This window comes from Corynebacterium ulcerans, assembly GCF_900187135.1.
Classification (GTDB): domain Bacteria; phylum Actinomycetota; class Actinomycetes; order Mycobacteriales; family Mycobacteriaceae; genus Corynebacterium; species Corynebacterium ulcerans.
Genome location: NZ_LT906443.1, coordinates 2,133,842 through 2,191,512, shown reverse-complemented (window position 1 = coordinate 2,191,512; position 57,671 = coordinate 2,133,842). Strand labels below are relative to the sequence as shown.

Here is a 57,671-nt window from a genome sequence, read left to right as displayed (position 1 = left end):
GAGCCATGAGAATGCGTCCATCATGGTAGCTGCAGGGTCTATCACTGTTCTTCTCTTCCCCTTGCTCGCTAGTCATCTCAAACCAGCGAAAGCTTATACGGAGTCACTGCAGCAGACTCAGGACGCCTCGCACTCCTAGACAAGGCTGCTTCCGTAGATGATAGGGAACAGAATTTTGATGTGTTCTCCCCCTCGTTCTTTACGACCAGAGGTGTTACTGTAGTTAAAACTATTGCCTGTAGCATCAAAATTCACCTCATGAGGTTTAAACACACCCAAAAACCTCATTTGTGTCATGTATCTGAGTTTTGCTGCCACCTGCATATCTCTGATCAACCCAGCACTTTTACGCTGTTTGAAAGACAGGAAAGTCATTAAGCATGCCCAACTTTGATACTCCGATGTCCCGGCGTGGATTCCTCAAGGCATCTGCCGCCTTTGTCGGTGGTGCTGCCGCACTGGCAGTGACGCCTGCTGCATCTGCCGCACCTGGACCGATCCTGGGAACTGTCATCGATTTTGCCGCCGGGGTTCCCCGAGCACACGATGTCAAAGCAGCAGGCCACATTGGAGCCGTCCGATATGTTTCCCAACGCCGCCCTGGCACTGAAGGTTGGATGCTAGGCAAACCAGTCACGCTCGCAGAGACCACAACAAATGCTGCTCTAGGACTCGCCACTGCGTCTGTTTACCAGTTTGGCAAGGATGCTACCGCAGACTGGAAGCAGGGTGCCGCCGGTGCGGTAGTCCATGCGCCACAAGCCATTGCCCTCCACATCGCTGCAGGCGGTCCTAAAGGTCGCCCGATCTACGTGGCCATTGATGACAATCCAACGCGCGCCCAATACGACCACCAGATCCGCCCATATTTGCAGGCTTTTGGCTCGGCACTCAATGCCGCTGGTTATAGTCTTGGCATCTACGGCAACTACAACGTGATCGACTGGGCTATTGCTGATCGTCTTGGTTCTTTCTTCTGGCAACATGATTGGGGTTCCAACGGCCGAATCCACCCACGCACCACGATCCACCAGAAAGCTGGATACGCAAGCAAAATCTCCGGCATCGGCGTGGATATCAACAACGTGTATGCCTCGGATTGGGGCCAATGGCTCCCCGGCGCAGCTCCGACAGCACCACCGTTTATTCCCGGAAACCCTGCTCCTGTAATTCCGGGTCTCCCTGATCTCCAGCAGCTCTCGTCCCAGCTTCCTGTCAATATTCCTGCACCACAGCAGGCACAGATTAACGCTGCACTTGACTTGCTCAAGATGATTAACCTGCGCTAGCGCAAACATAAAGCGGCGGCCTAGTATACAAAGGTCGCCGCTTAGTTATTTCCTCAAGATCTGATGCTGAACTAGATCAGTCAAGTCTTTTTGCGTTCCCACCACAGCTGCAGCCACAACGAAATCGGATCCAAAAGACACCGACGAGTGTAGAACTCCATCATTTGACCAGCCAAGTTTGGTTCCCTCCACCCCAGGCAGCGTGTACGTACCAAAATCTTGTACAGTGCCATCGCTTGCTTTACTCGCAACCGAGCGCATGGCGGTAAGAACCTTAGACTCGGGATTTTCCCGCAGCAGCTGCACAATAAAATGAACCACATCATACGTTGACGTATACGAATAGCCCCAGCGGCCAACAGTTTTTGTAGCCTCTAAGTTATATTTCCTGGCTGTCGCGTCTATGCAATCCGGGTAGGCGTCGAAAAGCTCGTCTGCTATATCGTCGTCCGATTTTTGGATCATCCGAACGGCTTTTGCTTGTTCTTTACGAGTTCCATGCTCAAAAACGTAGTCCGCGATATACAGCTTGCTCAGACTCAGAGCTGGCCGTGCAGTTCGTTCTGCTGCGGTACCACGGTGCTCTCCCGTGCGTATATTCACATATGTAACTTGGTCGCGCAGCCAATCCACACCAGGCGATTGCAATGGCTCTGCGGTATCAAACACGAGTGGGGCGCTGGGAATATCTGCTGCCGAGGCCTTAGGTTGCCCTAGAGTGGCAAGGGCAGAATCACCAGAAGGCCCCTCCCCCGATACAAAGGGAAGGGCCATAAGAGCGGCCGCGGAAACAACCAGTGGCACACACTTCCACCGCGGTAGATACGGCGCGCAATATTCTGTCGCACCCGAACCACTATCCATGCGGACAATAATAGTGTCCGACGCTGATCGCTCAACGCCGGACACCACCAGATACCCCGAACACCGCGGCAAGCTCCGGTGATGACTCACCGCGGAGGTCTGTGAACGGAAATCCGTTAGGTTACGGGGATGCGACTAGGTTCGGGACTAGTGATCCACTGGAGCTTCGACGCCAACACCGGTGAGGGAACGAACTTCCATCTCAGCCTGCAGGTCATCAAAGTTATCGGGCTTGCCCACCAAGGTTCCGATGTAACCGGCCAGGAAGGCCAGCGGGATGGAGACGATGCCGGGGCTGGTCAGCGGGAACCAAGCAAAGTCGACGCTTGGGATCATCGATGTAGGCGACCCCGATACTGCTGGGGAGAAGATAATCAGCAGCAGTGCCGCACCGAGTCCGGTGTAGATCGAGGCAACAGCACCTGTGGTGTTGAACTTCTTCCAGTACAGCGAGTACAGAATCGTCGGCAGGTTTGCAGAAGCAGCGATAGCAAAGGCAAGGGAGACCAGGAAGGCCACGTTTTGCTGCATTGCCAGGATACCCAGGGCGATAGCCGCGACACCGATCACAATAACGGTGATCCGGGAGACACGCACCTGCTCTTCCTCGGTAGATTGTCCATCACGGAGCACTGCGTCGTAGATATCATGAGCCACTGATGCAGAAGCGGTAATAGCGAGGCCAGCCACCACAGCGAGAACCGTAGCAAAGGCGACGGCAGAGATCAGAGCCATGAAGACAGGACCGGCAAGTTCCAGAGCAAGGAGTGGAGCTGCAGCATTAGCAGTACCCGGTGCAGACATGATGCGGTCTGGGCCAACGAGAGCGGCAGCGCCGAATCCGAGAACCAGGGTCATCAGGTAGAAAGCACCAATCAAGACGATTGCCCAGGTGACTGAACGACGTGCTTCCGTTGCGGTAGGCACTGTGTAGAAGCGCATCAGGACGTGTGGCAGACCAGCTGTTCCCAGCACCAGTGCAATACCTAGTGAGAGGAAATCAAGCTTAGACGTTGCCGTAGCGCCATACTTTAGGCCTGGCTCCAAAATCTGGGAGGCATCGTAGCCCTTCTTTGCCAAGTACTCGGAAGCTCCATGCGTGGAAACAGCCTGATCAAGAAGGGTTGAGAGACCGCCTTTTACCATCACAAAAACCAGAACTGTCATGATGGTCACGCCACCAACGAGAAGCACTGCCTTGATCATCTGAACATAGGTTGTGCCCTTCATACCGCCGATCAGAACATAGACGATCATGATAACGCCCACAACAGCAACGACGATCGACTGAGCTGCCCTACTGTGCAGATCAAGAAGCACGGAGACCAGCGCACCGGCACCCGCCATCTGAGCGATCAGATAGAACAGCGAAACAAACAAAGTACCAAAGGCCGCAGCCACACGGACTGGCTTCTGCTTAAGGCGGAAAGACAGAACATCGGCCATGGTGAAGCGCCCGACGTTACGCAGTGGCTCTGCGACGAGGAGCAAAGCAACAAGCCATGCGACGAAGAAGCCAATGGAATAGAGGAATCCGTCATAACCGCTGAGGGCGATGGCTCCAACGATGCCTAGGAAGGAGGCAGCCGAAAGGTAATCGCCTGCGATAGCCAAACCATTCTGTTTTCCAGAGAAGGTTCCGCCACCGGTGTAGAAGTCGGAGGCTTCTTTGGTGGATTTACCTGCACGCAAAACAACGGCCATCGTAATCACGATGAAAGCGACGAAGACGATAATGTTAAGGACTGGGTTTCCTGCAGACGATTCCGCTGCCAGATAAGAGGTAGTCATGTTTAGCCCTCCATTTCTTCACGAATCGCACGTGCACGCGGCTCGATGTTCTTGTTTGCGTACTTGATGTAGACCCACGTGATCACAAAAGTGGTCAGGAACTGCGTCATTCCTAGGATCACGCCTAGGTTGATCGAGCCAACCACTTTTGTCCCCATAAAATCTGGAGCATAGGTCGCTGCGATAACGAATACGAGGTACCAGACGAAGAACGCAATGCTCATCGGGAAGGTGAAGGAACGGTATGTTCGCTTCAGCTCCTTGAACTGGGGGCTCACTTGCATGGCACGAAACTCTGCAGCAGTCGGCTGCCGTACGCCATGCGCCTCAGTTGGTGCACTCATCTCGAATGCTCCTTTCCTCTGAAGTGTTCGGGGGTTTCAGATGTTGAGAGTCCAACCCGTGAGAGCCGGGTCACAAACTCAATGGATAAAAGTTACCTAAGTCACAAGATATTTGGATAGTAAATTTCCCAAACCGGCCTCGCCGCAGCACACCAACCACCCCCTACAACGTTCTTTTACTGCATAAATAAGAACGCAACCCCACCCCCAAATTTTCCACAATCAGGCTTTTGCAAATTTTGTTAATCCCGTATCCACAAGTTTTCGCGGTTTTACCCTCTGCTTTTGCCTTCCGTATTGAGGTCCTACTCACCAAGTTTCATCGCTACATTTTGACTACAAAAAGGTGGGCCCACTATAAGGACCCACCTTTTATCCGTAGTAATCAATAACAATCTCAGGGGTTATCGCCCCTTAAACTGCGGCACTCGCTTTTCCGACCGCGCTTGCCGCGCCTCCCTCATATCCTCACTGGACCAGCACCGAGAAAATAACACTTGCGATTGCTCATCTAACCCATAATCAGTCTCACCATAGTTAAGCGCCCCCTTGAGCTGACGCACGGCAAGAGGCGCCAAACCCGCCATCTCATGTGCAAAAGCAACCGCTGCAGCATGATCACCCCGAATTACGGCAAAGCCACTAGCCAGGGCTGCATCCGCGGTCAAGGTGGCACCGGCAAGGAGTAGGTTCCTAGCAAAGGCACCTCCGCAGAGCTTTTGAGCACGTCCTATCGTCCACCCGTCAAGCGCAAAGCCCAAAGACACGGCTGGAATTTTAAACCAGGCCGATTCCCCAACAACACGGAGGTCACACGCCAATGCAAGCTGCATTCCGGCCCCCACCGCAGGCCCCTGCACGTTGGCGATTACCGGCACCTCCGCCTGAATAATCGAATGCAGCATAGCAAAGAGCGCATCATGAAAATCGGAGCCGTACACTGCACCATCCGAGCCTTGCTCCTCCACAGAAGAACCAAGATCTGCACCTGCACAAAAGGCCCGACCCACCCCACTAATCACGACCGCACGCACCGACGCATTATCGACGGCCGCAGCAGACGCCTCGGCAACCGCATGTGCAATGGCTAAGCACATGTCACGTGAAAGAGCGTTCCGACGCTCATCCCTATCTATAACTATGTGCCGCACAAAGCCATCAGACGATACCTTGACTGTTTCTACCCCACCCAGGGCCCGCGAGGCACCACCCTCCCAAGCATGTTCAAGCAATCCCATCTCTCCTCCTACACGGGGTCCTTTTCACCCTTCACAGCACAGGCGCTCTGCGCTAGAGCACCTGCTACCCATCTGATGGGCGTCGAAAAGCTTAATCTTCCAGACCTGGCCATTCGCGAGGATCCGGGAACGCTCTTCCGCCGGTCGCGTCGAGCGCGGTCATCGCTTTCAGCTCTTCTTCACTGAGTTCAAAATCGAAAATATCGATATTTTCACGCTGCCTATCAAGGTGAGCAGACTTAGGAACAACCGAGCACCCCAGCTGCACAATCCATCGCAAGATAATTTGAGCAGGTGTTTTTCCATACTTCTTTGCAATCGCAGCCACCACAGGTTCGCTCAAAGACTCTCCATGCCCCAACGGCGACCATGCTTCCGTAACCACCCCCAACGTGCGGTGGACTTCCCGTTGGTCAGATTGAGAGAATCCCGGATGCAATTCAATCTGGTTCACCGCAGGAGCAATACCCGTTGCACGAGTTACCTCTTCAAGCACCTCAGGGTAGAAATTGGCTACGGCTACCGACCGCAACTGCCCTAACCCTTGTAGCTTTGCCACAGCTTCAAATGTTTCCACGTACAGCCCCTTTTGTGGGCACGGCCAATGCACCATATAGCAATCGACATAGTCGAGACCGAGCCTTGTAAGAGAATCCTGGAACCCACGCTGAACTTTATCCGCACCATGCATGTCATTCCATGCTTTAGTGGTGATAAAGAGCTCATCTCGAGTCACATCGCCAGCAGCAATTGCATCGTGAATAGCCCGGCCCACCTCCTGCTCATTTTTATACAGAGCGGCGGTATCTATGTGGCGATATCCAAGATCAATTGCGCTGCGCACTGCAGTGACGGCATCTTCACCGCGTAATTCCCACGTTCCCAGCCCGATAATCGGCATTTCGGTGGCATCATTGAGTGTCACGGTAGGAACGGATTGTGCATCAATCATCATCATTCACCTCTCAGGAGTCCCGCAGGTTCAAACGTTGAAGACGTTAATCAACAGCTCTCTTTGAAGATCGCCCGTTGAGCGTCGCAATACTGCCTTGGAGCCGATCTTAGAGAAAACCAAGAAGCTTCGCTTGGCATTCATCCGTTCTCTATCTTTTCACTTCACCCAAGCACATCCTTCTGCCCAGCGATGGCGGGACACAAGAGAAGAGCGAGAGATGTTACGACTGCACCCTTGACATACCTATGTATTAACCCGTAGCCCATTAATCACAATGCTTCAATCTATCCCCCTTGTTCCAATGCTTTTACCTATATCTTTGACGTTCATCTCAGCCTTGAAAAACTTTCCCGAAACGAAAACACCCAGTTCAGGGCTAAATATTTTCAATACGGAAGTATTAAGAACAAGAGCGATATATATACAATTCTCAGTTTTCGCTACAATGTACTCAACAGCTATCGCGCACGCGCATACTGTCTTGCTAACCACACCCCTGGTTAGGCCTTTATATAGGTAATTTCCACGAAAGGAAAAACATGTCTCGCACATTGGCACTCCGCGCTGCAGTAGCACTGGTCGGAGTTTCAAGCATTGCGGTCCTCAGTGCTTGTTCGAACTCAACAGCAACAAAGGACTCCGCAGACAAAGCCATGACCTCCGCGGCTTCCACCGCAGCCAACTCGCATGCTTTTGCTACCGCTGAGCTAAAGAACCAATCCGGTGAAGGTGTAGGCACCGTCGAGTTCGACAAAACCGCTGCCGGCACCAAAATTACAGTGTCAGCAAAGGGCCTTACCCCAGGTTTCCACGGCTTCCATGTCCATGACAAGGGAGTTTGTGAGGGCAACTTTAAATCTGCCGGCGGACACCTGCACGGTAAAAACCAGCCGCATAGTGAGGGCTACCACCCCCATGCAGGCGATCTTCCCTCTCTGCTAGTAAATGCAGACGGCACAGGACACCTTGAGGTAGTCACCGATGCTATTGATGAAGACCTGCTCTTTGGCGCAGACGGCACGTCCCTGATCGTTCATGAAGGACGCGACAACTATGCCAACATCCCAGAGCGTTACGCTCCCAACGGCCCAGATGAGGAAACCCTCAAGACTGGTGATGCCGGCGCACGTATCGCTTGTGGCATCATCACCAAGAAGTAAGGACTTCTAAAGCCTCCGGCTTCGCCTTCTAACCCAAACAGCAAACCCGTGCACAGGACTTCCCCGTTCTCATGTGTGCACGGGTTTTCGCCTACTCGGACGATTCCCACCAGGTACCCCCAGACACGCTTTTGTCCAGATTCACGCGTCTTTTCCCTTTTAAAACCGTTATCGTGGTCACATGACGCGCACATCCGCACACGAATTGATTACTGACGTTCTAGACTGCGACTCTTTTTGTTCTTGGGATACTCCCCCACGCTATGGAGATATTTCCGAAAGTTACCAAGAGGCCCTGGCTACTGCCCGCAAAAAATCTGGTGTGGATGAATCTGTTATCACAGGGGAAGGAACCATCTACGGGCATCGCGTAGCCATTATCCTCAGCGAATTTTCTTTTCTCGGCGGTTCTATCGGCGCTGCTACTGCTCGCAGAATTATCAACGCCATCCATCGTGCTACGGCTGAACGCCTCCCCCTACTTATTTCTCCTTCTTCAGGAGGGACGCGCATGCAAGAGGGCACTCCCGCATTCGCGCTTATGGTGTCCATTACCACCGCGGTCTATCGACATAAGGACGCGCACCTGCCGTTTTTGGTATATCTACGTAACCCCACCACCGGCGGAGTCATGGCTTCTTGGGGCTCCGCAGGGCATTTCACTTTTGCAGAGCCAGAAGCGCTTTTAGGTTTCCTCGGCCCCCGGGTAGTAGAGCTCACCACAGGAAGCCCGATTCCCCAAGGGGTGCAGTCTGGCGAAAATCTTGCTGCCAAAGGCGTTATAGACGGAGTAGTTTCTCCCCAACAGCTACGAGCAGCGCTTAACAAGATAGTCAACGTGCTGCTCATTCCCTCCACTACAAGCAATCACTCTCAACTCCCTGCTCTGGAGCAAGAGTCCATTCCCAGCGCATGGGAAGCTATCACAGCCACACGCAGAAACGATCGTCCGGGGATCCAGTCACTCCTATCTGCGATAGGTGAATCGAACTACATTGAGTTATCAGGAAGCGGCGACGGAAGGGTCTCACCGTCTGTTGTCGTCGCCCTGGCCCGGATTGAGAGCCGCACGGTGGTCATTGTGGGACAAGATAGACATGCACAACCCCCCTTTGCAGAGTCCCAACTGGGAACAGAGGCGTTACGATGCGCCCGACGAGGTATTCAGCTAGCCCACGATCTGCAATTACCGTTGCTTTCAATCATTGATACTCCCGGCGCGGAGCTGAGCGCGCATGCCGAGGAAACCGGGATGGCCGGCTCAATCGCTCGTACCCTGGGAGAGCTCGTCTCTGTTGATGTTCCCACCGTCTCCGTTATTTTGGGCCAGGGCTGCGGTGGGGGTGCATTGGCACTGCTTCCTGCGGATAAAGTTTTGGCCACCACTCATGCGTGGTTAAGCCCGCTACCTCCGGAAGGCGCATCCGCCATCATTTATCGCGATATTGAGCACGCCCCAGCCATGATGGAAGAACAGGGAGTGTCCGCCTTCGCGTTGACGTCGGCAGGCATTGTCGACGCAATTATCCCCGAGCTCCCCGATGCCACAGAAGAACCCCAGTTGTTCTGCGAACGAGTGCTCCATAGTGTCTCCGCCGCGTTTACAGAGCTACAGCTTGCGCCCCAGCGAGTAGGAAGAGAACAGCGCTTGCGCCACTATGAAAAGCTTGCCGACGCCCTCAGCTAGCAGCCAATAAAACCAAGAACCGCGCTGTTTGAAGAAACAGCGCGGTTCTTGGTTTTATTCTACGTGGAAAGAATTAACCCACGTTGAGCAGATCGATCATGAACACCAACGTGCGTCCGGACAAGGGGTGTCCTCCGCCTGCTGGGCCGTACGCTGCCTCTGGCGGGATGGTGAGCTGGCGACGTCCGCCCACTTTCATTCCGGGGATTCCTTCTTGCCAGCCTGCGATCAAGCCAGACAGCGGAAACTCGATGCTTTGGCCACGATCCCACGAGGAATCGAATTCTTGGCCGGTTTCAAAGTCCACACCCACGTAGTGAACCTCGACGAGTCCACCAGGCTGCGCTTCCGGACCGTCACCTTCGACGACGTCAAGGATAACAATGTCCTCTGGCGCCGGACCTTCGGGCACCTCAATCTGGGGCTTTTCCATGGATCTCTAACTCCTAGGATCGTTGAATGGGGATGAACTCGGATTCATAGCCTGCCTCGAACAGCTGAGGGCAAGACGAGGCACGCGAAAACCGAGCGCGTTTATTCCACTTTACTGGGAATTCACGCGCTCGGCCTCAAAATGCAGCTCAGCAAGCTTTGTGAGGAGCTGGTTTTGCGACGCTTAGCGCTCTTCGCGCGGCGTCACTTTACGCAAAGTCTCACCGGTGTAGATCTGGCGAGGGCGGTTGATCTTGGTCGTGGTGGCCAGCTGCTCACGGTACTGTGCGATCCAGCCTGGAAGACGACCAATGGCAAACAACACGGTGAAGAAGTCCGTTGGGAAGCCCATTGCCCGGTAGATCAAGCCAGTGTAGAAGTCCACATTGGGGTAGAGCTTACGGGAGACAAAGTAGTCGTCAGAAAGCGCAATCTCTTCCAGCTTCATGGCCAGATCGAGCAACTCGTCCCCACCCAGATGCTCCAAGATCTCGTGGGCGGTTTCTTTCACGATCGCAGCGCGAGGATCGTAATTCTTGTACACGCGGTGACCGAAGCCCATGAGGCGAACGCCTTTTTCTTTATTCTTCACGCGGTTCATGAAGTCGGTTGCGTCGCCGCCATGGTTCTGAGCGATATCGTCCAGCATTTCCAGAACAGCTTGGTTGGCACCGCCGTGCAGTGGGCCAGACAGTGCGTTGATGCCGCCTGCGATGGCAACGAACATGTTGGCCTGTGCGGATCCGATCATACGGACTGTCGATGTAGAACAGTTCTGCTCGTGATCTGCGTGCAGAATAAGCAGCTTATCCAGAGCTTTAGCAACGACTGGGTCGACTTCATAAGGCTCGGTAGGATAGCCGAACATCATACGCAAGAAGTTCTCACGGGCGTTCAAAGAGTTGTCCGGGTACATGTACGGAGCACCCTTAGAAGCGCGGTACGCATAAGCCGCAAGCATCGGGACTTTAGCTAGCAAACGAACCGTTGCTTTATCCAGTTGTGCCTCATCCAGAGGATTGAGCTGATCCTGGTAATAGGTGGAAAGGATGTTCACCGACGATGCAAGAACAGACATCGGATGAGCGTTACGTGGGAAGATATTAAATTGTGCCTTGAAGTCCTCGTCGAGGAGGGTGTGGTGACGGATCTCAGAATTAAAGCTGTGCAGCTCCTCCACCGTAGGCAGATGTCCCTTGATCAGCAGATAAGAAACCTCATTGAAGGTTGCGTTCTCTGCAAGGTCCGCAATGTCATAGCCACGGTGGCGCAAGATGCCATTGTCGCCGTCAATGTACGTAATTTTCGACTCGGTCGAACCGGTGCTGACGTAACCGGGATCGAATGTAACGAGACCGGTCTCAGAGAGCAGTTTGTCTAACACAACGCCGTCGTTGCCCTCGGATGAGTGAATGAGATCCATCTCATATTCACCACCGGGGTAGTGGAGTACAGCCTTGTCTTTGTTGTCAGTAGCCACAGCTTCCCTTTCAATTTGTACTTAAATTAACGCCTATTCAGGTGTAGAAGGACGCCGTATTAATCGTTAAAGGCGAGACGCCGTTGCCCAAAACTATAACCTTTTCGGACTTTTAGCATCAGCACGGTGTCTCCTTATACGACGGCTGGAAGGTATCGCTACCCCCATTCAGCACGTAGTGTCCATCGGGAAAGTATCTAAATAAGTGCAGGTTACCGCACCCAGTCAGAGCAATCTAGCACTAGGTGCCGTCATTCTTTTCACAAAATAACCGCACCCATCCCAGCCGAGTATGAGCCAACAGCTGAACATACAAAGCTCACTTTATGCATCACTTTGCTCATAAAGATGTTGGCCAGCTTTACAGCTTTTCGGTCGAGCAATTCACAGCTTAGCAAATTTTGTGACTCACCCTACAGTACATCACTTCACCCCCAGTCATAACCCACAACATACTGCAAAAATCACCCACCACACCCCCTTAAGCAACCCCACCCCACAACCATCCTGCAATGATGCAATTTGCTAATTACCAAACCTAATTATCAACAGAAAAGACCTAGTAATTTATGCACTTTGCCGGTACTATTCGGACTGGCTGTGACATTCAACTCACACGTTTCCGTGAGAGTCCGAGGCAGCGTCCAATCTCCAGAAAGCATGAGCATGAGCGAGTTCCCCGTACTACCCAGCGATCTTCTCCCCGTTGACCCTCGATTTGGATGCGGACCTTCAAAAGTCCGCACAGAGCAACTCCTAGCGATCACCGAAAAAGGTCGCACAATTATGGGAACTTCACACCGTCAGCCCGCAGTCAAAAACGTTGTGGGCAATATTCGGGAAGGCCTTTCCTCCCTGTTCAATCTTCCCGATGGCTATGAAATCGTCCTGTCCCTCGGCGGAGCTACTGCCTTTTGGGATTGCGCTACCTTTGGCCTGATCGAATCCAAATCCGGACACCTCACCTATGGCGAATTTTCTGGGAAATTTGCTAGTGCAGCGGCCAAAGCCCCCTGGTTACAAGAACCCACCATCATTTCCGCAGAACCTGGCGACGCACCAACCCCCGTCGCTTTAGACGGCTGTGACGTTCTAGCCTGGGCACATAATGAGACGTCCACGGGCGCTATGGTTCCAGTACTCCGTCCTATAGGCTCTGAGAACCAGCTGGTAGTCATTGACGCAACCTCAGGGGCGGGAGGACTTCCCGTAGAGATCGACCAAGCTGACGTTTATTACTTCTCACCCCAAAAATGCTTTGCCTCCGACGGCGGTCTCTGGCTTGCTGCGATGAGCCCAGCAGCTTTGGAACGTATCCAGAAGATCAATTCTTCCGGTCGATTCATCCCAGACTTCCTCAACCTACAAACAGCCGTCGATAATTCCCGCAAAAATCAGACTTATAACACGCCTGCGGTATCCACGCTGCTCATGCTGGAACAACAGGTTCAGTGGATGAATAACCAGGGCGGCTTGTCTGCCATGGTGCAGCGCACAACCGCTTCTTCCGATGCTCTCTACCAATGGGCTGAGGCTCGTCAGGAAACAACGCCTTTTGTTACTTCACCAGAAAAACGCTCTCTCGTTGTGGGAACCATTGATTTTGATGATTCCATCGATGCTGCACAGGTGGCTCGAATTCTTCGCACGAATGGGATTCTTGATGTCGAGCCATACCGCAAGCTCGGACGTAACCAGCTGCGCATCGGCATGTTCCCAGCTATCGAGACTTCAGACGTCAGAATCCTGACATCCGCAATCGATTACATCCTGGACAATTCACTCGCCCTCACGTAATGACAACAACACCCCCTAGGTGGCGTCGTTAAGCTTTTCGACGCCACCTAAAATCCCACAGTTCTCTCAGTGCCCACGACAGCCGCCCAATGACGCTTCCACAAGCATTCATCCCACATGCCGGCCAAGCACCGGCCGTTGGAAGCATCGCTACGTTAAAGTAGAGGATGGTTATGTCCATCATCACAGCAAAGGAGTACTGATGCAGGAACTCGTTCTCATACCAAGCGAGTCCACGAAGACGTCTCTTGTCTTCCACGCCTCTGAGTCCCCTGAGGACCAGTACTTCCTCGTCGTCGACGACTCCTTGCGTGCCGCGCTGTTAGGAAAGACCTCCGAGGATCAATCTTCTGCAGCGGTGGATACCGCTGACACTAATTCTTCAGCAGATGAGACAGAGGTGCCCTCCGAACTGGAACAGGTTCGTCCCGCTGACATTGCCTCGATTCCCCCGGTAACAGACGCACATGGACAACGAGAGCTGCGCACCAAAGAAATGGATCCTCGGCTCTCTACACCGCTGGCCATGAGACCGCGGGAAATTCAGGATCGGATTCGTGGAGGCGCAACCGTAGCCCAGCTCGCAGAAGAAAACGGGGTCACAGAATCTCGTATTGAGCCTTACGCACACCCAGTCTTGTTGGAGCGCGCACGCATCGCAGATATGGCTAAGCAGTCGCATCCCGTACGCGATGACGGGCCGGCGCGTCTTACGCTGTGGGAAGTATTGGCCACTGCGTTTGCAGCTCGCGGCCTTGATTTATCGACCACACAATGGGATGCATATCGCGATACTTCCGGACAATGGATCGCTACTGTGTCATGGAAATCCGGTGTCAGCGACCTCACCGCAGAGTGGTCTTACCACCGCAATAGTATGTCCTCTACCACCGCAATTGCACGAAACGGAATTGCCGCAGATCTTATCGATCCCGATTTCATCCAACCCGTGCGAACAATCTCCCCAGTAGGAAGACCACGCGCGGTTGAGGTCTTTGATGCTGCCCCGTCTCCCGAGGTTTCCGATGACCCACACGCCGAGTCGGAGATTGAAAAAACTCGTGATGATCTTCCCCCTATCACAGATGTCGAAGAGCCGCAGCGAGAGATTTCTTCTCAAGATTCCATAGAGGTTTCTGGAGAGGGATTCTTCCAGCGTCCAGAACAACAGCCTAAAGCTCCCTCTAAGCGTCGCCGCAAAGCTGTAACTCCCCATTGGGAAGACGTGCTACTTGGTGTACGCACCAGCACTAAGCGTCCCCGATCCTAACTACTCCCACCCCGTTTTATCGCTTCCCTCCCCCTTGTTACTTCTTTGCAATAAGGAACGATTCTTATGAGCACACCCGATTATGGAGATCCCTCAGCTCCGCGTCATGACGCCGTGGTGACCTTGTGGTTTGTCACAACCGCAGACCCCGGCGCGGTTATAGCAAAGCAGCCCCGAGCTGACCGGGGGTTTGGCCGAAAATTACTCGCCCAACTAAATCCGCGCTGGCCGATCACTCCCATTGGCCAGTTTTCTTTGAATCGTTCGGCTCAGGCTTCCCCCCATGAATTCTATATCGCGGGATTTGAGGGGCTTTCGATCATCCAGACAGGTGTAGCCGACGCTACTAACCTATCCGAGCTTAATCCAAAACTTCGTTCCTGTATCCCGGCGGCGGATGTCTATGCCTTTGCGATCAATGAGGAGACCGGATTAGGAGCGTTTGCCCATTGGACTGGCGACACCTTGCGGCGGTCTTTTTCTGCCCGTAGAGAACGCGTATATGAGGATCTAGGGCTTCCAGAACCCTTTGAAAATCCCTACTGGGCAGGAGAAAAAGCAGAAGATACCGGAGGCATTACCCTGCCTTTCTGGCCCATTGAACTCGTACATGAGGCTCAAAGGCAATGGCTCGGTTTTGACGTCGAGGATGCATCCGATATCAACGTAGCAGCCTTTGCCGTTGACGGCCGGCCCGAGCCCAAACTCGTGGATCATCCTTCCGACCAGAAAAAGAGCATTCAGTCTTTGGTCACCACGGCTTCTTCCAAGCTCGGACTGGGGGAATCCCGAAATGACTATGACGACTATGAACAGCATGGCTCCGAGCCGCCGGTCACCGCAGAGCTGGCCCGTTACGCCGAAGTGTCAAAGGATGTGGCCCAGCACCTCGCTGTTGCTGCAGGGAAAAAGATTCGAACTTTTTCCCGCAAGCTAGCTGAAAAGCTGAGGCACACCGACCGCCCCTAATTACCTCAGCGACCTGTCACGCTCATAAAAAGCAATAGCGGCGGACGTGGCAAGGTTAAGCGAGTCAGTTCCGGGTGCCATCGGAATGCGAGCTCGCACATCAGTTGCGCGCATAGCGTGCTCGGTAAGCCCCGGGCCTTCGGCGCCTACTAAGAGTGCCACTTTGTTATACGGGCGTCCGGTGGCGTCGACAAGCGCATCTGCAAGGTGGTCAGCCTCGGGGTGAGGTGTCAGAGAAACCAGATGGAAACCGGCATCTTTCAGTTCCTCTAGTTCTCGCTGCCATGTGGTTCTTTTGCCGCCGAAATGAGCAAAAGGTGTCCGAAGCACATGTCCCATGGAAACACGCACGACGCGGCGGTACAGAGGGTCCGCGCAACCATTGCCAAACAAGATAGCGTCAACGCCCATTCCTGCAGCATTACGGAACATTGAACCAATGTTCTCGTGGTCGCCTACTCCCTCGAGTATGGCGACGGTGCATGCTTCAGATATGGCTTCTGCGATGGATAACCCCGTCACGCGGTCGGCTGCCGCAAGCAGTCCGCGGTGCATATCAAAACCAGCCACGCTCGCCAGCGTCTCTCGATCCAGGGAATAGACGGGAATATCGCGTACCAGCTCAGCCATCGCAGGATCACTAAGAAATGATTCGAGTTTTGCGGGAAAACCAATGAGGCACCGGACGGGAAAACGCGATTGCATAAGCCTGCCAACCACCAGCGGCCCCTCGGCAATGACCAAACCTTTGCCACCAGGAAGATCTGGCCGATTGTCGGAATGATTCAGGTCGCGGAAATCATCAAGACGCGGGTCTTCGGCATCTGCGATATGCACAATGTTCAGCGCCGATGGAGTTGGTTGTTCAGTCACGCATTACATGTTATCGCGCATGGGGATTCTTCAGCGCCTCGGCAGCTCGAAGAACCCCTTGTGAGAACATCAAGAGTTCCTCACTTAATAAAACGAAACTCCCGATCAGGCACAGGCATGCCGTAATCGGGAGTCTCATGGGACATAACTGTCCACTAATACTTAGCCAAGAGCCGACATAATCGGGTCTATGGAGAAGTACATCACAAACAATGCGGAGACCAGCCACATAATCCAGTGGATCTCTTTAGCCTTTCCAGCAAAGAGGGTCATCAATGTGAAGGCAATGAAACCGACGCCGATGCCATTAGCGATCGAGTAGGTAAAAGGCATGATGACGATGGTGAGGAAGGCTGGGAGCGCAATGTTGAACTTTGTAAAGTCAATCTCGCTCACCTGCCCGATCATCATTGCACCAACCACGACGAGGACCGGTGCAGCTGCTTCAATCGGCACTATCTCATACAACGGTGTAAGGAACATCGCGAGGAGGAAGAGAAGGCCTGTGACCACGTTAGCCAGGCCGGTACGAGCACCGTCTGCAATACCAGCAGCAGAGTCAACGTAAACAGTCGCAGAGGAAGCAGAGGCGCCCCCACCGATAATTGCACCTGCGCCCTCAACAACAAGTGCCTTCTTCATGTCCGGGAGTACGCCGTTGTCGTCGACAAGCCGTGCTTGCTTTCCTAGTGCCGTCATGGTTCCCATTGCGTCAAAGAAGTTAGCCAACACGAGGGTAAACAGCAGCAAGGTAGCTGCTAGGGCTCCAACCTTGGTAAAAGCACCAAAGAGAGAGACGTTACCAACGAGGGAAAGATCTGGGATTCCGCCAAAGCCCTCCGGGATCATCGGGATTGCAAGACTCCAACCTCCGGTGGGGTTATCCACGGAAGAGCCAGCACCAGTCAAGGCTTCTACGATCATGCCGATGATTGTGGTCGCCACGATGCCGATGAAAAGACCGCCACGAATGTTGCGGATTACCATGAAGCCACAAATCAGCAGGCCGATAATAAAGACAAAGGTAGGCCACGAAGCAATCGAACCATTGGTGCCCAATCCGACTGGGACAGTAGTGTGTGCAGCATCTGGGAGTCGGCGCACAAAGCCGGCGTCGACAAGCCCGATAAGAGCAATGAACATGCCGATACCAACGCTCATAGCGGCGATCATCGGCTTAGGAATGGCATCAAACACCGCTTGACGGAAACCAGAAACCGCCAAGATGACGATGATCACGCCGTCGAGAACTACCAGGCCCATGGCTTCTGCCCAGGTCAGCCCCTCAGTGGAGACCATAGAGACCGCAACAAGGGTGTTGATGCCAAGGCCGGCCGCGATGCCAAAGGGGTATTTGGCAATAACACCAAAAAGAATCGTCATTACGCCGGCTACAAAAGCAGTAGCTGCGGCCACCTGCGGAATACCAAGTACTGTTCCCTCGGAGTCAGGACTCGTCCCTAGGATGAGAGGGTTAAGGATGATGATGTAAGCCATCGCAAAGAACGTGACCACACCTGCACGAACTTCGGTTCCAATTGTTGAACCACGCTCACTGATCTTGAAATAGCGATCGAACGCGCCGCGAGACTTCTCAGTCTGCTTCGGCGCTGCTTGATCAGAAGTAGGCATAGAAGCCATCTGATTCGCTCCAAATGTTTAAAAGAGGGATACCTCGGAAAAACTTCCGCAAAAAGATATTCCCATTCAGGAGCAATTGGATCAAACCGAAAATAGCCAACACACAGCGGATTCATCCCTAAAATGAGTCATTTTTGTCGTTTCTTGTGCCTCAAAAGCGACAGAATCGGTGACAAAGCTGCTGCCCAGGGGTGGGGGTTAAAACCACCATATTTATTGGTTAGTACCAGCTGGAAAAATTTCTGGTTTTTCATCATCAAAGGGGCTATTTTCGGCTACCCCAAGCGGCTCAGCGGGCGGGGTATCGGTATGCGCACCGCATCCATAAGTCGTATGCACTACCCGGCCATCTGCTGAGTACTCATTGACGCATACACCAAAATCATTTCCTACCGGCTCTGCGAGCGGAAAGTAAAACGCACATCCGCCACAGTTGTGGACTGCTTTTTTCGCGTATTCCGACGAAGGTCCAAAGGCTCCGCCTTTCCATCGATCCGAGGCTGTCTGGATTCCCGTTTTTGTGAGTTTCTTCGGAGTACCAAAATCATAAGCGGCTTGTTCTGGGTCTTCAGTAAGCCGTGGGTCATCTGGTCGAGGCGGCATAAAGTCATTAGGACCAAGATCCCCCGGCTGAACTCGTTGGTGGTAAGGGACCCAATCGGGCGCCTGCAAAGCTTCTTGGCCAGGAACAAGAGCAAGTTCGCTCACCGTTACCCAACAAGAGCCACTCGCACATGCGACCACCACGTTCCATTCCCACCCGTTATATCCAGGCACGTCCGCGACAAAGCGATGTGTCGCGGAGGTCTCACTGACGTTTCTTACCCCGATGTGGGCTCCGACTCCGCCCTCCCCCAGCTCCTCTAGGGCGTGTCGTGCGACTGAAAGCGCCTTAGCACTCAATAACGGGCCGGACTGGCTATTTTTAGTATTACGTCTGTTCGGCACTCCCCTATTATCCAGCATCTACCTACAATCAGCACATTGAGGGCACAATAACTGCTATGCGATTGCACCGTTTCACCCACACGATGAAAGCCCTTACCCCACTGCTGCCGCCGCTACAACAACCACGTCCTTCACATAAGAAGACACCCGCTATAAAGGTTTTTTCCATGGGGCTGCTCTCTATCGCACTTGGTATTACGTCGTGTGCTTCTCCCGCTGAGTTTTCCCAACCACCATCACAAGAACCTCTCGAGCCACCATTAGAGCTACAAGCAGAAATAATCTCGCGTCATGATTTCAATTCACAATCGTTTACTCAGGGCCTCGAAGTAGACGGCCAATCTCTAATCGTAGGAACGGGTGGATACGGAACCAGCTCGATCTACCGCACCTCTGTGGACAATGCCCAGACACTACGTGAACAGCTCCCCGATTCTTTATTTGGTGAAGGCATCACGGTAACGAAAGGTGAGTCCCGAAAAATATGGCAGCTAACATGGAAAAATAATGTTGCAATCCAACGCGATCCTGGCTCATTGAAGGAAACCGCACGTGTTACGTATTCGGGTGAAGGCTGGGGGTTATGCGCGTTTCCGGATCGCTTAATCATGTCCGATGGCACGAGCAGCCTACGCATTCTCGACCCATTAACTTTTGAGGAAATAAAGCGGATTTCTGTTCATATGTTCAACCCCCAGGGACAATCCATACCAGTAGAGGGAATCAACGAGCTGGAGTGCGTTCCTGCAAGCTCGGAGACACAAACCGATACCGTTTATGCAAATAAGTTTTTATCCACCGACATTCTAGGTATCGACGCAACCAGTGGAGTTGTCAGAGAGCGTATCGACGCCTCCCGTATCCCCAACAACGCACAACCAGATATTGACAACGTGCTCAACGGCATTGCCCATATACCGGGCACAGACAACTTTTATATCACTGGCAAACGGTGGCCGGATCTCTACCGCGTTCGGTTTGTCCAGCGCATATCCCCGTAATTCTCCAGGCGAGGTAGTATTGCTCACCATGGCTAGTCGCACAACTCGACGCAGAAACCTCATTCAAATCACTGCCCTCATCGTGGCTGTAGCAATAGTGGTAGCGGGGTCAATAGCATTCCAAACGTGGTGGAATAACCGTCCAGAAAAGGAACCACGTGAGGTCTCGATCGAGGTTTCTTCGCCCTCATCTAGCCAAGAGGTTTTCCCTTTTAGCATCTGCGAACCCGGTGTCACATGCCCGGAAAACACTGTTCCGGTTATAACGGTGAACGCGGATCAGGAGCTCACCGTCAAAGTTCCACCACAGGTTTCTGACCATGACTGGACTTTACTGAAAATCTATGACGATCCCGTAGCAAACGACCAGTCTTTTTACACCGCACATGAGACAACCGAAGTCACTGTTCCGGTTTCCACTCCCCTGAAAAAAGATTCCCAGGATCGCACAAAACTTGTTGTTATTGAAGTCTCTTCCGTACTCATAGGCCATGACGAGAAAGGCGAGGAAACTCCTTACACAGTCACCTGGTCTATACGCACCACAGTGACTTAAGAGTCTTCTTCAAAAAGACAAATACCGACTATAAAGACATTTCGTTCTTCATAGTCGGTATTTTCTTATGCTTCTAGGAATCAAGTTCCTTTGCCACTGCTCGAAGGATTCCAGCAATCTGACGACCGTCTTTACGCTCTGGGAACCGTCCGCTTCTCAGACTTGGCTGCACCTTGAGCTCTAAAATGGTCACAAGATCCGACACCATGCCGTGAAGTTCCTCAGGGCTATGCTTATGCCGATGTTGCGGCCTACGTGTCTTGGGCGCCTCAAGAATTTTTATGCGTAATGCCTGAGGTTTCTTCCCCACGTCCGCAAAATCAAACTCGATTCGCTGACCTTTTTCAAGCTTATCGACGCCCGCCGGCAACACATTTTTGCCCACGTAGCAGTCTTCGTCTCCAGGATTAGAAACGAATCCGTAGCCCTTTTCGGGGTCGTACCACCGAACTCTGCCAATCGGCACGACAAGACTCCTTCCATATTTTATCTACATGATCCTCATGGTTATCTTGCGATATTCGCACACAAAACCGCAGCAAATCACGCAATCAAACACTCAGAGTCAAGTATGACAGGTACCTAGTTTCACTGACTCCCACACCAGCCCTCTGTGCCGATCCGAGATTTATCGCACATTTCCCGCTGAAGCCAGCAATAAAAGAAACCACCGCGACTGATTATTATTCCTCAGACGATGCGGCGGCCTATGCACTATTTTCCCAGGGAAAGTTTGAGACAGTAAAAGTCAAAGTATAGCTCATTTCAAAAGCAGCTCAAGACGCCGTCACACCCACCTCACACGGCCACAATAAAAACAGCGATAAGGTGCAGATTTCTAAAAAACGCCTTCTTTTTAGCCTCTGTGATAAAAAATTTCCATCTCACAACAACAGCCTTTGACCAGCGTTTTTCCAAAAAACTCCCAGGAATTTCACCACTAAAAAGAAAGAAAAACGTGACACAACCGTTATAAACCAGTACCGTGGTCAATCGAGCATCGCGTAGGCCACCGTCCGATATCTTCGCCAGCCCCTGTCTGGATATCGAGCCGGTCTACGCACAAGATGCAGAGGAATTGACCGTTCGCGGTTGGGCTCCGGCCCAACCAACTACACACAACTCACTCAGCAGACAGGGGCTCGTGGTTGGCCACCACGCTCGATACATACGGATCGGGCGTGCGGTTCATTCTCGTCAGATGCGCGTTGTGTCCTAGAGACAAACAACACGCCTCTGGCACTTACCATGATTCTCGGCGGCACAACGAGAGGAAACTTTCTTTAATGGCACGTCACGCTCGTAAGTCCGCTTCTGCGCTGGCTAAGATTGCAGCTTCTACTGTTGCAGTCGGCTCAGCAGCTACCCTATTCGCTCCTACAGCTTCTGCTGCACCAGATTCCGACTGGGATCGTCTTGCAGGTTGCGAATCCGGTGGTAACTGGGCAATCAACACCGGCAACGGCTACTACGGTGGCATCCAGTTCTCTGCAAGCACATGGAAAGGCTTTGGCGGTGGGCAGTACGCACCAACTGCTGATAAAGCTACCCGTGAGCAGCAGATCGCCGTCGCAGAAAAGGTTCTTGCTTCTCAGGGCTGGGGCGCATGGCCTTCCTGCTCAGCAAAGCTCGGGCTTAACTCGGCACCCACGCCACGCGATTCTGTAGCATCTGCACCAGCACCGCTACAGCAGATTGTTGATGACGCACAAAACTACGCAGCTGCATCCGGACAAAACGCCGATAAACTTGCCGTCGATGCGGTTTACAAGGTAGTCAAGGAGCGCCTTGCTGGCTATGGCATCGGGGTTCACCCTGAAATCGATGCCTTCTACCAGGCAAACAACAACAATTTCGATGCCTTCTACCAGGCAAACCGCCAGGTAATCGATACCGTTATGGGCATGTAAAACACGCCTAAAATGTAAGTCCCGTTACGCTAATCTCTTTGGCGGTAACGGGACTTATCTCTTTTGCATACAAAATTGCGGCGCCCTCACTTGTTAGACAAGGAAGACGCCGCAGATAGTGGAGCTACAGGTTACTTATTCACCCGGGTATAAGGGTGAACATAACCAGTTTCTTCTGCAGGAACAGGTAGCTCGATGTCGCCCCACGGGCTATTAGCACCAGCGACTTTAGCCACAAGCTCGGTCACAGCGTGCCCGCCACCCGGGACGTGTGCAGGCCAGCCCGGATCGACGTATCCTTTTTTCTCCATGTTTGCCATGTGTCCTATTGTTTCAAACTTTAGGGGTAAAAGTCATCTGAAAGAGCAACTAAACTGAGATACCATCATGCGCTCTTCTTTTGCACCTTCTCCGTGGCCCCTTAGTTTCCGCGAGTGGTTGAGTTCCCTCGACGAGGAAAACCTCGCAGCCATCCTGAAAAATAGACCCGACGTCACCCACCCGCTTCCTCCTGGAATATCCTCATTAGCTGCCCGTTTACAGTTACGCGCATCCTTGGCACGTGCATTGATGTCTCTCAACGCATTCGAGCTCTTAACGCTTGAGGCGGCCAGTTCCCTTGGAGCAGAACTCGAACCTGTGGTTGCCCCCAATCTGGTGGATGCAATCCACCGCTATCTTGGGAAACAAGCCCCTGACAACCTTGATGTACTCGTCAAAGAAGCTGTTACCGCACTTGTACTGCGTGCTCTCATGTATGGTTCCCCCGCGTCTTTCAAGGTTGTCCCTGAGGCGATGAATGCACTTCCTACCGGGTGGCAATTATTTGGAGTGAGCGCACAAGAAGAAACTGATTTCCAGCAGATTCTGGATGCATTGGATGAACGCGATCATAAAATCCTCGCTACCCTTGATCGATCCGGAGGCACAGGAATAACCAAAGATGCGGCTCCTGACGCAGACCCTCAGCGACCGATACCGCGACTGATCGCGCAAGGGCTTCTTATCAGGGTTGACTCCACGACTGTTCGCCTCTCTATGCCTGTGAGATACCTTCTGAGAGGCCAACAGCCACCGCTTATCCCTGTACTACCGAGTTCCCGCGTGGAGTTCGCTGCGTCCAGCAAGAATGATGAGAATAGCGCCGGAACTGGTCTAGAGGTAGTACGCCTTATGCGGATACTTCTTCGAGAGCTCGGGCATGATCCCATGCCTCTGCTCAAAGACGGAGTTCTGGGAGTTCGTAGCGTCACCACGCTCACCCGGTTTCTTGATTCCGACGAACTCACAGCCCTGCGTGTTATGTCCCTGGCTATATCTTGTGACTTGGTCGCCAGAGGAGTACCAGATCCTCTCCCCGCCGACGACACAGGAGGTGACTATCTCTGCCCGACTCACCGCGCCGACGAATGGCTCGTTTCTCCGCTGGCTCACCAATGGTCACAGTTGGTGTACGGCTGGTATTTTCATGGGGTTTTGCGCCCTTGGATGGTCAATACCCTAGATGATAAGGGCAAACCCCAGCGCTTCCTCTCACCAGCCACGTGGAATGAGAAACTACCGTTGCTGCGTGAACTAACCCTGCGGACTGCAGCACAGCATTCCACGTCTTCAGGCATTTCTGACCATTCACTCCGCGCACATATCGGTTTTACAGCCCCGCTGCGTGTGTCTAGGGTCTCCCCTGAGCATATTGATCAACTCATTGCAGAAGCTCGTTGGATCGGCGTGCTTACCGCAAGCAATGGCACTACTTCTGTGCTAGATACCCTTGTCAACGGAACCGAGTCCACTGCGCTTTCACGTCTTGATCAGGTAACGCAATCATTAACCCCTGCAGAGGTCACACAGCTCATCCCACAAGCCGATATGACAATCCTTGCGCCTGGTCCATTGCCCCAGCTTCTTATGCAAGAGATGACACTTTTGGGCGAGGCCGAATCAATGGGGTTGGCTAGCGTCTATCGCATCACGGAATCAAGCGTACGACGTGCCTTAGACGCAGGGCGTACGCCTGAAGAGCTCACAGGTTTTCTCAGAGCTCATGTCCTGGGTGAGCTGCCACAATCTATCGAGTATCTCATCACCGACGTCGCGCGTCGTCACGGCTCTTTAAGAGGCGGGCCCGCCGTGAGTTATCTACGCTGCGCCGATGAAGCTTTACTGCTAGAAGTAAGCCGAACCTCCGCTGCAGAAGTTGTTGGGCTCAGGCTCATCGCGCCCACTGTTGCCATATCACAAGCACCCTTGGTTCGAGTGCTCCAGGCGCTGCGCGAAGAGGGCTTCCACCCGGTGGCTGAAGACGCCAATGGCATCAGCATCGATATCCGCCCCGCGCCTTCTCGTGTGTCCACGCCACTGCGGTCACAGCACCCAGAGGAAGACAATGAGGCACATATTGCCGCCGCCATAGCGTCTATTCTGCGACATGATGTGGCTAAGGAAGCCGTCGCGGCTGGAACAAAAGCGACAGTTCATGGCTCAGGAGTTCTCAGCGCGCTGCAGTCGGCGATTCGTGCCAAGCGCACCGTCACGCTCGGATTCGTGGATAAACATGGCCACGCAGTGCATAGGGTGGTCACGCCCATCACTGTTTCTAGTGGTCAGCTTTCTGCCGTAGATCCTATCGACGGTTCCATGCATCGTTTTACCATCCACAGAATCACCGAGGTAGTGATCAACCAGTCCGAGTAATAGCCACGCCCTGTCGATATAACAGCGTATTCGTGCATAAAAGCTGGGATGCCAAGTCGCTCAATGCCATAATGGACAGTCTGTATTTCCCTTGAGGGTTGAGGAGTGTTTCCCTGTGGCATTTGGTGACGGTCCGCTGATCGTTCAGTCGGATAAAACCGTTTTGTTAGAAATCGACCACGCCCAAGCCGGTGCAGCACGAGCTGCGCTAGCCCCCTTTGCGGAGTTGGAGCGAGCTCCTGAGCATATTCATACCTATCGGATCACTCCTTTAGCTTTATGGAACGCCCGTGCCGCAGGTCATGACGCAGAAGGCGTTGTCGATGTATTAGAAAAATTCTCGCGATTCCCCGTCCCGCAGGCTTTGCTTATCGACGTCGCCGAGACCATGTCTAAGTACGGTCGAGTACGGCTGCACAAGCATCCTGCGCATGGTCTTATTCTGGAATCGGCAGAACCGGCAATTCTCGCTGAGTTGATTCGCCATAAGAAGATCCGTCCCATGTTAGGTGCACAGATCGATGAAGAAACGATCGTTGTGCATCCTTCTGAGCGAGGTCGACTCAAACAAGAGCTGCTCAAAGTCGGCTGGCCGGCTGAAGATCTCGCAGGCTATGTGGATGGTGAGGCTCATCCGATTGCGTTGTCTCAGGAGCATGAGCACTGGGAGCTACGCGACTACCAAAAGATGGCTGCGGATTCTTTTTGGGAAGGAGGAAGCGGCGTAGTCGTGCTCCCTTGTGGGGCAGGAAAAACCATGGTGGGAGCCGCTTCCATGGCCCAAGCACAGGCCACTACTCTTATTTTGGTCACCAACACCGTAGCCGGACGACAATGGCGCGATGAGCTGCTACGGCGTACAACGCTAACACCAGAGGAAATCGGCGAATATTCCGGGGAGAAAAAGGAGATTCGACCGGTGACCATCGCAACATATCAAGTGGTCACGCGTAAAACCAAAGGGGAATACCGTGCCCTTGAACTCTTTGATTCTCGTGACTGGGGACTCATTATCTACGATGAAGTCCACCTTCTTCCGGCACCAGTCTTCCGAATGACTTCCGATCTCCAATCACGCAGACGCTTAGGTCTTACTGCGACCCTTGTCCGAGAGGACGGTCGAGAAGGCGATGTATTTAGCTTGATTGGGCCAAAGCGTTACGACGCCCCGTGGAAAGACTTAGAACAACGTGGGTTTATCGCCACCGCAGAGTGTACTGAAGTCCGCACGACCATGACAGAAGAAGAGCGCATGCTCTATGCCACGGCGGAAAACCAAGATCGCTATCGCATTGCTGCCTGCGCGGAGTCCAAGCTTCGCGCCGTCGATACGCTCCTGCAACGCCATCAAGGCTTGCCGACGCTCATCATCGGCGCTTACATCGACCAATTAGAAGAACTCGGGACACGTTTTGGTGTTCCTGTGATTGAGGGGAAGACAAGCAATAAAAAGCGTGAAGAGTTATTTAACAAATTCCGCGCTGGTGACATCACCACTCTCGTAGTGAGCAAAGTAGCTAACTTCTCTATCGACTTACCGGAAGCCGCAGTAGCCATCCAGGTGTCCGGCACTTTCGGTTCACGGCAGGAGGAGGCGCAGCGGCTAGGAAGGCTGTTACGCCCAAAGTCCGATGGTTCAGAGGCTCACTTCTATAGCGTTGTGAGCCGCGACAGCCTGGATAGTGAGTATGCAGCACACAGACAACGATTCCTAGCCGAACAAGGCTATGCATACCGGATCATCGATGCAGCCGACCTCGTCTAGACAGTTAAGCTATAAGAGCAGTCCAAGGCTGCTTTCCGCGTTTTCTACCAAGGAACCTGACCAATCATGCAAAAGTTTTCTTTCCCTATCGACTCCGATTACGCCAAAAAGAATAATGAGTTGTTAAAGGACACCAAACGCTTACAGCTTTCAGCTGGCCTTTTTGGACTCATACAGCTCGTCATAGGTATCGCCTTGCTCTTGGCCCTAGGAGGGACTTTTGGCGGGATAGTCTTTGCAATTTTTGCGATCATGGCCCTGATTAGCTTTGCGATGATAACCGTGATTCCTAAAAAAGTGGGAACTGCAGAAAGCCTCTACCAGAACTATCCTTTAGCAGCAGGAATGATCGCAGAGGTTAATCCCCGCGATTTTGTTGTCATGGCATTAGTCAATGCAAATGTTGATGATCAGGCTCCTCCCACGTGGGCTCTGGCTACCCGCAACATCACCAATCTTGAAGGCGTAGAGCGCACCGTGGGCCAACGCGTCCCGGTGGTCGCTGTTGCAGGACAACGCTCTGTACACAGCCAAGGCACCTGGGATCAGATTTCTCCCATGCCCATCGGGTGGGCTACCACTGATCCCACCGTTATTGAACGCGCCGTGGAGGAAATTCCTGATGAGCAGTGGAACACATTGCACAAAAACCTCACCCGGTTGGACGACGTTAAAGAAACCAAATTTGATCTGCTGGTGATCGACTAATGACGCATAGTCCCGGTGTGCAGCGCCTAAACGAATTTGGCCAAACCATCTTTGCCACGATGAGTGCAAAGGCCGCAGAATTCCATGCAGTCAACCTTGGTCAAGGCTTTCCCGAAAGCGATGGCCCCGTAGCCATGCTCGAACGTGCTCAGCAAGAAATAGCTAAAGGCAACAACCAGTATGCGCCGGCTCGTGGGATTCCTCGTTTGCGCCAAGCCATTGCTAGCGCCCGAGAACGACACTTCGGTGTCTCCTACGATCCTGATACCGAAGTCCTTGTGACGGTGGGCGCAACCGAAGCGATTTCCGCCACGATATTGGGCCTGGTAGAACCCGGCGAAGACGTCCTCGTCTTTGAGCCCTATTATGACTCTTATGCTGCGTCCATCGCGCTCGCTGGGGCGCGTCGTATAGCTGTTCCACTCATTCCAGATGGACGCTCGTGGACGCTTGACATAGACGCTTTTACAGCTGCTATTACCCCTCGCACGTCCATGGTGATTATCAATTCACCTCATAACCCAACGGGCGCTGTTTTTAGTGAACAAACACTCAAGGCCTTCGCCTCGGTCTGTGCTGAGCATGATCTCCTCGTCCTCTCTGATGAAGTTTATGAACATTACACCTTTGGCAACCACTCTCATGTCCCGATAGCGAGCCTTCCAGGTATGCTCGAACGCACCATTACGGTCTCCTCCGCAGCTAAGACGTTCAACGTAACCGGCTGGAAAACTGGATGGGCGCTAGCCCCCGCGCCGCTACTCGACGCAGTATTCAAAGCAAAGCAATTCATGAGCTATGTCGGTGCCACCCCATTCCAGCCCGCTATCGCTTATGCGCTAGACCATGAAGACGCGTGGATCCGCAGCACCGTTGCAGAGACCGAAGCTAAAGGCATTCTGCTTTCCGACGGCCTGCGCCAAGCAGGATTCAACGTCTACGACACCCACGGCGCCTTCTACGTTGTCGCCGATATCTCCTCTATTACTGATAAAAACGGCAACCAATTCTGCCTCGATCTCCCCCAAGAGAAAGGCGTAGCAGCCATCCCAATAGAACCTTTTACAGACTCTTCCGTGGGCTGGAGCAACGCGATCCGCTTTGCATACTGCAGAGAGCGACAAGAGATCCTCACGGCGATTGGGTGTCTGAAAGCCCCTGCTTGTTAAGAGGCTGCTACGTATAAAAGCTCCCTAGGAAAAAGGGCTTAACCCCCGTCAGCCTCTTAAAATCCCTAGGGAACACCCCCTGTCTTCCGGGGTTTTTAATATGGGTATGCACAAAAAGAAGGAGAGTCTAAGCACCACACCCACCCCACAGGGTAAGGCATCACACCTAGACTCTCCATAATCTTTTTTTGTTTGTATCAAATTTTTTGGTTGGCGGCGACCTACTCTCCCACACCCTCCCAGGTGCAGTACCATCAGCGCAATCGGGCTTAGCTTCCGGGTTCGGAAAGGGACCGGGCGTACCCCCGACGCTATAACCACCAACACATCCTATATAACACAACACACAACACGTGTCATGTCAGACACTGCACAGTGAACACAAGCAACAAAACTCTTCTTCTTTTTCAAACGCTCCAGGCACAACAATTATTTAACACACCACAAAAGGTGGTTGTTTATCGGTAAATTAGTACCAGTCACCTCCAAGTGTTACCACTCTTCCAGATCTGGCCTATCAACCCCCTCGTCTAGAGGGAACCTCAAAAGAAACCTCATCTTAAAACAGGCTTCCCGCTTAGATGCTTTCAGCGGTTATCCCTTCCGTACGTAGCCAACCAGCCCTGCCACGGGCGTGACAACTGGCACACTAGAGGTACGTCCGTCCCGGTCCTCTCGTACTAGGGACAGCCTTCTTCAAGTTTCAACGCGCACGGCGGATAGAGACCGAACTGTCTCACGACGTTCTAAACCCAGCTCGCGTGCCGCTTTAATGGGCGAACAGCCCAACCCTTGGGACCTACTCCAGCCCCAGGATGCGACGAGCCGACATCGAGGTGCCAAACCATCCCGTCGATATGGACTCTTGGGGAAGATCAGCCTGTTATCCCCGGGGTACCTTTTATCCGTTGAGCGACACCACTTCCACAAGTAGGTGCCGGATCACTAGTCCCGACTTTCGTCCCTGCTCGACCTGTCAGTCTCACAGTCAAGCTCCCTTGTGCACTTACACTCACCACCTGATTGCCAACCAGGCTGAGGGAACCTTTGGGCGCCTCCGTTACATTTTAGGAGGCAACCGCCCCAGTTAAACTACCCACCAGGCACTGTCCCCAACCCAGATCATGGGCCAAGGTTAAGGTGCTCAATCCGATCAGAGTGGTATTTCAACTTGCGACTCCACCACACCTAGCGGCGCAGTATCACAGTCTCCCACCTATCCTACACAAACCGAACCAAACACCAATACCAAGCTATAGTGAAGGTCCCGGGGTCTTTTCGTCCTGCCGCGCGTAACGAGCATCTTTACTCGTACTGCAATTTCACCGGGCCTGTGGTTGAGACAGCAGGGAAGTCGTTACGCCATTCGTGCAGGTCGGAACTTACCCGACAAGGAATTTCGCTACCTTAGGATGGTTATAGTTACCACCGCCGTTTACTGGGGCTTAAATTCTCCGCTTCGACCCCCAAAAGAGATCTAACAGGTCCTCTTAACCTTCCAGCACCGGGCAGGCGTCAGTCCGTATACATCAACTTCCACGTTTTCGCACGGACCTGTGTTTTTAATAAACAGTCGCTTCCCTCTATTCTCTGCGACCACCATCAGCTCCATCAGTCTGTCACCAACAATGGTCCCCCTTCTCCCGAAGTTACGGGGGCATTTTGCCGAGTTCCTTAACCACAGTTCACCCGATCGCCTTAGTATTCTCTACCTGACTACCTGTGTCGGTTTAGGGTACGGGCCATAATGACACTCGCTAGAGGCTTTTCTCGACAGTACAGGATCACCAACATCAACCAAAAAGGTCTACGCATCACGCCTCACCCTTATATGCAGCACGGATTTACCTATGCCACGGGCCACACGCTTACACCACAATCCAATAAGTGGCTCGGCTACCTCACTGCGTCACCCCATCACTTGGCTACTACCAACGAAGGTCCCACGCACAACCACACACACCCACACAAAGTATGAACACATGCAATTAATGGGCGGTTAGTACCACTGATTCACCACTTGTCGCATCACCACGGGTACCAGAATATCAACTGGTTATCCATCGACTACGCCTGTCGGCCTCGCCTTAGGTCCCGACTCACCCTGGGAAGATTAGCTTAACCCAGGAACCCTTAGTCATCCGGCGGAAAAGTTTTCCACTTTTCATTCGTTACTCATGCCTGCATTCTCACTCGCACACACTCCACACCCGGTCACCCAAATGCTTCACCACATGCACGACGCTCCCCTACCCAACCAACAAAAATGTTGACTGCCGCGGCTTCGGCGGTGTACTTGAGCCCCACTACATTGTCGGCGCAGAACCACTCGACCAGTGAGCTATTACGCACTCTTTCAAGGATGGCTGCTTCTAAGCCAACCTCCTGGCTGTCTTCGCGATCCCACATCCTTTTCCACTTAGTACACGCTTAGGGGCCTTAACCGGCGATCTGGGCTGTTTCCCTCTCGACCAACGGAGCTTATCCCCCGCAGTCTCACTGCCACGCTATAACATTACCGGCATTCGGAGTTTGGCTGACATTGCTAAGATTGTAGTCCCGCTCAACCAACCAGTAGCTCTACCTCCAGCAAGAAACACGCAACGCTGCACCTAAATGCATTTCGGGGAGAACCAGCTATCACGGAGTTTGATTGGCCTTTCACCCCTACCCACAGCTCATCCCCTCAGTTTTCAACCTAAGTGGGTTCGCGCCTCCACAAAGTCTTACCTCTGCTTCACACTGGCCATGGGTAGATCACCCCGCTTCGGGTCCAGGACATGCCACTAACAACACCCTCGTTAGGATTCGCTTTCGCTACGGCTACCCACCAAAAGGTTAACCTCGCGACATGCCGCTGACTCGCAGGCTCATTCTTCAAAAGGCACGCCATCACCCCACAAGGAGGCTCTGACGGATTGTAAGCACACGGTTTCAGGTACTATTTCACTCCCCTCCCGGGGTACTTTTCACCATTCCCTCACGGTACTAATCCGCTATCGGTCATTACAAGTATTTAGGCTTACCGGGTGGTCCCGGCAGATTCACAGCAGATTCCACGAGCCCGCTGCTACTCGGGGACATGCACAACCAGCGCACACATGCTTTCACGTACAGGACTCTCACCTTCTACGGCAGGCGTTCCCACACCACTTCCGCTAACACATGCACAAACCAGCAAAAAGATGGCAGCCTTTTTCACGCACACACCCCACAACACCACACACGCAACCCCTGCCAGGTATCACACGCACATGGTTTAGCCTCATCCACGTTCGTTCGCCACTACTAACGGAATCACAATTGTTTTCTTCTCCTACGGGTACTGAGATGTTTCACTTCCCCGCGTAAACCCCCACAACAGCTATGAATTCACTGAAGGGTAACCACACATAACTGTGGCCAGGTTTCCCCATTCGGACACCCTCGGATCAACGCTCTATTGGCAACTCCCCGAGGCCTATCGCGGCCTTACACGTCCTTCATCGGCTCATAATGCCAAGGCATCCACCGTGTGCCCTTAAAAAACAACACACACAATATGCAAACAAAAAATACCAAGAACTAAAAAGAATAAAGATTATTACTCGCGTCCACTATACAGTTCTCACACAACACAACCACCCCACACCAACAACAACCCACAAAGGCCATCACCAGCACAAAAGCAGCCACAAGAATCAACACAACAGTGCATCATCCCAGACACCCAACAGCATGCCAACACAACAAACAAACAATCCTACAACCAACACAACACAACAACACACCATCACACAACCATGCACAGCCACCATCTGATTAGCAGCACACAATCACACACAACTTTGCTCCACCCGGATTTACAAATAAACAACAACAAACACCAACCAGTGAATGCTGGAAAAATAAAACTCCTTAGAAAGGAGGTGATCCAGCCGCACCTTCCGGTACGGCTACCTTGTTACGACTTCGTCCCAATCGCCGATCCCACCTTCGACCACTCCCCCCAGAAAACTGGTTGGGCCATGGGCTTCGGGTGTTACCAACTTTCATGACGTGACGGGCGGTGTGTACAAGGCCCGGGAACGTATTCACCGCAGCGTTGCTGATCTGCGATTACTAGCGACTCCGACTTCATGGGGTCGAGTTGCAGACCCCAATCCGAACTGAGGCCGGCTTTCAGCGATTCGCTCACCCTCACAGGCTCGCAACGCGTTGTACCGACCATTGTAGCATGTGTGAAGCCCTGGACATAAGGGGCATGATGATTTGACGTCATCCCCACCTTCCTCCGAGTTAACCCCGGCAGTCTCTCATGAGTCCCCACCATAACGTGCTGGCAACATAAGACAAGGGTTGCGCTCGTTGCGGGACTTAACCCAACATCTCACGACACGAGCTGACGACAACCATGCACCACCTGTATACAAACCACAAGGGAAAACGTATCTCTACGCCGATCTTGTATATGTCAAGCCCAGGTAAGGTTCTTCGCGTTGCATCGAATTAATCCACATGCTCCGCCGCTTGTGCGGGCCCCCGTCAATTCCTTTGAGTTTTAGCCTTGCGGCCGTACTCCCCAGGCGGGGCGCTTAATGCGTTAGCTACGGCACGAAAGTCGTGGAAGACCCTCACACCTAGCGCCCACCGTTTACGGCATGGACTACCAGGGTATCTAATCCTGTTCGCTCCCCATGCTTTCGCTCCTCAGCGTCAGTTACTGCCCAGAGACCTGCCTTCGCCATCGGTGTTCCTCCTGATATCTGCGCATTCCACCGCTACACCAGGAATTCCAGTCTCCCCTACAGCACTCAAGTTATGCCCGTATCGCCTGCACGCCCGGAGTTAAGCCCCGGAATTTCACAGACGACGCGACAAACCACCTACGAGCTCTTTACGCCCAGTAATTCCGGACAACGCTCGCACCCTACGTATTACCGCGGCTGCTGGCACGTAGTTAGCCGGTGCTTCTTATACAGGTACCGTCACAAAAGCTTCGTCCCTGTCGAAAGAGGTTTACAACCCGAAGGCCGTCATCCCTCACGCGGCGTCGCTGCATCAGGCTTGCGCCCATTGTGCAATATTCCCCACTGCTGCCTCCCGTAGGAGTCTGGGCCGTATCTCAGTCCCAATGTGGCCGTCCACCCTCTCAGGCCGGCTACCCGTCGACGCCTTGGTAGGCCATTACCCCACCAACAAGCTGATAGGCCGCGGGCTCATCTCGTACCGAAAAAACTTTCCACCACACACACTAAAGTGTGGTCCTATCCAGTATTAGACCCAGTTTCCCAGGCTTATCCCAGAGTACGAGGCAGATCACCCACGTGTTACTCACCCGTTCGCCACTCGAGTACCCCCGAAGGGGCCTTTCCGTTCGACTTGCATGTGTTAAGCACGCCGCCAGCGTTCGTCCTGAGCCAGGATCAAACTCTCCACAAAAAATCAGTCAAAAAAGACCAACCAGGCTTCGTGAAAAGCCCAACCAAAACTGGCAAAAAAACAAACAACCAACAAAAAATAATCCTATTGATCATTCATCAAAAAAATAATGAAAAAAGTAAAGCAAAAAACAGTGATCATCGATGCCTTGACGAGACAACACAACAACCACCCAACACCCACACACACAACATGCGTGTGAATATTGTTTGTTCACATGGAATCCCACACCACAACCCACACAAGAGTCATGGACATGAAACACACACCATGTTTCGCATAAACAACTTATTTCCTCGGCACAACATTTTTACAAGCAAGCCACACTTGCCGGCCAAAACTGTGTATACCGTGATCATCACATAAACATCATGCAACAACGCATCATTGTTTAACTACAAAACGTAGCTATCACCATGTCAACCATAAAATAAATTTATAAGTACATTGGCACACTATTGAGTTCTCAAACAACACACCCACACCCCACACACCAACGATATTGGTGTGTACTGAATGTAAGAATACTTTTTGTTTATCGCCTGCTTGTTTTCCTCTCGCCTTACACTCACTGATTCACAATCACCTTCGTGGTGTTTGCCTCTGTGAGGGGCGCTGTCGGTCGCGGCGACTCACATAAAGTTACACACCACGTGCGGAACACACAACTTGCCAGGTCAGAACACGTTTTTCACACATTATTTAAGCAGCGTTCAATCAACAAGGCCGTAAAAAGCATCAAAGCGCCGTAGGAAAAGGAATTCCTACGGCGCTTTATCGCTAGTGATAACAAGCCAATGGACCATCAGGCCCGTCAATGACTCGTACAGGGGTATTAAATATCTGGGTCAGTATCTCGCTGTCCATCGCAGTGGCTACTGGACCAAAATGAGCTACGTTTCCGTCTTTAACCGCACAAATGTAGTCGGCATAACGCGCTGCAAAGTTGATGTCATGGAGAACCACTATGACTGTTCGACCTAGGTCCCGTGCGATATCGCGCAGGTGGCGCATCATTTCCACGGAATGTGCGATGTCCAAGTTATTGAGGGGTTCGTCGAGAAGCACATAGTCGGTTTCCTGCGCCAGCACCATAGCCACATACGCGCGCTGGCGCTGTCCACCTGAGAGCTGGTCAAGGTAGCGATTTTCTAAAGGACGCAGGTTAAGAAAATCAATGTACTTAGAAACGATCTCCTCATCCTGAGCAGTTAGCTTTCCTTTTGAGTAGGGAAAGCGCCCGAAGCCGACAAGCTGGCGCACTGTAAGCCGGGTGATGAAGTGATTTTCTTGCCTCAGGATGGAGACAATCTTTGCAAGATCCTTGGATTTGGTAGCTGCAACGTCGTAGCCGGCTACGGCGATCTGGCCGGCGTCGATAGGCAAAAGCCTTCCGATCATCGTCAAAAGTGTGGACTTCCCTGCCCCGTTGGGACCGATGAAAGCTGTGATACCGCCTTGAGGAATTTCAAGATCCACAGGACCAATGGAGACTTCGCTGTTGTAGTTCTTTGCTACGTGATCTAGCTGAATCACAGACGCCCCTTTTTCAGAATGACGATAAGGAAAATAATTCCGCCCACTAGTTCAATGATGATAGAGACCACACCTTGGGCGTAGAAAATATGGTTCATCACAAAATATGCAGACGTCAGAATCACAAATCCCAACGCCCATGCCATAGGAAAGACGTACCTGTGGTCAAAAGTATTCGCACATTGATACGCCAACGTAGCTACCAAGAAACCCAGGAATGTCATAGGCCCAACCAGCGCGGTCGAGGTAGCCATCAGCACAGATACCAGTACCAAAGTGAGCACTGATAGCACTTTGTGATTCATTCCGGCGTTGATTGCTACTTCACGTCCCAGCTGCAGCAGATTGAGCTGTCTTGCCATCACAAGAAGCGCCCCACCAGCCACGAGGACCAAAGGTATGGCGATCGGGAAATACACGGGGTCTGCATTGCTGATTGACCCGAAAAGCCGTGCGGTTAACACGTCGAATTCGCTCGGGGTAAGCAATCGTTGCATAAACGTAGCGAGGCTACCTAGACCAGCGCCGATAATAATTCCGATGAGCAGCAGCGCATGCATATTAGAGTTCTTGCCGGTGAGCAACCATGCGTAAAGCACCATCGACAGACCAATCATCAGCGCAAGTTGCAGAAGGAACATTGGCACAGTACGCGACTGCATAAGTCCCACAGAGCCAAAGAAAAACACTGTCGACGTATGAATCACACGATACAGCGACTCAAATCCCATAATTGACGGTGTAATAATTCTATTATTTGTCACCGTTTGAAACGCCACCGTGGCCAATGACTGACAAAAAGCCACTACGGCCATCGCAATGATGGCATTTGTTCGTCGTTCTGCGATGAGCCAAAAACGCTGTGTGCCAAAAGGCATCGGATTTTTGTATACCAAAAGACCAAAAGCGCAGGACAAACCGGCAAAAACAACGATGGAAAGAATTATCCAATATCGCCGTTGCTCCCGACGCGTCTGAAACGCTCCGGATCGCCGATTATTAGTCAAATCCTGGGGATCGTGCGCTCTTACTTTTTGAGATAGTCCCCTAGCCACGTCGAACCTGCCTCACAATGAGCCCCACAAAAACAACTGCCCCAAACATGCCCAACACCACGGAAACCGGCACTTCAAAAGGAGAAATGATGGTGCGCGAAATGAGGTCGCAGACCGTCACCAGCCCTATCCCACTTAGGCATACCCACGGTAGGTTTCCTCGCAGGTCATCCCCCCTAAAGATAGAAACCAAATTGGGAATAATAAGCCCCCAAGAACGGCAGATTGCCGATGACGACAGTGACAACGCCAGTCGCAAGAGCGATCAGCGACGTACCGATAAGCACCATGCGGTTGTAATTGACACCGATATTGGTTGCTATATCTTCCCCCAAGCCCGTGGCAGTTAAACGATCCGCATAGAAAAAGACCGCGACAACCACTAGTGCTACCGCCCACAGAACCTCGTATTGTCCTTTAGACACAGAGGTGAAACTTCCTTGGAACCACACACCTAAGGTCTGCAAGGTGTCAGTTTTTAGTGCAACAAAAGTAGAAACCGAACTAACCACGGCGCCCAACATGATTCCAACGATCGGAACTACCAGCGAAGAGCGCAAGGAGACTCTGCGTAAGAAAAGGAAAAAGACCATTGTTCCGGCAAAAGAAAAAACCACCGCAGAAAGCATTCGATCCAGAATGCTGGCTTGTGGGAACGTCAGCATACAAAATAGCAGTCCCAACCCAGCCCATTCCGTAGTCCCTGTCGTGGTTGGTTCCACGAATCTGTTCTGCGTGATCATTTGCATCACAAGGCCCGACATAGACATCGCGGCCCCTGCCAAGACAAGCGCTACGGTCCTTGGAATCCGCGTAATTCCAAAAATGTCTACTTCTCCGCCAGAGAAAATGTCATATTCGCCGGTGAGAAGGGACACTATAAGCAAGCCAACAACGGCACACGCGGCCAAAAGAAGGCGGACATTGAAACGCTGCGTCAGCGTAGTATGTGTTTTCATAAAAATCGAGCTCTACGAGTGAACACCAGTGATGAACGGCAGAACGGGGATTGCTCAACCTCTCGGCTAGCAATCCCCAGTCTTTTAATAAAGTCCACCGCACACGGCACAGATGTTATTTACCCTGTTCGAAAGCGTCGGCAATCGAATTGAAGATCTTCGTGTAAGTGATGATCGACTCATTGCGGTAGGTGTCCTGCGGAGCAACAAGTACTTTTTGGTTCTTTACCGCAGCGACTCCTGCCAGCGCCTGGTTCTTAGCGATCACGTCTTTAGCAGGGGTGTACTTTGCGTCATCAGCCATGATTGCTCCATCGCGGTCGAGAACAAGAATCCAGTCAGGATTCGAGTCCGCGATTGCCTCGACAGAAATATCATCACCCTTGTGGTTTGAGGAGGCACCCTCAATCTGTAGCGCAGGCTTGAGACCCAACAGATCAAAAACGGGACCATACACACGACCAACATGCGGTGCGATGTAGCCGATTGCGCCACCGGATACGTTCACAGCCATGACTTTGTCAGATCCGTTGTAAGCCTTCTTTGCCCGAGCAACGGCATCCTCGAAGTCTTTCACAAGCTTCTTGGCTTCGCCTTCTTTGTTAAAGATAACGCCCATTTCCGTCACTTGGCGCTTAAGTTCTGCGTCAAAGGCTTCGCCGTCGCGAGGTTCAAAGTCCACGATAGGGACACCGGGGTTAAGCTTCTTCATCTCTTTGTAGTGCTGGGAAAAGCGCTGGCCGGAGATGATCAGGTCCGGGTCGGTAGCCACCATTGCCTCAAGATTGGGCTCACGGTGAGTTCCCAGATCCACAATCTGATCGTTGTTAAGGAAGTTAGGCACGGTCGACGGGGCGATCGGCTTAGGCACGGCAACAGGAGTTACGCCCCACTGATCCAAAACTTGGAACGTGCGGTTATCCGTAGCAACAACCCGCTCAACGGGAGTTTTAATCTCGACTGTTCCGTAGTTGTCCTGAACGGTCACGGTATTTGCACTCGACTGCGCGCTAGTAGCGCTGTCTTTAGTACCGGAATCGCTACAAGCGCTCAATGCAAGGCCAGCCGCTGTAAAAACCGCAGCGAACTTAGTAAATCTGGAAACCATAAGACCCTTATCCTTATCGAGATGGATTGGCAAACCTCAGTAAGCACAGGCTTGCTTTCACTCGATCCAAGCTATAGAGACCCTCAGAAAAAGACAAGAATTTTGAATAGCCCTCATCTAGCCATCCCATCCCCTCTCTATCCATGCAGGTCACAGGCCAGTAAAACAAAAGCCTGAACCCATAAGGGGGTAAACTTACTTACCCCCAGATATTCAAAAGAGGTAGAGCATTCACTCACTTCCCCACTTTTGGAGTTAGTAATGAAGATAATAGTTTGACTCAATGAACTTTCTTGGAGTGAGGTGCCTAAGGCCCCGCACGAGGCGTTTCCCGTGGACAGCGTAAAGACCCCTCTACAATCGGCCTCCTTCTTCGAACATGTAGGCCAACAAGCAAGCATCGATGTCACACCCGTTTCTCATACTGAGCACATACGCACAGTATGAAAGGAAAAACGCCATGCTTTTTAACGTCATCGTTGTTCTTTTAATGATTGCCGCCGCGGCAATGCTGATCACGGTGGCCTTTCATAGTGATCTTCAAAAATCTCAGGATCACCAAGAGGCACAGACAGACCACCACAGCCACACTCCGGTTGCGCCACACGAGCCTCCCCTTTCTCAAGAAGACCTGGCAGCATCCATAAACGCACTTCAACAGCGCTTCTGCTCCGCGCCAGTAACCGAGCGCAACCTCACGGTAAAAGACAATTTTTCCCTTGCCCCCAGTGCCGTTCTCGATCTGGAGCAACTTGGGATTGAGCATAGCCACGCTATAGAACTTATTGCCCAGGCTAGTTCCACGATACAAACAGAGCGTCATATCGCTGTCTATGCCGACAACTTTTCCTTTTGGTTTACTACCGACGGCGCTACGTTGCTCAACGCACACGAAGAAAGCGCTACAAAATCGACAACAAAGCCTGCTTATCGACGCCCCCATGCGCCTATTCCCCCACGTAAAGCACAGAAACCTGCTCGCAGGCCCATGCCCCAAAATACAAAAGAATTCCTTCTAGTTCTGAAAGAATTCGGTTTTACAGTCGAGAATGGGAAAACCCATTACAAGGCAAGACATCCCCAGCACCCCGGACGTATGTGCGCCTTTTCTAAGACTCCGTCGTGCCATAGAGCAATCCATAATGCTATCTCGACAATCCGGCACGTGTTTGGGATTGATCTACGTGCAGCGGAACCCAAGGTCAGAGCACAGGCAGCATAGTTATCCCGGATTGTTCAATGTGCATGCTGCGCCCCGTACAGCATGCACATTGAACCAAAATCAATTAGACATCCACAAAGATGCCTTTTTCTTGATCAAACTTGGTCACATCACCCTTGCCGATGTCGTAGTGATACGCCTCCAGCTTGAGGTCACCTGCTTTCACCCGATCCACCACAAAAGCGTGAGACATCAAGTTATCCAGCTGAGCCGCCGCATTAGCCTTTTCCAGACGAAGCGAGAAATCTTCAGCTTTACGATCACCGTCGAGGCTGGCGAGCACTCCCTCTGAGCGGGTCAACCAATCATGAGTAGCCGGCAATTTCTTTGCATACTCATCGAGATGCTGCAGCGCTGCCATGCCTCCGCAGTTGGAATGTCCGATCACAGCGATAGTGGAAACACCCAAGCTGGACACCGCGTACTCTACCGGGGCAAGAACTCCGAACTCCGGCTTGCTAGCATGCGGGATAATGTTGGCAATATCGCGTAGGTGGAACAACTCACCGGGCTTGGCCGACAAGAGAGTCTCCGCATCGATGCGTGAATCCGAGCATGTGACCACGAGTGTGTGCGGGGATTGAGAATCCGCCAAGCCCTCATAGAGCTTTTTATTGTCCGGGTAGGTGGAGTCTTCAAATTTGTTGATCCCATCAATAATAGGATCACCAGTACCACTGGCGGCTTTGGTTGGCTCAGTTGTGCAGGCGGCAAGGGCCGTAGCCCCTGCCCCGAATCCCAAGGCCTGTAAAATCTGGCGACGGCTGTATGACTTCCTTGTAGGCATGTGCAAGCTCCAGTCTCTAGTCGTACTTTTGATTCAAAGGTATAGCATTTTTGTTCTAGCCGACGAGCTGGAACAAACAACGGGATCAATGATCAGACAAACACACAATCCCGTACTAACAAAGCAGAAACATCACGTGAGCAGAGAAAACAGCAACACCTATTCACATAGCATCTAAGGCTGCACTAACTACGAGCATCTGTGAGAAAACTCTCTTAAAATCGGTGCGAAAACATAAATGTACAGAGCCGACATGTCGTCAATGTCGCGAGACTCGACGAACAAAATATCGCCCCATAGGTTCGCCTTCTATAGGTACTTCATGCCACGTGTGGGCCACATATGAAGATATTTGTAGCGCATCATCTATCTTCTGCATTTTGTGTTTTACAGGTAAATAAGTAAAACCCCGCTTACCAAAGTGGTAAGCGGGGTAGGTGGTGGAGCTGCCGGGAATTGAACCCGGGTCCTACGCAACCTCGCCAGGGCTTCTCCGTGCGCAGTCCGTGCATAGATCTCTACTCGGCTCTCCGGCTAGGACGAACACATCCGGATGATGAGCCCAGTCATCGGTAAAAGTCCCGACCCACCCCGTTGACACGATGGAATCAGCAAGTCTCTTAGTCGATGCCAGACACTAGGCCAGAGACAAACCTAGGCTGACAGACACGCAGGTCGCTACAAATTAGGCAGCGAGGGCGTAGTCGCGCTGAGTCTTCTCGGCGCTTATCAGTTTGCTACGACGCTTACGGTGGTCTCTAGCCTGCACCGGCACGCTTCCCCTGGCTCAATCTACGCAGTCGAAACCAAAATCAGCCCCTCATGCGGCTACGGATTGGGATGCTGTGCAGCATATCCGTAGTTTGGATCATCCTACTCCGTGCAATGAGCAGCTTCAAGTCCTCCTGCGGTACGTGCTGTCGAGGGGACGTCGATAAGCTGCAAAGACAGGAATATTTTATGCGTGGATGCCTTTAACGCGACGACCAAGCTCCCGAACCACTTCGCGCTCTTCGGTCCTGCGCTTGATGTCTTGGCGCTTGTCATAATCCTGCTTACCTTGGGCAAGGCCAAGTTCCACCTTGAGCCGTCCGCCAGAAAAATAAAGGGACAACGGCACAAGCGTCTTGTTGCCGTCGCGTACTTTACCCATCAACGAGTCAATCTCGCGGCGGTGCAGTAGCAGCTTACGGGTTCGCTTGGGGCTGTGGTTGGTCCACGACCCCATGGAATAGATCGGGATGTTGAGGTTGCGGAGCCAGGCCTCACCCTCGTCAATGGTGGCGAAGGCATCGACAAGGGAGGCCTTGCCCTCTCTCAGCGATTTAATTTCTGTACCGAGGAGGACAATGCCGCATTCGTAGGTCTCTAGAATCTTGTAATCATGGCGTGCCTTGCGGTTAGTCGCGATCACAGGATTGTTGTTTGCAGCTTTTTTCTTCTTCGCCATAATGCCACTGATCGTACCTTGTGCCCGCCTTGCGCATGCAAAAACCTTCCACATCAGCTCGATGTGGAAGGTTAAAGTTCTCACGCTACTGCGCCAGCTCATAGCCAGCGGCTCATGCGTGGTTATTTACGTACGTACCAGCGGAGCGTGATTTGAGCGGTGATCGCCGCAAAGACCACTCCGATCACTGCCACAACCGGGGCCACTGCCCAGATGTCGGAGCTCGTCACCCGTGCAATGAGCTGGGAATCGTAGAGACCCTTGAGGGTCTTGTCCACCACCCATTCCTTGCCACCAAACAAAGCCACTCCGGAGAGCACAGCGCCAAAGAGCGCCGCGATCATGGCTTCAAGCACAAAGGGGGCTTGGGTATACCAGCGAGACGCGCCCACCATGCGCATGATCGAAATTTCTTCACGACGATTAAATGCAGCAATTTGCACCATGTTCACAATCAAGAACACTGCCGCAATCGCTTGGATCGCCGCGAAAATGAACGTTGCGTTGCGGATAGCGTCAAGGTTGTTCGTCGCCCCACGCAGATCATCTACCTGATCCACAATGGTGGTTACTTGTTCCAGACCACGGACTGCATCAAGTGGCTTGGTGTCTAGCGGGTCTACAAGGCGAACGTGCAGCGCCGCCGGCAGAGCATCTTTAGATGTTTCTGCGACAAGCTGCGGGTCTGTGTCCTTGAAAACCTCGACAAAACGCTGATATGACTGCTCGCGGCTGCGGAAGGTGACAGATTCGATTCCTTCTTGTCCGTCGAGCTTTTCACGCACCTGCTTGCATGCGTCTGATGCACAATCTTTGTCATTGGCAGAGATGTCCTCGTTCAGCTGCACCATGACTTCTACGCGGTCAAGATAAATACTTTTTGTGGCTTCCGTCATGTGTGTGACTAGAAAACCGGTAGCCAGAAGTGCTAGAGAAATAGCCGTGGTAATGATGAGCGCAATGGTCATCGTTATGTTACGTCCGAGCCCACGGAAGGCCTCTCGGAATACAAATCCAAGTTTCATGAGGTTCCTTACCTATTGCACCTATTGAGCTTCGCCGTAGACACCGTGGGCATCATCGCGCACGAGCTTGCCCAGGTTCAGTTCAATAACACGACGACGCATGTCATTAACGGCCCTCGCATTGTGAGTGGACATAACAACAGTTGTGCCCGTCTTGTTGATCTGATTAAGCAAAACCATGATGCCGTCGGAGGTTTCGGGATCCAGGTTGCCGGTGGGCTCGTCGGCAAGCAAAAGCAACGGCCGGTTGACAAAGGCGCGGGCTACGGCCACACGCTGTTGCTCGCCGCCGGAAAGCTCATGAGGCATACGGTGTGCTTTTCCAGAAAGACCCACCATCTCAAGAGTTTCGGGCACTAACTTGTTAATGCGGCTTTTCCGTGTCCCAATAACTTCTAGCGCAAAGGCCACGTTGTCGTAGACCGTCTTCTGTTGCAAAAGACGGAAATCCTGGAATACGTAACCGATGTGCTGGCGCAGCTTGTTAATTTGCCGGCCATGCAGCTTATTCACGTGAAAATCGGACAAGTAGAGATCACCGCTCGTGAGGTTCTCCTCTCTGATCATGAGCTGCAAGAAGGTTGATTTTCCCGAGCCGGAAGGGCCGATGAGGAAAACAAACTCGCCTTTATCAATAGTGAGCGAGAGGTTATCCAGCGCCGGCCTGGTAGACGTTTTATATGACTTGGTGACTTTGTCGAACGTGATCACACTTGAACACCTTAGCCAAACCACTGTGGCAATTGAAACGTTTGTGACAAATGGGATCGGATTTGGCGCTATAGGCGACATGCGTAACGACGCCCACCCACACCCCATACATTCACCCCGCCATGGAGATATCACACCGCCACCCTGGCCGTACACATAATTACATCTATATGTTTAGATATCTCTCCTCCCCTCACTCACCCCGAATGGATAAAGTTTTCATAAATCTATGAGACGCATCACTTTCATCGCGTTAGACTAGCGCCCATCACTTCCCCAAAGATCGGAGCCCAGAAATGAGCACGACTTCAGAGCAGAAGCTAGAAAACAGGAACGACGCGCCTCCCAAGCCGAAAGGATTTCTGGGGTTTGTGGAGCGCGTGGGCAACCTACTCCCCGACCCTTTCTGGCTTTTTGTTATTCTCGCTGGACTGGTAGCCATCAGTAGCTGGGTGGGGTCAAAAGCTGGCATGAGCGCCATTAATCCCCAGGACAATTCCCCAGTTACCGTCACCAATCTCCTCACCAAAGAGGGCATAAGCACAATGCTTACTGAGGCGGTGAATAACTTTGTGTCTTTTCCACCTCTCGGAGTCATCCTCACAGTTATGCTCGGAGTCGCTGTAGCCGAGCACTCTGGTTTTATTAGTGCACTTATTCGAGCCATGGTGGCCAAAGTCGGACCACGCACACTGACCTTTGTGGTGGCACTGGCGGGAGTCACCGGTTCTATTGCATCGGATGCCGTCTATGTCATCCTTATCCCCTTAGGCGCCATGAGCTTTCGAGCACTGGGAAGATCACCGATCGTGGGTGCAATGGTGGCCTTCGCTGCATCATCGGCAGGTTTTAATGCCAGTCTGATTCTGAACATCACTGACGTACTCCTGGGCGGGATTTCCACATCTGCGGCACAACTCGTGGACCCCGAGTACCACGTTTCTCCCCTGGCAAACTATTTCTTTGTAGTGGCCTCATCTATCGTGCTTGCGTTGATCATCACGCTGGTCACTGAGCTTTTTATCAAAAAGAAAGCCCGTGAGTTAGTAGATCATGACCGCATCGATCATTCCGAGCTCACGTTTTCCAAAAATGCGGAAGGCTCTCCCGGCGCGCAATCTCACAAAGATAAGACAGATGACGATTTAGCCGAAGAAATCAAGCTGCATCCTGGTGAAGCCCGCGCCCTTGCGTTTACCGGTGGCGCTTTTGTGCTCCTGCTTGCCGCATACTTTGCGCTGCTGTTTATCCCAGCGTCACCGCTGTATTCAGAAGAGGGAGCACTAGCTAGCCCGCTGATTAAAGCCATCGCGGTTCCCATCGCGATGATGTTCTTAGGGTTAGGCATCGTCTATGGCGTTGCCGCTAAAACGATCACACGACTGGGAGATATTCCCGAGTTCATGGGGCGTGGGCTCAAAACTCTCATTCCTATGATCGTCTTGTTCTTTATGGTCGCGCAGTTCCTGGCATGGTTTCAATGGTCAAATCTGGGCATGTGGACTGCGATTAAAGGGGCGGAGTTACTCCAACAATGGGACCTGCCGGTCTACGTGTTATTCGGCGCGCTGGTCGCTATGGTCGCCTTACTTAACTTGGCTATTACATCGGGCTCGGCCCAGTGGGCCCTTATGGCACCGGTGATTGTTCCCATGATGATGTACATAGGGGTTTCTCCAGAGGTCTCGCAGATGCTCTTCCGCATAGGCGATTCCCCGACAAACATCATCACTCCCATGAGCCCTTACTTTGCTCTAGCGCTGACGTTCCTCCAGCGCTATTACAAGCCTGCGGGTGTGGGAACCCTCATGTCCCTAGCTCTTCCCTATTCCATATCCATGCTGGTGGGATGGTTCTTGTTCTTTGTCTTGTGGTACTTCTTGGGAATTCCTATCGGTCCTGGAACCCCTATCCATTATGGGTAAGGCCAAACTCTAAGAGCAGGCTGACCGCATCATCGTGATTCTCGTGCCGCGCATGATCAGATTGTGGCGAGTTGTGCGTCGTTTAGCCTGCTATTACGGCGGCGGGATGCCCGGAGAAAATTGACTTTACTTTCCTTACATGGGTGCTGTGGGACTCGTGCACAAGGGCAAAACGCAAGCACTACCTGGAGATCGCGAAGAAGTATCCGGGAAAAACTGAGATTCGACGTCGCTAACAAAGCTTCTCGACGCCCCTCCCAGGACTTCCCTCCGTTATTGTTCCTGCTGCTGTGCCATACGCCAGCGGATGCCAGCTTCTAACAAGCCATCAATGTCTCCGTCGAGCACCTTTTGCGGATCATTGACTTCATAATTGGTACGCAGATCTTTCACCATCTGATACGGGTGCAACACGTAGGAGCGCATTTGGTTTCCCCACGAGGCGTTGCCACCAGCACCCAGGGCATCGAGTTCAGCTCGTTCTTCTTGGCGCTTCTTCTCCAGGAGTTTAGCCTGGAGAACTCGCATAGCAGAGGCCTTGTTTTGAATCTGGGATTTCTCGTTTTGGCAGGTGACCACGATCCCTGTAGGAATATGCGTCAACCGCACGGCCGAGTCAGTGGTGTTCACGGACTGTCCGCCAGGCCCGGAGGAGCGATAGACGTCCACGCGTACTTCAGAGTCTGGAATGTCGATGTGGTCCGTCTGCTCAACCACGGGGAGAACCTCTACCTCAGCGAATGAGGTCTGGCGGCGTCCTTGGTTATCAAACGGAGAAATTCTTACTAGCCGGTGTGCGCCTTGCTCCACAGAGAGCTGGCCATACATGTATTCACCGTGGACAACGAACGTCGCTGATTTAATACCCGCTTCTTCCGCATAAGAGATGTCATAAATGTCGACCTTGCGGTCGTTCTTTTCCGCCCAGCGGACATACATGCGCATCAGCATCTCTGCCCAGTCTGCAGCGTCAACGCCGCCTGCCCCAGAGCGAATGTTGATCACGGCTTCACGGGAATCATATTCGCCGGATAGCATGGTTTTCACTTCTAGAGATTCAATCTCTGCAGTGAGCTCGGCCAGCTCTTCGTCGGCAAGCTCGGTGCCGTCGCCCTCTTCTTCGGCGAGTTCGTACATCACCGGGATGTCGTCGATACGCTGCCGCAAGCCTATAAGTTTCTTCAGCTGCGCTTGTACTGAAGACAGCTCCGTGGTCACCTTCTGAGCATGGTCAGGGTTATCCCACAACGTGGGGTCGGAGGCTTGTTGCTCCAGCTCACGGACGCGCGATGCTAATTCCTCGGGGTCCATGACCTTTTCGATCGTGGTCAAGGTTGCATCAAGTTCATTGAGAGCAGCGAGAATTTCCGGGCGCATGAAGAACTAGTTTAGCGGGATACATATCCATCTTCTGCTTTGCACCCGCTGTTCCGGCTGCTTTTTAGCAGACAAACAGGCACTTTGCTGCGATGATCAGCCAGGAAGCCAAATCCAAGAACCTATTCCCCATGTTTTGTGGGGTTGCTACTCCGCCACGGTTGGCAACTCTCCTGGGAAAAGGTGACAATGGTGGATATGGATCAACCTCGGGATACTGCATTACATTCCTCGTTAGCTGACATGATCGCAACGATCACCAAGACTTTTGTTATCGCCCACGATCAAGATTCTGATGAGCACCTAGCACAAGCGCTGGTGTTCAATGCGGGCCGCTTGGCGTGGAGGATGCGCGAGCAGGGAGTATCTACAGACTTTAAGACCTCCCTCTCCGACGTAGTCACGGATGCAGATCGTGCAGCCGAGCAGTTTGTCACAGGTGTGATTAGCGCGCTTCGGCCGGAAGACGGCATCCTCGGCGAAGAAGGCACCCACAAAGCTGGAACCTCCGGGCGCACATGGGTGATCGATCCGGTTGATGGAACATACAATTTTATTAGCGGTTCAGACTATTGGTGTTCCGCCCTTGCGTTGGTAGAAGGCGATCCTGCGCATCCGGATAAGGTCTGTTTCGGCGCTGTACACAGGCCTGCGATGGGGTACACCTGGTTTGGTGGCAAAGATATTCCCACAACCCGCGACGGCAAAGCCCTGCCATCATTAGAGAATAAATCCACTGAGCTCATCAGCATGGCCACGTATCTCAACCCTCCTTTCATCGCTGAGCCGGCACTGCTTAACGCATGGCTTTCCCTTGCACAGGGCTTCCTCAGCTGGAGAATGATCGGGGCGGGTTCGGTTGACCTGGGTGGAGTTGCTGACGGCACCTTGGGCGCTTATGTCCAACACACTGTCCAGGATTGGGATTGGCTCCCCGGCCGTGCTCTCGTGGAAGGCGTAGGCGGCACGTGCATCAAAGTTGAAGCCGCGGGTGTGACCTGGTGTATTGCTGCGAATCCGCAGGCAGCTGATGAAATCGCAACGATTCTTCGCGCCTTACCTCCTGCGAATTAATCCGACCCTAGTTTTTGCAACGCATCTCAGGAAAGCTGGTGTGTATGACTTCTTATAATTCTGATCTTGAATTTGCTCTATCACTTGCTGACGCCGCCGATGCGATAACCTTCAAACGCTTCGACTCAAGCGACCTGGTTGTAGACTCCAAACCAGACATGACCCCCGTAAGCGATGCCGACCTCGCCTGCGAAAAGGCCCTCCGGGAGCTCATCGCTGCACGTTACCCCGACGACGCCATCCTCGGGGAGGAATTTGGCGGTGACGTGGAGTTAAAGGGACGGCAGTGGGTCATTGATCCCATTGACGCCACAAAGAACTTTGTGCGAGGCGTCCCTGCATGGGCAACACTTATCGCTTTGCTTGTCGACGGCACCCCGGTAGTCGGTGTGGTCACAGCGCCAGCTCTAGCGCGCCGTTGGTGGGCTGCCTCCGGTCAAGGGGCATGGCGCACCTTCAACGGCGGAACCCCCACAAAGCTGTCCGTCTCTCGCGTTGCAGACCTCGACCACGCCTCCCTCTCGTTTTCTTCCTTCAGCGGTTGGCAAACCCTAGGTTTGGACCAACGCTTTATTGACTTAACCGAGCGAACGTGGCGACTACGCGGTTTTGGAGATTTTTGGTCCTACTGTCTCGTCGCAGAAGGTGCGGTGGACATCGCTGCAGAACCGGAGGTCTCACTCTGGGACCTAGCACCCTTAACCGTATTGGTAGAGGAAGCCGGCGGCACTTTCACCTCTCTCACGGGTGAACGAGGACCGCACGGCGGTAGTGCGATTGCGTCCAACGGCCTACTCCACGCCCCGGCGCTGGATGTTTTGGGTACGCAAAAACAAGAGTCACGTGATTAGCTCCCAAGATTAAATATTAAAAGGGCAGGTGTCCGCTGTTTATTCAGCGACACCTGCCCTTTGTTTTATCTTCTATTTCGCGATTTTAAAGCCAGCGCCAACACCGTTCTTGGCGTTTATATCTGCGATAACGGCATCCATATTGGTGGAAATCGTGGGCATGAACATCGGCCCCTGCCATGGGGTATGGCATGCAAGAGCTTGGTTATTGATAGCACCTCTCTTGATAATCCCCACGACGCGATCTCCCACGATCACCGGTGCACCAGAATCGCCCTGGCGAGCACAAATCTGCGACATTGAAGTGCGTGCGTCTTTGGTCCAGATATGTCCACAGGAGTGTCCGGTAGCCACACCCTGCTTGCATGCTGTTTCTCCGGCATTAGGGTTGTGGCCTCCCACCGAATTAACGCGAATCCCGTTGTACTCATTGGTTACCTGTGCATTAGAACCAAGCTCAATAACCGAATAGTCCAAATGCTCACCCCGAACGGCAACTGTTCCGCTTGGGCCGATTCGCCAAGAGTCAGCAGATTCCACGCTTTGTCCCACTGCCCCACAGTGTCCCGCGGTAATGGCTACCGCGCGCCCCGCGGCATCGTGTCCCGTCGCAGCGACAGTACACAGAGAATTCTTTCCCACATACACAGGGGTTCCTGGGCCATACAGAGACATTCCGCGTTGTTCTGCGGCTAAGGATTCAGCTGGAATATCCGGCGAGTTGAACCAGCTACCGGCTACTCGATTGAGAACTTTCCCGGGGTGTTGTGCCATAAACTGCGAGAGGAGATCCGTACGCCAATGATAGTTAGGGCCATCAATGATGGGCTCAAAGGTCTTTTCCCGTTGTACAACCTCGGGGATCGTACGGCCTTGCGCATCTTTGTGCACTGGCTGGGTATGTGCACGCGGAGTCGGTGTCTGATGAATAGCTTGTGGCTTATGAGGCTGCAACGCTTGTCCTAGAGCTGCTTGTGCCTGTGCCCCTGCTGCTTGAACATTCGCATTAAAAGCGTCCATGTCAGATTGCATACGAGCAACCGCTGCGTCTGCAGAAACAACCGCTGCAGGGTCTACAGGAGGAGCAACGATGCCTGCTCCACGCAGCTGCTCAGCCACCTGATTCACCCACGTGGAAACCGGAGCCTGCTGCGGCATAATCTCAGAAGCCCCGGCACCTGGCGAACCGAAGACCGCCATCCCTGTGATTGCTGCTGTGATAAACAAACGGCGGGTATGGTGGTTGCGGTTTCGCATGTACCGAGGCTTCCTTTTCGCTATTCAGACGAGCATTTCCCACTCATATAACCATGTATTTGAGCGTACGCATAGCCCGCCACACCGACGCGAATTTAATCGATGGTAATAAGGGCCTGACCTCCCTGAACGGAATCACCAACGGCAACGCGAACGCTACTGATGGTGCCCGCATTAGGAGCCGTAATCTCGGTCTCCATCTTCATGGCTTCGAGGATCAGGAGCACCTGGCCGGCCTCGATCTCTTCGCCTTCTTCAACCAAGATCTTGAAGACCGATCCGGCAAGCGGAGCGACGACAGCGTTTGCCGATACACCGGAGACGCTCGCGTTGGCTGGTTCAGAATGGGTTGCGCCTGAGCCGCCACCAAAGTAGATGGGAGCGATCTGACGCTTCTCCTCTTCCACCTCGACCTCGACAGAATAGGCGATCCCGTTGACTGTCACGTTAAGTTTCATGTTTTACCTTCTACCTTCGGATGCCTACAGCTGACCCGGAATGTGATGCTGGACCTTCTGACGTCCCTGCGCTGCCCACGTTCTTTCGCGGGAGTAATGGACTGCCTTAATCGTGCCGCGATTACCCATGAAGGCTGACACCGCTGCAGAAATAGCAATGATGACGTCTTCTGGGATGGAAGCGTCGGAACGCTTACGCAGCTCTTTAAGCTCAGCTTCCGCCGCATCAAGCCGCGCTGAGAGTTCCGCGACTAATTGAGCAAGTTGCTCGCTGTTTGATTCGCTCACCGTTGCTCCTTATACCGGACCTAGGCCGTGCTTCTTGGCAGGGCGAACTACTCGCTTGTTGGTCAAGACCTCAAGCGCATCTGCAATATGCAGGCGGGTTTCTGCGGGATCGATGATGTCATCAACCAAGCCACGGGAGGCTGCCATATACGGAGTGGAGAAAGTCTCCTTGTACAGGCGGATGAGCTCATCGCGCTTGGCTTCCTTATCTTCTGCGGCTTCGATCTCCTTGCGGAAGACCACATTGACTGCGCCTTCTGCGCCCATCACTGCGATTTCTGCAGTGGGCCATGCAAACACGCGGTCAGCTCCCAGGTCCTTCGAGCACATAGCTAGGTGCGCTCCACCGTAGGACTTACGCAGCTCCACCGTGATCTTTGGCACGCTGGCTGCCGAGTATGCGTACAGCATCTTGGCGCCATGTCGGATGATGCCACCGTGTTCTTGAGCAACACCCGGCATAAAGCCTGGAACGTCCACAAAAGTCACAAGCGGGATGTTAAAGGCGTTGCAGAAACGGATGAACTGGCTTCCCTTATCCGAGGAGTTGATGTCCAGCACACCGGACATCACGTTTGGTTGGTTAGCCACAATGCCCACAGTACGGCCTACGATGCGGGCAAATCCCACGACGAGGTTTTGTGCATATCCAGCCTGCACTTCAAGGAAGTCGCCACGGTCTACAACGCGCGAAATAATATCGCGAACGTCATAACCGCGCTTTCCATCGACTGGAACGATCTCCCGCAGCTCCTCATCGGGAGTAACGATTGGATCTGGTTCAACAACCGGTGGTTCTTCCGTATTGTTCTGTGGCAAGAAGCTCAGTAACTTCTGCGCGATGAGGATCGCCTGCTCGTCATCATCAGCAATGAAGTGGATGTTTCCGGCCTTAGACATATGAGCGTCTGCTCCGCCTAGAGCATCTGCGGTGACCTCTTCACCCGTGACCGACTTAATCACGCCAGGGCCAGTGATGAACATGTTGGCCTTGCGAGTCTGAATGATGAAGTCAGTCAGAGCAGGCGAATATGCAGCGCCTCCAGCGCATGGGCCCGAGATAATCGAAACCTGTGGTACAAGTCCGGAAAGAAGAACGTTCTGGTAGAACACCTTGCCGTAGCCCGAAAGGGAGTCGATTCCCTCTTGCACGCGTGCTCCACCGGAGTCGTTGATGAAGATGAAAGGAGTTCCAGTGGTAGCAGAAGCTTCCATCATCGCTGCGACCTTGTTGGACTGAGTCTCGCCAGCTGATCCGCCCATCACGGTGAAATCCTGTGATGCTACGTGGACGGCACGACCAAAAATCGCTCCCGAGCCAGTAACAACGCCGTCTGCCGGCGCGACTGCTTTATCCATGCCAAAGTGCGTGGTGCGATGCTTGGCAAACATGCCGATTTCGCGGAATGTGCCTTCGTCGAGAAGCGCTGCGACGCGCTCACGAGCTGTTAGTTTGCCTTTTTCATGCTGCTTTTCGATTTTAGCTTCGCCGCCGCCTAGCTCGATCTCATGACGAGCCTTAGCGAGCTGGTCTAGGCGCTCAGACATAGTAGGTTCTTGAGACATGTCTTCGGTTCTCCTTTACTCGGCGGGCTCGACCTTGACGGTCTGGCTGCGACCGCCCACGGTGACCTTGTAGGTAATCGGTTCGAGAACGGCCTCATTCTCGCGGGTCTTGATCTTTGATGGGTCCTTACCCACGTTCTTTGGCCCTTCGGGGCGGTTCTTAAAGAACCCTGGAGCAACGCCTGGGAACAGCGCATTGGTCAGTACGTCTTCGTCTGTACCATCGCAGCCCTCAAGTTTGTTGGCTTCCTCCACAAGGTGATCCCACTCTGGCTCAAGGAGATCAGCCGGGCGCTCAGTAATGGCTTCCTTCTTAGTCTGAGCCTTTGCTTGTTCAACGATTTCAGGATTGCGCTCGCCGATGCACTCGCCGTAGTAGCCAAGCATGAGGTCCGCGAATTCTGCAGTCATGACCTTGTAGCGTCCCATAAGGACGTTGAAGACAGCCTGGGTTCCCACGATCTGGGAAGACGGCGTGACCAGTGGCGGGTATCCGGCATCCTTACGAACGATGGGGACTTCACGCATCACTTCATCAATACGATCTCCGGCACCTTGGGCGGTGAGCTGGCTTTCCATGTTAGAAAGCATGCCGCCAGGAATCTGGGAGAGGAAGATATTGGTATCCACCAGCGTCTTGGACTCAAATTCCTTGTACTTCGGGCGAATTGCTTTAAAGTGATCGCGGACGTTGATCAGACGATCCATGTCTAGATCTGTGGTGTAGTCGGTGCCCTCAAGCATCTCTACGAGGGACTCAGTGGGGTTGTGTCCCGGGCCGAGGGAGAGCGAAGAAATGGCAGTATCCACAACATCTGCGCCAGCTTCAATGGCCTTCATCAAGGTCACGAGTGTAACGCCGGTTGTGGAGTGGCAGTGGACGTTAATCTGAGTCTCTTCGCCATAGGTTTCTTTAATCGCGCGGATAACATCGTATGCCGGCTGAGGCTTCAACAGCGCTGCCATGTCCTTCAGCGCGATGGAATCTGCCCCCATGTCTAGAAGTCGGCCCGCAAGCTCAACATATCCTTCGACAGTATGCAGTGGTGAAACGGTGTAGCAGATGGTTCCTTGGGCGTGCCCATCGACTTTCTTCACCGCACGCATAGCGTGTTCCAGGTTGCGTGGGTCGTTGAGAGCGTCAAAGACACGGAACACATCCATGCCGTTTTCCTTGGACTTCTCAACGAACTTGTCCACCACCAAGTCTTCATAGTGGCGGTATCCCAGAAGGTTCTGCCCACGGAGCAGCATCTGGAGCTTGGAATTTGGCATTAATTTACGGAAAGTGCGAAGTCTCTCCCAGGGATCCTCATTAAGGAATCTGATGCACGCGTCAAACGTTGCACCACCCCAGCACTCGACGCTCCAGAATCCTGCCTTATCTATGTCCTCGCATGCGTCAACCATGTCTTCCATGGCCATACGAGTTGCAAACAAGCTCTGATGCGCATCGCGTAAAGCGACCTCGGTCACTCCAATTTTTCTTGGGCTCATAGTTCACAATCTATGCGGATTTGAGTTCAGTTGCACGGCAGATTCACACGGAATAGATCACAAAACCAACAAAACCCAAATAAAAACCGGACAGACTGAGTTGTTTTCTAAGGTAAAACGGCTTTTTACGCTCGGAAATGTCCGATCCCATATCTAGAAAATTACCTGTGAAGTTTTTCACTAAAATGAAAAAATCATAAATCAGTCACAATAAATCACTGGTATAACCATGCACATAAAAACCGGGCCACGCAGTAACATAGTGTTCCGCGCGACCCGATGAACGTCGACAAGCTTAAACCTCTATAACGCTCTCTTGCTTTTCTGCAATTACCCGTGCGTGTTCTGCACGGCGCTTCTCAACCTGCCCACGGGTTGCATACCATCCCAGCACAAACAGCGGAACCGTGCATACAGATGCCACCACCGTCAGGAATCCATCCCAGGAACCAGCAGCAATCAAAATAACGATCAATACCAAGAAACCCAGAGTTATCCAGTTAGTCACAGGAGCCCACGGCATCCGGAATGCAGGGCGTTCCTCTACCGCCTTAATCATCCGCATATGGCACACGATGGTAAAAGCCCAGTTAACAACCACACAGATTGCAGTCATATTAAGCGCAATATCAAAAGCCTTACCCGGAGCAAGGTAGTTTATGACCACGCCGATGAGCACCACTGTAGAGTTCAACGCGATGCCACCAAAAGGAACACCTCGCTTATTAAAAGCCCCCAACATTTCCGGAGCTGTCCCAGCACGAGCCATGGTACGCATAGTGCGCCCAGTGGAATACAGGCCAGCATTGAGCGAAGACAAAGCCGCAGTAATAACGACCAAATTCATGATCGTGCCAGCAGAAGGAACGCCTATCGAATCAAAGAAGGTCACAAACGGCGAGACACCCGCAGAATATGCAGTATATGGAAGCACCAAAGCTAGCAGCATAACCGAGCCGCAGTAGAACACAATGATGCGCCAAATAACACTGTTAACAGCCTTAGGCATTTCTTTCTCAGCGTCCTTGGTCTCTCCTGCTGCCGTACCAATGAGCTCAATACCAAAGTAAGCAAACACCACGCCACTGATGACAACAACCAAAGGCAAGAATCCCATAGGGAAGATTCCGCCATGTTCAGCAATATTGGCAAAGCCTGCTGGTTGATCCACCACGATGCGGCCCGTCACCACAAAAAAGATTGCAACAGCCATGAACAAGCAGATCGCAGCAATTTTGATCATCGCGAACCAAAATTCCATCTCACCAAATACTCGAACCGAGATGAGATTAAGAAGCAGCACAATAACTAATGCAGCTAAAGCAAGTACCCATTGCGGGATATCTGAGAAAAGGTTCCAGAATTTTAGATAAATCGCGATAGCCGTAGTGTCCGCAATTCCTGTCAAGGCCCACATCATGAAGTAGACCCATCCCACCACAAAACCAGCCCGCTCTCCCATGAATTCACGAGTCCAGGAGACGACAGCACCGGAAGACGCACGGTATAAAACAAGTTCTCCTACGGCACGCAAAATAAAGAAAGCAAAAAAACCACAGATAAGATATGCCAAAACCAACGATGGCCCCGCAGTGGCCAAACGCCCACCGGCTCCCATAAAGAGTCCCGTACCAATCGCAGAACCAAGTGCCATCATCTGGATATGACGTGAACTCAGTGTTGTTTTGTATCCCTCCTGATCCGCTGTAAGAAATGAGGAGTCTGTATGAGCCATAAAATCTGACCGACCTTTTCGGACCAAGCCCAGCACATTGTGTACTAAGCGATAAAGAGAAACTACACGGTGAAAGCTATCAAGTAATAGTTATCGATAAAGCTTTTCGACGCCGTCGCACAGACTTTCACCACATTGCGCAGCTAAAAGCCACTTTCACTAAAAGAACACAGCAACATGGCTGCAATGAAGATCACAATTCAACTAAAAGTTTTTAGCGCACCAATAAAGACAGTAAAAACACGAAAATACGGCTCTTTGCAAGACCACGACAAGACCTCACTGCAGAGCACACAGCCCCCCTTTGAGCCTTACAACGGCAAACCCCTTACAGATCTTCCAGTTGGCGGTGAAAGAACCGTAAGGGGCTTGATGACAAGTAACGAAAATCAATAGCCAGAGCTACAAAAATGTAAGACTAAATGCCTTGCTTCTGCTCTGCTTTCTGCTCTGCATAAAGACGGCTAAGCGCCTTGGCTGCCTGACTCTCATAAGCGTCGGCATCCTCAATCTCCCCATTTGAACGCAGCTCATGAGCAGCGTCCTTAGCCCAGTTGTAGTAGTTACAAAGGTCATGCTGATCATCACCGAAGGTCTTATGGCACCACTCGTGAGGGTGCCGCTCTGGCGAATGAGTACTTGCCTGCGCCGAAGTGATCGCTGCTGCAGAACCCACCAGCAGAGTTGCGCCCGCAATGGTAAGGGTGATCTTACGAATCTTCAAGATAAAACTCTCCCTAGATAGAAGTGGAAATTAAAATGAAATGCATCCGATCAGTGCACTTAGAAACTTACACTTTTTTCACAAAAACTAAAACTATCCTAATAAATTCCGATTAGTAAACTGAGGTTTTTGTCACTTTTTTTTAAAAAGAAACGGAACTGCGAGGTTGCCAAACCCTGGGAGAAACTTTATTTACGCAGGTAAGTGTAGAAATCTTTGAAATTTCCCCACCCGCATAGACGTACACAAAGGACACATTCTTTCATTAGTGTGAAATAACACAGTGTCCCATTTTTATCTTTTTCTCATTAAAAAATCTCTTTTTGGGCGCTAGATTCTCCCGCTAGCACTAAGATTTCGGCCTTATTTATCCGTGTGATATTCGTGACAAAAAATAACTGGAGTACGTCTTTATACGCGACATACTCCAGTTATTTCGAATTATAGAAAACTATTAGTCTCTAATTTCCTGGGTTGATTCTTTTGTGGCTATTGTGTTTCGCCGATTGCGGCGTACCAACAACATCCCCATTCCCACTAGCAAGAACGCAGCCAAAGCAATTCCTAGTGTATTAGCACCAGTCTTTGCCAATGAAGGCTTATCACGCTTGGAAGCGGTCTTTACCTCACGAGGTTTCTCCGCTGTCGGGTTCTTTTCCATCGGCGCTACAGGTGTAATCACCGGTGGTTGTGACGATGGTCCAACAATAAAAGGTATCAACGGGATGAGCGGTATCAGCGGGAGGATCGGAAGGAAATTGAGCGATTCATATCCATTGACCACCGTTGCCTTGTAGGTCACGTGTGCGCTAGAAATCTTGAACTTCCCGTGATCAGAGATGGTGTGTTTCCACTGCGTTCCACTGATCTTGGCGTCGTGCTCCTCTATGTGGCATTCGGTGCCAACAGGTAGGGCGTCGATAAGCTCGGAGCGCCCTTCGCCCCTAATTTGCGTGGACGCTTTTCTTACTTCTTTACCATCCTTGGTGCAAACATAATCGAATGTAAACGTCTTATCTGCTGCCTTATCCCTAGCACCACCGATAATTTGTTTCTCGATGAGGAATCCGCCAGTCTCATGCGTATAGGTGTTCTTCGCGGAAA

General features: G+C 52.4%; 46 protein-coding genes, 3 rRNA genes, 1 other RNA gene and 1 pseudogene (2 of these 51 running past the window's edge). 18 read left to right on the top strand and 33 right to left on the bottom strand.

Annotated features, from left to right (window positions below):
• A protein-coding gene (locus CKV68_RS09930; RefSeq protein WP_013911040.1) for a cation:proton antiporter crosses the window boundary here: on the top strand, nt 1-139 show its 3' portion. The gene continues 1,136 nt to the left of window position 1, outside the view; 139 of the gene's 1,275 nt are visible here — the last part of the coding sequence; the start codon falls outside the window, past its left edge; its stop codon occupies nt 137-139.
• A 241-nt stretch (nt 140-380) separates the two neighbouring features.
• Nucleotides 381-1,289 (top strand): DUF1906 domain-containing protein, encoded by a 909-nt coding sequence (locus CKV68_RS09920; RefSeq protein WP_095076121.1) that lies wholly within the window; start codon nt 381-383, stop codon nt 1,287-1,289.
• Between the two features lie 45 nt (nt 1,290-1,334).
• On the opposite strand, the gene CKV68_RS09915 is transcribed toward CKV68_RS09920, so the two are convergent.
• The 5 genes from CKV68_RS09915 to CKV68_RS09895 form a co-directional block, all read right to left on the bottom strand.
• Complete coding sequence (locus CKV68_RS09915; RefSeq protein ID WP_095076277.1) at nt 1,335-2,153, bottom strand: hypothetical protein; 819 nt, start codon at nt 2,151-2,153, stop codon at nt 1,335-1,337.
• A 147-nt stretch (nt 2,154-2,300) separates the two neighbouring features.
• On the bottom strand, nt 2,301-3,944 hold the full coding sequence (locus CKV68_RS09910) for a solute symporter family protein (RefSeq protein ID WP_013911037.1): 1,644 nt from the start codon (nt 3,942-3,944) through the stop codon (nt 2,301-2,303).
• 2 nt (nt 3,945-3,946) lie between these two features.
• The gene (locus CKV68_RS09905; RefSeq protein ID WP_013911036.1) at nt 3,947-4,288 is read right to left on the bottom strand and encodes a DUF485 domain-containing protein; all 342 of its coding nucleotides are present in this window, start codon (nt 4,286-4,288) and stop codon (nt 3,947-3,949) included.
• A gap of 404 nt (nt 4,289-4,692) precedes the next feature.
• Nucleotides 4,693-5,526, bottom strand: coding sequence for an enoyl-CoA hydratase (locus tag CKV68_RS09900; RefSeq protein WP_029975235.1), 834 nt, complete (start codon nt 5,524-5,526; stop codon nt 4,693-4,695).
• Between the two features lie 91 nt (nt 5,527-5,617).
• A complete protein-coding gene (locus tag CKV68_RS09895) occupies nt 5,618-6,478 on the bottom strand; it encodes an aldo/keto reductase (RefSeq protein WP_095076120.1) in 861 nt (286 codons plus the stop codon).
• A gap of 542 nt (nt 6,479-7,020) precedes the next feature.
• Here CKV68_RS09895 and CKV68_RS09890 point away from each other — a divergent pair.
• A complete protein-coding gene (locus tag CKV68_RS09890) occupies nt 7,021-7,641 on the top strand; it encodes a superoxide dismutase family protein (RefSeq protein ID WP_013911033.1) in 621 nt (206 codons plus the stop codon).
• A gap of 181 nt (nt 7,642-7,822) precedes the next feature.
• Entirely contained in the window at nt 7,823-9,328 is a 1,506-nt protein-coding gene (locus tag CKV68_RS09885) for a carboxyl transferase domain-containing protein (RefSeq protein WP_095076119.1), read from the top strand.
• 73 nt (nt 9,329-9,401) lie between these two features.
• Here the strand turns inward: CKV68_RS09885 and fkpA are convergent, their stop codons facing one another.
• Complete coding sequence (gene fkpA / locus CKV68_RS09880) at nt 9,402-9,761, bottom strand: FKBP-type peptidyl-prolyl cis-trans isomerase FkpA (protein WP_013241465.1); 360 nt, start codon at nt 9,759-9,761, stop codon at nt 9,402-9,404.
• Nucleotides 9,762-9,944: 183 nt separating this feature from the next.
• Entirely contained in the window at nt 9,945-11,240 is a 1,296-nt protein-coding gene (locus CKV68_RS09875; protein ID WP_013911031.1) for a citrate synthase, read from the bottom strand.
• Between the two features lie 666 nt (nt 11,241-11,906).
• Here CKV68_RS09875 and serC point away from each other — a divergent pair.
• From serC to CKV68_RS09860, 3 genes are all read left to right on the top strand, one after another.
• On the top strand, nt 11,907-13,037 hold the full coding sequence (serC, locus tag CKV68_RS09870; RefSeq protein WP_095076118.1) for a phosphoserine transaminase: 1,131 nt from the start codon (nt 11,907-11,909) through the stop codon (nt 13,035-13,037).
• A gap of 202 nt (nt 13,038-13,239) precedes the next feature.
• Complete coding sequence (gene sepH / locus CKV68_RS09865; RefSeq protein WP_095076117.1) at nt 13,240-14,307, top strand: septation protein SepH; 1,068 nt, start codon at nt 13,240-13,242, stop codon at nt 14,305-14,307.
• Nucleotides 14,308-14,373: 66 nt separating this feature from the next.
• Nucleotides 14,374-15,276: a DUF6928 family protein gene (locus CKV68_RS09860; protein WP_013911028.1), complete on the top strand. Its 903-nt coding sequence runs from the start codon at nt 14,374-14,376 to the stop codon at nt 15,274-15,276.
• On the opposite strand, the gene CKV68_RS09855 is transcribed toward CKV68_RS09860, so the two are convergent.
• The 3 genes from CKV68_RS09855 to CKV68_RS09845 all read right to left on the bottom strand — a co-directional run bounded on the left by CKV68_RS09855 (nt 15,277) and on the right by CKV68_RS09845 (nt 18,738).
• Complete coding sequence (locus CKV68_RS09855; protein WP_029975239.1) at nt 15,277-16,149, bottom strand: TrmH family RNA methyltransferase; 873 nt, start codon at nt 16,147-16,149, stop codon at nt 15,277-15,279.
• 162 nt (nt 16,150-16,311) lie between these two features.
• Nucleotides 16,312-17,790: an NCS2 family permease gene (locus CKV68_RS09850; protein WP_013911026.1), complete on the bottom strand. Its 1,479-nt coding sequence runs from the start codon at nt 17,788-17,790 to the stop codon at nt 16,312-16,314.
• Between the two features lie 213 nt (nt 17,791-18,003).
• Complete coding sequence (locus CKV68_RS09845) at nt 18,004-18,738, bottom strand: DUF3027 domain-containing protein (RefSeq protein ID WP_029975240.1); 735 nt, start codon at nt 18,736-18,738, stop codon at nt 18,004-18,006.
• 56 nt (nt 18,739-18,794) lie between these two features.
• On the opposite strand from CKV68_RS09845, the gene CKV68_RS09840 reads away from it, so the two are divergent.
• Nucleotides 18,795-19,739 (top strand): glutaminyl-peptide cyclotransferase, encoded by a 945-nt coding sequence (locus CKV68_RS09840; protein WP_095076116.1) that lies wholly within the window; start codon nt 18,795-18,797, stop codon nt 19,737-19,739.
• 28 nt (nt 19,740-19,767) lie between these two features.
• Complete coding sequence (locus CKV68_RS09835; RefSeq protein WP_013911023.1) at nt 19,768-20,295, top strand: DUF2771 domain-containing protein; 528 nt, start codon at nt 19,768-19,770, stop codon at nt 20,293-20,295.
• Between the two features lie 73 nt (nt 20,296-20,368).
• Here CKV68_RS09835 and CKV68_RS09830 read toward each other — a convergent pair whose 3' ends face one another.
• Nucleotides 20,369-20,761, bottom strand: coding sequence for a cold-shock protein (locus CKV68_RS09830; protein WP_013911022.1), 393 nt, complete (start codon nt 20,759-20,761; stop codon nt 20,369-20,371).
• An 820-nt stretch (nt 20,762-21,581) separates the two neighbouring features.
• On the opposite strand from CKV68_RS09830, the gene CKV68_RS09820 reads away from it, so the two are divergent.
• Nucleotides 21,582-22,205 (top strand): resuscitation-promoting factor Rpf1 domain-containing protein, encoded by a 624-nt coding sequence (locus tag CKV68_RS09820; protein ID WP_013911021.1) that lies wholly within the window; start codon nt 21,582-21,584, stop codon nt 22,203-22,205.
• A gap of 131 nt (nt 22,206-22,336) precedes the next feature.
• On the opposite strand, the gene CKV68_RS09815 is transcribed toward CKV68_RS09820, so the two are convergent.
• Nucleotides 22,337-22,525 (bottom strand): hypothetical protein, encoded by a 189-nt coding sequence (locus CKV68_RS09815; protein ID WP_014836117.1) that lies wholly within the window; start codon nt 22,523-22,525, stop codon nt 22,337-22,339.
• 67 nt (nt 22,526-22,592) lie between these two features.
• On the opposite strand from CKV68_RS09815, the gene CKV68_RS09810 reads away from it, so the two are divergent.
• From CKV68_RS09810 to CKV68_RS09795, 4 genes are all read left to right on the top strand, one after another.
• Nucleotides 22,593-24,899: a helicase-associated domain-containing protein gene (locus CKV68_RS09810; protein ID WP_095076115.1), complete on the top strand. Its 2,307-nt coding sequence runs from the start codon at nt 22,593-22,595 to the stop codon at nt 24,897-24,899.
• 115 nt (nt 24,900-25,014) lie between these two features.
• Nucleotides 25,015-26,664, top strand: a complete 1,650-nt coding sequence (locus CKV68_RS09805) for a DNA repair helicase XPB (RefSeq protein ID WP_095076114.1) — start codon at nt 25,015-25,017, stop codon at nt 26,662-26,664.
• 66 nt (nt 26,665-26,730) lie between these two features.
• The gene (locus CKV68_RS09800) at nt 26,731-27,372 is read left to right on the top strand and encodes a DUF3239 domain-containing protein (protein WP_095076113.1); all 642 of its coding nucleotides are present in this window, start codon (nt 26,731-26,733) and stop codon (nt 27,370-27,372) included.
• Nucleotides 27,372-28,541 carry a pyridoxal phosphate-dependent aminotransferase gene (locus tag CKV68_RS09795; protein ID WP_095076112.1) on the top strand — a complete coding sequence of 390 codons (1,170 nt, stop codon included), beginning with the start codon at nt 27,372-27,374 and terminating at the stop codon, nt 28,539-28,541. The genes CKV68_RS09800 and CKV68_RS09795 overlap by 1 nt, the downstream gene beginning before the upstream one ends.
• Before the next feature lie 208 nt (nt 28,542-28,749).
• Here the strand turns inward: CKV68_RS09795 and rrf are convergent.
• The 7 genes and pseudogenes from rrf to CKV68_RS09760 form a co-directional block, all read right to left on the bottom strand.
• Nucleotides 28,750-28,866 (bottom strand): 5S ribosomal RNA (gene rrf / locus CKV68_RS09790).
• Between the two features lie 123 nt (nt 28,867-28,989).
• Nucleotides 28,990-32,075 (bottom strand): 23S ribosomal RNA (locus CKV68_RS09785).
• Nucleotides 32,076-32,442: 367 nt separating this feature from the next.
• A 16S ribosomal RNA gene (locus CKV68_RS09780) occupies nt 32,443-33,962 on the bottom strand.
• Together the 16S, 23S and 5S rRNA genes form the textbook arrangement of a ribosomal RNA operon.
• 780 nt (nt 33,963-34,742) lie before the next feature.
• The gene (locus tag CKV68_RS09775) at nt 34,743-35,498 is read right to left on the bottom strand and encodes an iron ABC transporter ATP-binding protein (RefSeq protein ID WP_013911015.1); all 756 of its coding nucleotides are present in this window, start codon (nt 35,496-35,498) and stop codon (nt 34,743-34,745) included.
• Nucleotides 35,495-36,553: an iron chelate uptake ABC transporter family permease subunit gene (locus tag CKV68_RS09770; protein WP_013911014.1), complete on the bottom strand. Its 1,059-nt coding sequence runs from the start codon at nt 36,551-36,553 to the stop codon at nt 35,495-35,497. Before CKV68_RS09770 ends, CKV68_RS09775 begins: the two co-directional genes overlap by 4 nt.
• A pseudogene (locus CKV68_RS09765) lies at nt 36,546-37,512 on the bottom strand (ABC transporter permease). The gene CKV68_RS09770 and the pseudogene CKV68_RS09765 overlap by 8 nt, the downstream one beginning before the upstream one ends.
• Before the next feature lie 115 nt (nt 37,513-37,627).
• The gene (locus tag CKV68_RS09760) at nt 37,628-38,620 is read right to left on the bottom strand and encodes a siderophore ABC transporter substrate-binding protein (RefSeq protein ID WP_014525467.1); all 993 of its coding nucleotides are present in this window, start codon (nt 38,618-38,620) and stop codon (nt 37,628-37,630) included.
• Between the two features lie 460 nt (nt 38,621-39,080).
• Between CKV68_RS09760 and CKV68_RS09755 the strand changes: the two genes are divergently transcribed.
• Complete coding sequence (locus CKV68_RS09755) at nt 39,081-39,842, top strand: hypothetical protein (protein WP_095076111.1); 762 nt, start codon at nt 39,081-39,083, stop codon at nt 39,840-39,842.
• 64 nt (nt 39,843-39,906) lie between these two features.
• Here CKV68_RS09755 and CKV68_RS09750 read toward each other — a convergent pair whose 3' ends face one another.
• The 5 genes from CKV68_RS09750 to ftsE form a co-directional block, all read right to left on the bottom strand.
• Nucleotides 39,907-40,629, bottom strand: a complete 723-nt coding sequence (locus CKV68_RS09750) for a carbonic anhydrase (RefSeq protein ID WP_095076110.1) — start codon at nt 40,627-40,629, stop codon at nt 39,907-39,909.
• A 438-nt stretch (nt 40,630-41,067) separates the two neighbouring features.
• Nucleotides 41,068-41,449: a transfer-messenger RNA gene (ssrA, locus tag CKV68_RS09745) on the bottom strand.
• A gap of 138 nt (nt 41,450-41,587) precedes the next feature.
• Entirely contained in the window at nt 41,588-42,079 is a 492-nt protein-coding gene (gene smpB, locus CKV68_RS09740; protein ID WP_014836110.1) for an SsrA-binding protein SmpB, read from the bottom strand.
• Between the two features lie 122 nt (nt 42,080-42,201).
• Nucleotides 42,202-43,104: a permease-like cell division protein FtsX gene (gene ftsX, locus CKV68_RS09735; RefSeq protein ID WP_013911008.1), complete on the bottom strand. Its 903-nt coding sequence runs from the start codon at nt 43,102-43,104 to the stop codon at nt 42,202-42,204.
• Between the two features lie 21 nt (nt 43,105-43,125).
• A complete protein-coding gene (gene ftsE / locus CKV68_RS09730) occupies nt 43,126-43,815 on the bottom strand; it encodes a cell division ATP-binding protein FtsE (protein WP_014836108.1) in 690 nt (229 codons plus the stop codon).
• A 296-nt stretch (nt 43,816-44,111) separates the two neighbouring features.
• Here ftsE and CKV68_RS09725 point away from each other — a divergent pair, with 296 nt between their 5' ends.
• Nucleotides 44,112-45,740 (top strand): AbgT family transporter, encoded by a 1,629-nt coding sequence (locus CKV68_RS09725; RefSeq protein WP_095076109.1) that lies wholly within the window; start codon nt 44,112-44,114, stop codon nt 45,738-45,740.
• 273 nt (nt 45,741-46,013) lie between these two features.
• Here CKV68_RS09725 and prfB read toward each other — a convergent pair whose 3' ends face one another.
• On the bottom strand, nt 46,014-47,117 hold the full coding sequence (gene prfB / locus CKV68_RS09715) for a peptide chain release factor 2 (protein ID WP_095076108.1): 1,104 nt from the start codon (nt 47,115-47,117) through the stop codon (nt 46,014-46,016).
• A 189-nt stretch (nt 47,118-47,306) separates the two neighbouring features.
• On the opposite strand from prfB, the gene CKV68_RS09710 reads away from it, so the two are divergent.
• Nucleotides 47,307-48,191: an inositol monophosphatase family protein gene (locus CKV68_RS09710; protein WP_013911003.1), complete on the top strand. Its 885-nt coding sequence runs from the start codon at nt 47,307-47,309 to the stop codon at nt 48,189-48,191.
• A 44-nt stretch (nt 48,192-48,235) separates the two neighbouring features.
• On the top strand, nt 48,236-49,042 hold the full coding sequence (gene hisN, locus CKV68_RS09705) for a histidinol-phosphatase (RefSeq protein WP_013911002.1): 807 nt from the start codon (nt 48,236-48,238) through the stop codon (nt 49,040-49,042).
• 72 nt (nt 49,043-49,114) lie between these two features.
• Here the strand turns inward: hisN and CKV68_RS09700 are convergent, their stop codons facing one another.
• The 8 genes from CKV68_RS09700 to CKV68_RS11405 form a co-directional block, all read right to left on the bottom strand.
• Nucleotides 49,115-50,299, bottom strand: coding sequence for a S1 family peptidase (locus CKV68_RS09700; RefSeq protein ID WP_095076107.1), 1,185 nt, complete (start codon nt 50,297-50,299; stop codon nt 49,115-49,117).
• A gap of 95 nt (nt 50,300-50,394) precedes the next feature.
• The gene (locus CKV68_RS09695) at nt 50,395-50,757 is read right to left on the bottom strand and encodes a biotin/lipoyl-containing protein (protein ID WP_013911000.1); all 363 of its coding nucleotides are present in this window, start codon (nt 50,755-50,757) and stop codon (nt 50,395-50,397) included.
• 24 nt (nt 50,758-50,781) lie between these two features.
• The gene (locus CKV68_RS09690) at nt 50,782-51,045 is read right to left on the bottom strand and encodes a hypothetical protein (protein WP_013910999.1); all 264 of its coding nucleotides are present in this window, start codon (nt 51,043-51,045) and stop codon (nt 50,782-50,784) included.
• 9 nt (nt 51,046-51,054) lie between these two features.
• Nucleotides 51,055-52,611: an acyl-CoA carboxylase subunit beta gene (locus CKV68_RS09685; RefSeq protein ID WP_013910998.1), complete on the bottom strand. Its 1,557-nt coding sequence runs from the start codon at nt 52,609-52,611 to the stop codon at nt 51,055-51,057.
• A 15-nt stretch (nt 52,612-52,626) separates the two neighbouring features.
• Nucleotides 52,627-54,108, bottom strand: coding sequence for a methylmalonyl-CoA carboxytransferase subunit 5S (locus tag CKV68_RS09680; protein ID WP_013910997.1), 1,482 nt, complete (start codon nt 54,106-54,108; stop codon nt 52,627-52,629).
• Nucleotides 54,109-54,403: 295 nt separating this feature from the next.
• On the bottom strand, nt 54,404-55,843 hold the full coding sequence (locus CKV68_RS09675) for an amino acid permease (protein ID WP_095076106.1): 1,440 nt from the start codon (nt 55,841-55,843) through the stop codon (nt 54,404-54,406).
• 418 nt (nt 55,844-56,261) lie between these two features.
• Complete coding sequence (locus CKV68_RS09665) at nt 56,262-56,567, bottom strand: hypothetical protein (protein ID WP_095076104.1); 306 nt, start codon at nt 56,565-56,567, stop codon at nt 56,262-56,264.
• A 454-nt stretch (nt 56,568-57,021) separates the two neighbouring features.
• Nucleotides 57,022-57,671, bottom strand: partial view of a DUF5979 domain-containing protein gene (locus CKV68_RS11405; RefSeq protein ID WP_231910436.1) — the 3' portion only. The gene runs 3,262 nt beyond the window's last position; only the last 650 of its 3,912 coding nucleotides appear in the window; the start codon falls outside the window, past its right edge; its stop codon occupies nt 57,022-57,024.

Bases quoted from the DNA above. Each gene is read 5' to 3' on its own strand.
- CKV68_RS09920 (WP_095076121.1), top strand. From the start codon at position 381: ATGCCCAACTTTGATACTCCGATGTCCCGGCGTGGATTCCTCAAGGCA.
- CKV68_RS09915 (WP_095076277.1), bottom strand. From the start codon at position 2,153: ATGGATAGTGGTTCGGGTGCGACAGAATATTGCGCGCCGTATCTACCG.
- CKV68_RS09910 (WP_013911037.1), bottom strand. From the start codon at position 3,944: ATGACTACCTCTTATCTGGCAGCGGAATCGTCTGCAGGAAACCCAGTC.
- CKV68_RS09905 (WP_013911036.1), bottom strand. From the start codon at position 4,288: ATGAGTGCACCAACTGAGGCGCATGGCGTACGGCAGCCGACTGCTGCA.
- CKV68_RS09900 (WP_029975235.1), bottom strand. From the start codon at position 5,526: ATGGGATTGCTTGAACATGCTTGGGAGGGTGGTGCCTCGCGGGCCCTG.
- CKV68_RS09895 (WP_095076120.1), bottom strand. From the start codon at position 6,478: ATGATTGATGCACAATCCGTTCCTACCGTGACACTCAATGATGCCACC.
- CKV68_RS09890 (WP_013911033.1), top strand. From the start codon at position 7,021: ATGTCTCGCACATTGGCACTCCGCGCTGCAGTAGCACTGGTCGGAGTT.
- CKV68_RS09885 (WP_095076119.1), top strand. From the start codon at position 7,823: ATGACGCGCACATCCGCACACGAATTGATTACTGACGTTCTAGACTGC.
- fkpA (WP_013241465.1), bottom strand. From the start codon at position 9,761: ATGGAAAAGCCCCAGATTGAGGTGCCCGAAGGTCCGGCGCCAGAGGAC.
- serC (WP_095076118.1), top strand. From the start codon at position 11,907: ATGAGCGAGTTCCCCGTACTACCCAGCGATCTTCTCCCCGTTGACCCT.
- sepH (WP_095076117.1), top strand. From the start codon at position 13,240: ATGCAGGAACTCGTTCTCATACCAAGCGAGTCCACGAAGACGTCTCTT.
- CKV68_RS09860 (WP_013911028.1), top strand. From the start codon at position 14,374: ATGAGCACACCCGATTATGGAGATCCCTCAGCTCCGCGTCATGACGCC.
- CKV68_RS09850 (WP_013911026.1), bottom strand. From the start codon at position 17,790: ATGGCTTCTATGCCTACTTCTGATCAAGCAGCGCCGAAGCAGACTGAG.
- CKV68_RS09840 (WP_095076116.1), top strand. From the start codon at position 18,795: ATGCGATTGCACCGTTTCACCCACACGATGAAAGCCCTTACCCCACTG.
- CKV68_RS09835 (WP_013911023.1), top strand. From the start codon at position 19,768: ATGGCTAGTCGCACAACTCGACGCAGAAACCTCATTCAAATCACTGCC.
- CKV68_RS09820 (WP_013911021.1), top strand. From the start codon at position 21,582: ATGGCACGTCACGCTCGTAAGTCCGCTTCTGCGCTGGCTAAGATTGCA.
- CKV68_RS09815 (WP_014836117.1), bottom strand. From the start codon at position 22,525: ATGGCAAACATGGAGAAAAAAGGATACGTCGATCCGGGCTGGCCTGCA.
- CKV68_RS09810 (WP_095076115.1), top strand. From the start codon at position 22,593: ATGCGCTCTTCTTTTGCACCTTCTCCGTGGCCCCTTAGTTTCCGCGAG.
- CKV68_RS09800 (WP_095076113.1), top strand. From the start codon at position 26,731: ATGCAAAAGTTTTCTTTCCCTATCGACTCCGATTACGCCAAAAAGAAT.
- CKV68_RS09795 (WP_095076112.1), top strand. From the start codon at position 27,372: ATGACGCATAGTCCCGGTGTGCAGCGCCTAAACGAATTTGGCCAAACC.
- CKV68_RS09760 (WP_014525467.1), bottom strand. From the start codon at position 38,620: ATGGTTTCCAGATTTACTAAGTTCGCTGCGGTTTTTACAGCGGCTGGC.
- CKV68_RS09755 (WP_095076111.1), top strand. From the start codon at position 39,081: ATGCTTTTTAACGTCATCGTTGTTCTTTTAATGATTGCCGCCGCGGCA.
- CKV68_RS09750 (WP_095076110.1), bottom strand. From the start codon at position 40,629: ATGCCTACAAGGAAGTCATACAGCCGTCGCCAGATTTTACAGGCCTTG.
- smpB (WP_014836110.1), bottom strand. From the start codon at position 42,079: ATGGCGAAGAAGAAAAAAGCTGCAAACAACAATCCTGTGATCGCGACT.
- ftsX (WP_013911008.1), bottom strand. From the start codon at position 43,104: ATGAAACTTGGATTTGTATTCCGAGAGGCCTTCCGTGGGCTCGGACGT.
- CKV68_RS09725 (WP_095076109.1), top strand. From the start codon at position 44,112: ATGAGCACGACTTCAGAGCAGAAGCTAGAAAACAGGAACGACGCGCCT.
- prfB (WP_095076108.1), bottom strand. From the start codon at position 47,117: ATGCGCCCGGAAATTCTCGCTGCTCTCAATGAACTTGATGCAACCTTG.
- CKV68_RS09710 (WP_013911003.1), top strand. From the start codon at position 47,307: ATGGTGGATATGGATCAACCTCGGGATACTGCATTACATTCCTCGTTA.
- hisN (WP_013911002.1), top strand. From the start codon at position 48,236: ATGACTTCTTATAATTCTGATCTTGAATTTGCTCTATCACTTGCTGAC.
- CKV68_RS09700 (WP_095076107.1), bottom strand. From the start codon at position 50,299: ATGCGAAACCGCAACCACCATACCCGCCGTTTGTTTATCACAGCAGCA.
- CKV68_RS09695 (WP_013911000.1), bottom strand. From the start codon at position 50,757: ATGAAACTTAACGTGACAGTCAACGGGATCGCCTATTCTGTCGAGGTC.
- CKV68_RS09685 (WP_013910998.1), bottom strand. From the start codon at position 52,611: ATGTCTCAAGAACCTACTATGTCTGAGCGCCTAGACCAGCTCGCTAAG.
- CKV68_RS09680 (WP_013910997.1), bottom strand. From the start codon at position 54,108: ATGAGCCCAAGAAAAATTGGAGTGACCGAGGTCGCTTTACGCGATGCG.
- CKV68_RS09675 (WP_095076106.1), bottom strand. From the start codon at position 55,843: ATGGCTCATACAGACTCCTCATTTCTTACAGCGGATCAGGAGGGATAC.